General features: G+C 51.8%; 55 protein-coding genes and 5 tRNA genes (1 of these 60 only partly in view). 14 read left to right on the forward strand and 46 right to left on the reverse strand.

Going from position 1 to position 57,671, the window contains the following annotated elements; all coding sequences use genetic code 11:
• Positions 1–110: 110 nt before the first annotated feature.
• The 9 genes from flgJ to flgB all read right to left on the reverse strand — a co-directional run bounded on the left by flgJ (position 111) and on the right by flgB (position 7,545).
• Positions 111–1,028 carry a flagellar assembly peptidoglycan hydrolase FlgJ gene (gene flgJ / locus H8L32_RS02770; protein WP_186945623.1) on the reverse strand — a complete coding sequence of 306 codons (918 nt, stop codon included), beginning with the start codon at positions 1,026–1,028 and terminating at the stop codon, positions 111–113.
• 9 nt (positions 1,029–1,037) lie between these two features.
• Entirely contained in the window at positions 1,038–2,108 is a 1,071-nt protein-coding gene (locus H8L32_RS02775) for a flagellar basal body P-ring protein FlgI (RefSeq protein WP_230412042.1), read from the reverse strand.
• Positions 2,109–2,185: 77 nt separating this feature from the next.
• Positions 2,186–2,860 (reverse strand): flagellar basal body L-ring protein FlgH, encoded by a 675-nt coding sequence (locus H8L32_RS02780; RefSeq protein ID WP_186945625.1) that lies wholly within the window; start codon positions 2,858–2,860, stop codon positions 2,186–2,188.
• A gap of 64 nt (positions 2,861–2,924) precedes the next feature.
• On the reverse strand, positions 2,925–3,707 hold the full coding sequence (gene flgG, locus H8L32_RS02785) for a flagellar basal-body rod protein FlgG (protein ID WP_186945626.1): 783 nt from the start codon (positions 3,705–3,707) through the stop codon (positions 2,925–2,927).
• 63 nt (positions 3,708–3,770) lie between these two features.
• Positions 3,771–4,511 (reverse strand): flagellar basal-body rod protein FlgF, encoded by a 741-nt coding sequence (gene flgF / locus H8L32_RS02790; protein WP_186945627.1) that lies wholly within the window; start codon positions 4,509–4,511, stop codon positions 3,771–3,773.
• Positions 4,512–4,580: 69 nt separating this feature from the next.
• A complete protein-coding gene (gene flgE, locus H8L32_RS02795) occupies positions 4,581–5,921 on the reverse strand; it encodes a flagellar hook protein FlgE (RefSeq protein WP_186945628.1) in 1,341 nt (446 codons plus the stop codon).
• Positions 5,922–5,983: 62 nt separating this feature from the next.
• Entirely contained in the window at positions 5,984–6,652 is a 669-nt protein-coding gene (locus H8L32_RS02800; protein ID WP_186945629.1) for a flagellar hook assembly protein FlgD, read from the reverse strand.
• A gap of 22 nt (positions 6,653–6,674) precedes the next feature.
• Complete coding sequence (gene flgC / locus H8L32_RS02805; protein ID WP_186945630.1) at positions 6,675–7,079, reverse strand: flagellar basal body rod protein FlgC; 405 nt, start codon at positions 7,077–7,079, stop codon at positions 6,675–6,677.
• A gap of 61 nt (positions 7,080–7,140) precedes the next feature.
• A complete protein-coding gene (flgB, locus tag H8L32_RS02810; protein ID WP_186945631.1) occupies positions 7,141–7,545 on the reverse strand; it encodes a flagellar basal body rod protein FlgB in 405 nt (134 codons plus the stop codon).
• A 176-nt stretch (positions 7,546–7,721) separates the two neighbouring features.
• Between flgB and flgA the strand changes: the two genes are divergently transcribed.
• The 3 genes from flgA to H8L32_RS02825 all read left to right on the forward strand — a co-directional run bounded on the left by flgA (position 7,722) and on the right by H8L32_RS02825 (position 9,418).
• Complete coding sequence (gene flgA, locus H8L32_RS02815) at positions 7,722–8,471, forward strand: flagellar basal body P-ring formation chaperone FlgA (protein WP_230412029.1); 750 nt, start codon at positions 7,722–7,724, stop codon at positions 8,469–8,471.
• A gap of 132 nt (positions 8,472–8,603) precedes the next feature.
• Positions 8,604–8,912 (forward strand): flagellar biosynthesis anti-sigma factor FlgM, encoded by a 309-nt coding sequence (gene flgM / locus H8L32_RS02820; RefSeq protein WP_186945632.1) that lies wholly within the window; start codon positions 8,604–8,606, stop codon positions 8,910–8,912.
• A 2-nt stretch (positions 8,913–8,914) separates the two neighbouring features.
• A complete protein-coding gene (locus H8L32_RS02825) occupies positions 8,915–9,418 on the forward strand; it encodes a flagella synthesis protein FlgN (protein WP_186945633.1) in 504 nt (167 codons plus the stop codon).
• A 97-nt stretch (positions 9,419–9,515) separates the two neighbouring features.
• On the opposite strand, the gene motD is transcribed toward H8L32_RS02825, so the two are convergent.
• The 9 genes from motD to H8L32_RS02870 form a co-directional block, all read right to left on the reverse strand.
• Positions 9,516–10,352: a flagellar motor protein MotD gene (motD, locus tag H8L32_RS02830; RefSeq protein ID WP_186945634.1), complete on the reverse strand. Its 837-nt coding sequence runs from the start codon at positions 10,350–10,352 to the stop codon at positions 9,516–9,518.
• Between the two features lie 33 nt (positions 10,353–10,385).
• A complete protein-coding gene (locus H8L32_RS02835; protein WP_186945635.1) occupies positions 10,386–11,126 on the reverse strand; it encodes a flagellar motor protein in 741 nt (246 codons plus the stop codon).
• The gene (locus H8L32_RS02840) at positions 11,108–11,839 is read right to left on the reverse strand and encodes an RNA polymerase sigma factor FliA (RefSeq protein WP_186945636.1); all 732 of its coding nucleotides are present in this window, start codon (positions 11,837–11,839) and stop codon (positions 11,108–11,110) included. The genes H8L32_RS02835 and H8L32_RS02840 overlap by 19 nt, the downstream gene beginning before the upstream one ends.
• A 4-nt stretch (positions 11,840–11,843) precedes the next feature.
• Complete coding sequence (locus tag H8L32_RS02845; protein ID WP_186945637.1) at positions 11,844–12,686, reverse strand: MinD/ParA family ATP-binding protein; 843 nt, start codon at positions 12,684–12,686, stop codon at positions 11,844–11,846.
• The gene (gene flhF, locus H8L32_RS02850; protein ID WP_186945638.1) at positions 12,679–14,016 is read right to left on the reverse strand and encodes a flagellar biosynthesis protein FlhF; all 1,338 of its coding nucleotides are present in this window, start codon (positions 14,014–14,016) and stop codon (positions 12,679–12,681) included. Before flhF ends, H8L32_RS02845 begins: the two co-directional genes overlap by 8 nt.
• Complete coding sequence (gene flhA, locus H8L32_RS02855; RefSeq protein ID WP_186945639.1) at positions 14,013–16,100, reverse strand: flagellar biosynthesis protein FlhA; 2,088 nt, start codon at positions 16,098–16,100, stop codon at positions 14,013–14,015. The genes flhF and flhA overlap by 4 nt, the downstream gene beginning before the upstream one ends.
• Positions 16,097–17,248 carry a flagellar biosynthesis protein FlhB gene (gene flhB / locus H8L32_RS02860; RefSeq protein WP_186945640.1) on the reverse strand — a complete coding sequence of 384 codons (1,152 nt, stop codon included), beginning with the start codon at positions 17,246–17,248 and terminating at the stop codon, positions 16,097–16,099. Before flhB ends, flhA begins: the two co-directional genes overlap by 4 nt.
• 227 nt (positions 17,249–17,475) lie before the next feature.
• Complete coding sequence (locus H8L32_RS02865) at positions 17,476–18,726, reverse strand: MFS transporter (RefSeq protein ID WP_186945641.1); 1,251 nt, start codon at positions 18,724–18,726, stop codon at positions 17,476–17,478.
• A 125-nt stretch (positions 18,727–18,851) separates the two neighbouring features.
• A complete protein-coding gene (locus tag H8L32_RS02870; RefSeq protein WP_186945642.1) occupies positions 18,852–20,051 on the reverse strand; it encodes an FAD-dependent oxidoreductase in 1,200 nt (399 codons plus the stop codon).
• 271 nt (positions 20,052–20,322) lie between these two features.
• Between H8L32_RS02870 and H8L32_RS02875 the strand changes: the two genes are divergently transcribed.
• Positions 20,323–20,883 carry a TetR/AcrR family transcriptional regulator gene (locus H8L32_RS02875; RefSeq protein ID WP_186945643.1) on the forward strand — a complete coding sequence of 187 codons (561 nt, stop codon included), beginning with the start codon at positions 20,323–20,325 and terminating at the stop codon, positions 20,881–20,883.
• Positions 20,884–20,922: 39 nt separating this feature from the next.
• Here the strand turns inward: H8L32_RS02875 and H8L32_RS02880 are convergent, their stop codons facing one another.
• Positions 20,923–21,531, reverse strand: coding sequence for a TetR/AcrR family transcriptional regulator (locus H8L32_RS02880; RefSeq protein ID WP_186945644.1), 609 nt, complete (start codon positions 21,529–21,531; stop codon positions 20,923–20,925).
• Between the two features lie 96 nt (positions 21,532–21,627).
• Positions 21,628–21,849 (reverse strand): hypothetical protein, encoded by a 222-nt coding sequence (locus H8L32_RS02885; RefSeq protein WP_186945645.1) that lies wholly within the window; start codon positions 21,847–21,849, stop codon positions 21,628–21,630.
• Between H8L32_RS02885 and H8L32_RS02890 the strand changes: the two genes are divergently transcribed.
• The 4 genes from H8L32_RS02890 to arsC all read left to right on the forward strand — a co-directional run bounded on the left by H8L32_RS02890 (position 21,848) and on the right by arsC (position 24,975).
• Positions 21,848–23,323: a 2OG-Fe(II) oxygenase gene (locus H8L32_RS02890; RefSeq protein WP_186945646.1), complete on the forward strand. Its 1,476-nt coding sequence runs from the start codon at positions 21,848–21,850 to the stop codon at positions 23,321–23,323. The genes H8L32_RS02885 and H8L32_RS02890 overlap by 2 nt on opposite strands.
• A gap of 154 nt (positions 23,324–23,477) precedes the next feature.
• Entirely contained in the window at positions 23,478–23,822 is a 345-nt protein-coding gene (locus H8L32_RS02895) for an ArsR/SmtB family transcription factor (protein WP_186945647.1), read from the forward strand.
• 28 nt (positions 23,823–23,850) lie between these two features.
• Positions 23,851–24,531: an MIP/aquaporin family protein gene (locus H8L32_RS02900; protein ID WP_186945648.1), complete on the forward strand. Its 681-nt coding sequence runs from the start codon at positions 23,851–23,853 to the stop codon at positions 24,529–24,531.
• A gap of 24 nt (positions 24,532–24,555) precedes the next feature.
• Complete coding sequence (arsC, locus tag H8L32_RS02905) at positions 24,556–24,975, forward strand: arsenate reductase (glutaredoxin) (RefSeq protein ID WP_186945649.1); 420 nt, start codon at positions 24,556–24,558, stop codon at positions 24,973–24,975.
• 171 nt (positions 24,976–25,146) lie between these two features.
• Here arsC and H8L32_RS02910 read toward each other — a convergent pair whose 3' ends face one another.
• From H8L32_RS02910 to H8L32_RS02920, 3 genes are read right to left on the reverse strand one after another with little or no spacing between them, the layout of a single operon-like run.
• The gene (locus tag H8L32_RS02910) at positions 25,147–26,025 is read right to left on the reverse strand and encodes a M48 family metalloprotease (RefSeq protein ID WP_186945650.1); all 879 of its coding nucleotides are present in this window, start codon (positions 26,023–26,025) and stop codon (positions 25,147–25,149) included.
• A 1-nt stretch (position 26,026) separates the two neighbouring features.
• Positions 26,027–26,551, reverse strand: coding sequence for an SH3 domain-containing protein (locus tag H8L32_RS02915; RefSeq protein WP_186945651.1), 525 nt, complete (start codon positions 26,549–26,551; stop codon positions 26,027–26,029).
• Positions 26,548–28,443: an adenylate/guanylate cyclase domain-containing protein gene (locus H8L32_RS02920; RefSeq protein WP_186945652.1), complete on the reverse strand. Its 1,896-nt coding sequence runs from the start codon at positions 28,441–28,443 to the stop codon at positions 26,548–26,550. Before H8L32_RS02920 ends, H8L32_RS02915 begins: the two co-directional genes overlap by 4 nt.
• A gap of 313 nt (positions 28,444–28,756) precedes the next feature.
• Here H8L32_RS02920 and H8L32_RS02925 point away from each other — a divergent pair, with 313 nt between their 5' ends.
• Positions 28,757–32,059 (forward strand): AAA family ATPase, encoded by a 3,303-nt coding sequence (locus H8L32_RS02925; RefSeq protein ID WP_186945653.1) that lies wholly within the window; start codon positions 28,757–28,759, stop codon positions 32,057–32,059.
• 52 nt (positions 32,060–32,111) lie between these two features.
• On the opposite strand, the gene H8L32_RS02930 is transcribed toward H8L32_RS02925, so the two are convergent.
• Positions 32,112–33,320 (reverse strand): glycine zipper domain-containing protein, encoded by a 1,209-nt coding sequence (locus H8L32_RS02930; RefSeq protein WP_186945654.1) that lies wholly within the window; start codon positions 33,318–33,320, stop codon positions 32,112–32,114.
• Here H8L32_RS02930 and H8L32_RS02935 point away from each other — a divergent pair.
• Together H8L32_RS02935 and H8L32_RS02940 are read left to right on the forward strand one after the other, a co-directional pair.
• Entirely contained in the window at positions 33,319–33,501 is a 183-nt protein-coding gene (locus H8L32_RS02935; RefSeq protein WP_186945655.1) for a hypothetical protein, read from the forward strand. The two genes, H8L32_RS02930 and H8L32_RS02935, sit on opposite strands and share 2 nt — an antisense overlap.
• Before the next feature lie 260 nt (positions 33,502–33,761).
• On the forward strand, positions 33,762–34,844 hold the full coding sequence (locus tag H8L32_RS02940; protein ID WP_186945656.1) for a type I restriction endonuclease: 1,083 nt from the start codon (positions 33,762–33,764) through the stop codon (positions 34,842–34,844).
• Positions 34,845–35,097: 253 nt separating this feature from the next.
• Here the strand turns inward: H8L32_RS02940 and H8L32_RS02945 are convergent, their stop codons facing one another.
• Positions 35,098–35,847: a glucose 1-dehydrogenase gene (locus H8L32_RS02945; protein WP_186945657.1), complete on the reverse strand. Its 750-nt coding sequence runs from the start codon at positions 35,845–35,847 to the stop codon at positions 35,098–35,100.
• Between the two features lie 213 nt (positions 35,848–36,060).
• On the opposite strand from H8L32_RS02945, the gene H8L32_RS02950 reads away from it, so the two are divergent.
• Entirely contained in the window at positions 36,061–36,963 is a 903-nt protein-coding gene (locus H8L32_RS02950; protein WP_186945658.1) for a LysR family transcriptional regulator, read from the forward strand.
• A gap of 350 nt (positions 36,964–37,313) precedes the next feature.
• The gene (locus H8L32_RS02955) at positions 37,314–38,438 is read left to right on the forward strand and encodes an acyltransferase family protein (RefSeq protein WP_186945659.1); all 1,125 of its coding nucleotides are present in this window, start codon (positions 37,314–37,316) and stop codon (positions 38,436–38,438) included.
• A gap of 39 nt (positions 38,439–38,477) precedes the next feature.
• On the opposite strand, the gene H8L32_RS02960 is transcribed toward H8L32_RS02955, so the two are convergent.
• The gene (locus H8L32_RS02960; RefSeq protein WP_186945660.1) at positions 38,478–39,497 is read right to left on the reverse strand and encodes an amidohydrolase family protein; all 1,020 of its coding nucleotides are present in this window, start codon (positions 39,495–39,497) and stop codon (positions 38,478–38,480) included.
• 372 nt (positions 39,498–39,869) lie between these two features.
• On the opposite strand from H8L32_RS02960, the gene H8L32_RS02965 reads away from it, so the two are divergent.
• Positions 39,870–40,325 carry a RidA family protein gene (locus H8L32_RS02965; RefSeq protein ID WP_222619133.1) on the forward strand — a complete coding sequence of 152 codons (456 nt, stop codon included), beginning with the start codon at positions 39,870–39,872 and terminating at the stop codon, positions 40,323–40,325.
• Positions 40,326–40,406: 81 nt separating this feature from the next.
• Here H8L32_RS02965 and H8L32_RS02970 read toward each other — a convergent pair whose 3' ends face one another.
• The 20 genes from H8L32_RS02970 to H8L32_RS03065 all read right to left on the reverse strand — a co-directional run.
• Complete coding sequence (locus H8L32_RS02970; protein ID WP_186945661.1) at positions 40,407–40,859, reverse strand: DUF4760 domain-containing protein; 453 nt, start codon at positions 40,857–40,859, stop codon at positions 40,407–40,409.
• Positions 40,860–41,244: 385 nt separating this feature from the next.
• Positions 41,245–41,871: a hypothetical protein gene (locus tag H8L32_RS02975; protein WP_186945662.1), complete on the reverse strand. Its 627-nt coding sequence runs from the start codon at positions 41,869–41,871 to the stop codon at positions 41,245–41,247.
• 133 nt (positions 41,872–42,004) lie between these two features.
• Positions 42,005–42,805, reverse strand: a complete 801-nt coding sequence (locus tag H8L32_RS02980; RefSeq protein WP_186945663.1) for a hypothetical protein — start codon at positions 42,803–42,805, stop codon at positions 42,005–42,007.
• A 143-nt stretch (positions 42,806–42,948) separates the two neighbouring features.
• Positions 42,949–43,041 (reverse strand) — tRNA-Leu (locus H8L32_RS02985).
• Positions 43,042–43,119: 78 nt separating this feature from the next.
• Positions 43,120–43,193: transfer RNA gene (locus tag H8L32_RS02990), tRNA-Cys, on the reverse strand.
• 104 nt (positions 43,194–43,297) lie between these two features.
• A tRNA-Gly gene (locus H8L32_RS02995) sits at positions 43,298–43,373 on the reverse strand.
• 36 nt (positions 43,374–43,409) lie between these two features.
• Positions 43,410–43,485, reverse strand: a tRNA-Gly gene (locus tag H8L32_RS03000).
• A gap of 44 nt (positions 43,486–43,529) precedes the next feature.
• Positions 43,530–43,605: transfer RNA gene (locus tag H8L32_RS03005), tRNA-Gly, on the reverse strand.
• Positions 43,606–43,685: 80 nt separating this feature from the next.
• Positions 43,686–44,270, reverse strand: coding sequence for a CDP-diacylglycerol--glycerol-3-phosphate 3-phosphatidyltransferase (gene pgsA, locus H8L32_RS03010; RefSeq protein ID WP_186945664.1), 585 nt, complete (start codon positions 44,268–44,270; stop codon positions 43,686–43,688).
• 246 nt (positions 44,271–44,516) lie between these two features.
• On the reverse strand, positions 44,517–46,385 hold the full coding sequence (gene uvrC, locus H8L32_RS03015) for an excinuclease ABC subunit UvrC (RefSeq protein ID WP_186945665.1): 1,869 nt from the start codon (positions 46,383–46,385) through the stop codon (positions 44,517–44,519).
• 33 nt (positions 46,386–46,418) lie between these two features.
• Complete coding sequence (acpS, locus tag H8L32_RS03020) at positions 46,419–46,820, reverse strand: holo-ACP synthase (RefSeq protein ID WP_186945666.1); 402 nt, start codon at positions 46,818–46,820, stop codon at positions 46,419–46,421.
• Between the two features lies 1 nt (position 46,821).
• Positions 46,822–47,592 carry a pyridoxine 5'-phosphate synthase gene (gene pdxJ, locus H8L32_RS03025; RefSeq protein WP_186945667.1) on the reverse strand — a complete coding sequence of 257 codons (771 nt, stop codon included), beginning with the start codon at positions 47,590–47,592 and terminating at the stop codon, positions 46,822–46,824.
• Positions 47,589–48,452, reverse strand: coding sequence for a DNA repair protein RecO (gene recO / locus H8L32_RS03030; RefSeq protein WP_186945668.1), 864 nt, complete (start codon positions 48,450–48,452; stop codon positions 47,589–47,591). The genes pdxJ and recO overlap by 4 nt, the downstream gene beginning before the upstream one ends.
• Before the next feature lie 8 nt (positions 48,453–48,460).
• Complete coding sequence (gene era / locus H8L32_RS03035) at positions 48,461–49,363, reverse strand: GTPase Era (RefSeq protein ID WP_186945669.1); 903 nt, start codon at positions 49,361–49,363, stop codon at positions 48,461–48,463.
• 18 nt (positions 49,364–49,381) lie between these two features.
• The gene (gene rnc / locus H8L32_RS03040) at positions 49,382–50,359 is read right to left on the reverse strand and encodes a ribonuclease III (protein WP_186945670.1); all 978 of its coding nucleotides are present in this window, start codon (positions 50,357–50,359) and stop codon (positions 49,382–49,384) included.
• Positions 50,360–50,365: 6 nt separating this feature from the next.
• Entirely contained in the window at positions 50,366–50,776 is a 411-nt protein-coding gene (locus H8L32_RS03045; protein WP_186945671.1) for a DUF4845 domain-containing protein, read from the reverse strand.
• 306 nt (positions 50,777–51,082) lie between these two features.
• Entirely contained in the window at positions 51,083–51,994 is a 912-nt protein-coding gene (lepB, locus tag H8L32_RS03050) for a signal peptidase I (RefSeq protein ID WP_186945672.1), read from the reverse strand.
• Entirely contained in the window at positions 51,991–53,784 is a 1,794-nt protein-coding gene (gene lepA, locus H8L32_RS03055) for a translation elongation factor 4 (RefSeq protein WP_186945673.1), read from the reverse strand. The genes lepB and lepA overlap by 4 nt, the downstream gene beginning before the upstream one ends.
• A gap of 170 nt (positions 53,785–53,954) precedes the next feature.
• Positions 53,955–54,773 carry a tRNA pseudouridine(38-40) synthase TruA gene (truA, locus tag H8L32_RS03060; protein ID WP_186945674.1) on the reverse strand — a complete coding sequence of 273 codons (819 nt, stop codon included), beginning with the start codon at positions 54,771–54,773 and terminating at the stop codon, positions 53,955–53,957.
• A 70-nt stretch (positions 54,774–54,843) separates the two neighbouring features.
• Positions 54,844–57,671, reverse strand: partial view of a FimV/HubP family polar landmark protein gene (locus H8L32_RS03065; RefSeq protein ID WP_186945675.1) — the 3' portion only. 22 nt of this gene lie beyond the right edge of the window; 2,828 of the gene's 2,850 nt are visible here — the last part of the coding sequence; its start codon lies beyond the right edge, outside the window — the gene reads right to left on this strand; the stop codon is at positions 54,844–54,846.

Here is a 57,671-nt window from a genome sequence, read left to right on the forward strand (position 1 = left end):
TGAAAGCGCCAAACCTTATGTCAACAAATACCAGCACACCTCGTGCCATCAATCATGTTTTCGGTGCGTTTCGCCAAAACTTTAATCTGATGCACTTTCACAGGGGCAACTTAAGTTGAAAGAGACTGCCTGATGATTTTTGTCAGCTTGTTGGCATACTCAGGATCAGTGGCGTACCCTGCTTTTTGCAAGCCGTAAGCAAAACTTGTTGCGTCTTTCGCGTTAGCCATGACATTTTCATAACGCGGATTTTTGGTGATCAATTTAGCATAATCCTTGAATGCATCAGCGTAAGTATCATAAGCCTTGAATTTCTCTACCCTGCGCTGGGCAACACCATTCACATACTCTGTTGTTACAGCATCAACAGTCTTACCTTTCCAGCCCTTGGTGGCTTTCATGCCAAATATATTATGACTGGCCGATCCGTCAGCAGTCTTGATCTCGCGACGGCCCCAGCCACTCTCCAGGGCAGCCTGACCCAGCATGAATTTGGCGGGAATGCCGGTTTCCTGGCTGGCCTGCTCTGCATGGGCAGCCAGTTTTTCCTGGAATTCGCGTACATGGCTAGGGCCGGTAAACGCGGTCTTGGGTGCGTTGGCTGGCTGTTGCTCAAATTTCAGATTATCAAGGTAGGAATTCAGGCCCTTAATGCTGCTGGCACTATTGGCACCACTGATACTGCTGACACTACCCGGCGTATCCGGCTCGAGCGCCTGGTTCATGGCATTGTTTGATAACTGCCTGACCAGCACTTCTGCCAGACCCACGCCTTTTTTGGCCATGGTCTGCGACAATTGCTGATCCAGCATGGATGTGTACATGCGACTTTGCTCATTGTCCATGGGGCCATCCTGGCCACCGGCCTGGCGCATGGACTTCAGCATCATGTTCATGAACAGGGCTTCAAACTGCTTGGCCGCACCTTTGATGGCTTCAGGTGAATTATTTCTCGCCGATTGCTTGAGTTCGTCCAGCGATTTGCTGTCGAACGCAGTTTTATCAGAGAAATCGGTACGGCCTATCATAGCGATTCCTTAGATGATTTCCAGATCGGCACGCAATGCGCCCGAGGCTTTGATGGCTTGCAGGATAGACAGCAGATCTTGCGGCGTCGCGCCAATGGCATTCAGGGCTTTCACGACTTCTGACAGCGAAACACCCGCCTTCAACATCAGCAACTGCCCGGGGTCCTTGGTGATGGTAACGGTAGAATTGGCGGTCGCAGCCGTCTGACCAGCAGCCAGTGCATTCGGCTGGCTCACCGCATTATCGGTATTGATGACGACCGACAGATTGCCATGCGCGACCGCACAGGTTTCCAGCGTCACCGCCTGGTTCATGACGATGGAACCAGTCCTCGCATTCAGGATCACTTTGGCTGCCATTTGTGCGGGAGTAACATCGATATTTTCCAGATTGCCCAAAAAGGACACCCGCTGATCCGTACTGGTTGGTGCCTTGACCTGGATGACACGGCCATCCATGGCGGCGGCGGTATCCGGACCAAAGCGGCGATTGATGGCATCGACCACGCGGCTGGCAGTAGAAAAATCGGATGTATTCAATTCCAACTGTATGGTCGCACCCTGCGCCACCGAATTCGGCACGGCGCGTTCTACCGTGGCCCCGCCAGAAATTTTACCCACACCCAAATGATTGACCTGGGCCTTGCTGCCATTGGCAGCAGCACCCACGCCACCGACCAGCACATTGCCCTGCGCCATGGCATAAATCTGGTTATCTGCACCTTTCAGCGGTGTCATCAGCAAGGTACCACCACGCAGGCTTTTTGCATTACCCATGGACGACACCGTGATATCCAGCGTCTGGCCTGGTTGTGCAAATGCCGGCAAGGATGTGGTCACCATCACTGCTGCCACATTCTTCAATTGCAGACTGGTGCCGACCGGAATGGTGACCCCCAGTTGCTGCAACATGCTGATGATGCTTTGCACCGTAAAAGGTGTTTGCGTAGTCTGGTCACCGCTGCCATCCAGGCCCACGACCAGACCATATCCCAGCAACTGATTCTGACGCACGCCCTGTATGCCGGCCAGGTCCTTGATGCGTTCGGCATGGGCTTGTGGCACCCATGCACTACTCATGACTCCCAGCACGATGCAGAGCGCCCTGATCCATCTGGAAGTTGAGAGATAATTCATAAACCGGTCCCTGTCTTTCACTATAAAGGAAGGAAACTGAGGAAGAACCGGGTGAGCATGGAATTCAACTCTGCCCTGTCCACATTCGATGTCGAACGGTATTCAAAACGTGCATCTGCCACCTGGGTAGAAGTAACCACATTACCAGCCGCTATCGTGGTCGGACTGACGACGCCAGAAAAGCGAACAAATTCTGCCCCCTTGTCGAACGCCAGTTGCTTCTCGCCGCTGACCAGCAAATTACCATTGGGCAGCACATCAATCACGGTCACGGCAATGGTGCCGGTAAAGTTATTGCTGGCGGCTTCAGCGCCTTTTTCGTCAAATTTGGTGGACGATGACGTCGCCAGGCCAGCCTGTGCAGTGGTCGTCGCTTTTACGCCGAATATGGTCGGTGCAGCAAAAGATGCCGCACCGGATTTGCTGCCGGATGCAGCCGCCGATTTTCCGGCAGAAGTTTTTTCGCTGATGGCAATCGTCAACACATCACCCACCATGCGCGCCTTGGAATCTTCATACAAGGGACGATACGTGGCTTGCTGGAAAATCGCCCCGTTGGCTTCCCGCATGGGCCTGGCTGTCTGTGCTGGCAATGTGGTTGGCTGATGTACGATCGGTGGCGGCGTGACTGCGCAGGCGGTCAACAGCAGCAACAGCGGCAGCGGCAGCAAAGTTAAAAATGTGAGATTTTTCATGATGCACTCATTCATCTGTCGTAATCAATGACTTAGCAAAGGCCTATCAATGCCTACCAATGGCTTACAGTTGTGACAGGCGTTGCAACATCTGGTCTGATGTAGTAATCGCCTTGCTATTGATTTCATAGGCGCGCTGGGTCTGTATCATATTGACCAGCTCTTCCGCCACATTCACGTTGGAAGTTTCGACAAAAGCCTGCATCAGCAAACCCGCGCCATTGGTACCCGGCGTATTGGTGCCAGGGTTACCGGATGCGGCAGTTTCCACGTACAGGTTTTCACCCAGGGCCATCAGCCCGGCTGGATTAATAAAGGTAGCCAGTTGCAAGGAACCTACCTGCACCGGCGCTATCGAGCCCGGCTGGGTCACTGACACCGTACCATCCCGCCCTACGGTAATGGATTGCGCATTGGCTGGAATGGTAATGGCGGGCTGTATTACATAACCACTGGACGTCACCAGTTGCCCCTGATTATCGGTCTGGAAGGAACCATCCCTGGTATAGGCCGTGGTACCGTCAGGCATCAGCACCTGAAAAAATCCCTGCCCCTGAATCGCGACATCCTTGCTGTTGCCGGTCTGTTGCAGGTTACCTTGCGTAAAAATCTTTTCTGTCGCCACCGGACGTACACCGGTACCCAGTTGCAGGCCTGAAGGCAATTGTGTCTGCTGGGAACTCTGGGCGCCAGGCTGGCGTATGTTCTGATATAGCAAATCTTCAAACACTGCACGTGAGCGCTTGAAACCGTTGGTGCTGACGTTGGCCAGATTATTACTCACCACGTCCATCTGCGTTTGTTGCGCATCCAGGCCAGTTTTGGCTATCCATAATGAACGTATCATTGCTCTCCCCTTTTTTCGCCTCAACGGCAAATTCTCACACTTGCCATTTTGCGGCAAAAGGCATCAACTCAAAGTCAAGATCTGACTGGCTTTACTGGCGTTATTCTCGGCATTCTGCAATAACTTCATCTGCAGTTCGAAACTGCGGGCCAGATTGATCATGCTGACCATGGATTCCACCACGTTGACATTGCTGTTTTCCAGCATGCCGCCGGCAACAGTCACTACCGGATCGGCATCTACCGCCGTACCATCCTTGGTTTTGAACAAACCATCTTCGCCACGCACCAGATTCTCTTCCGGCGGGTTGACCAGTTTCAGCCTGCCTATGACCTGTACCGCACCAGGCTTGGTGCCCATGGGTATGGTCGAGACTGTGCCGTCCTTGGCAATTTCGATAGAGACTTCTGGCGGTATGGTGATGGGGCCACCATCACCCACCAGATTCAGGCCATCCTGCGTTTGCAGGATGCCGTTTTCGCTGACTTTCAAACTGCCATGACGGGTATAGACTTCAGAACCATCCGGCTTTTCCACCGCCAGCCAGCCCTTGCCCTGAACCGCCACATCCAGCTCACGCCCGGTAACCTGCATACTGCCGGTAGAAAAATCCGTACCGGCAGTCGAATCAACTACAAAGGCCCGCGTTGGCAAGCCATCACCCAGCACGGGTACGGCACGGAAAGAATCAAGTTGCGCCCGAAAGCCGGTAGTAGATACATTCGCCAGATTATGCGACGTCGTCGCCTGCTGTTCGAGGATGTGCTTGGCACCTGTCATCGCGGTGTAAACTAACCTGTCCACAACATCCTCCCTGTCTGCTCAATACGGACCATAAAAAATCGCTTAAGTCTATTCACGCTCTTCAGTCTATTAACGCAGGTTGACCAGCGTCTGCAATACCTGATCCTGGGTCTTGATGGTTTGCGCATTGGCCTGATACACGCGCTGCGCGGTAATCATGTTGACCAGCTCACCGGTCAGATCGGTATTCGAATCTTCTGTCGCTGATGAAGTCAGTGTACCCAGGCTGCCGGAATTTGGCGGGCCTATCAGTGCGTTACCAGAAGTTGCTGTTTCTATCCACTGGTTATCACCAGTCGATTGCAAGCCATTCGGATTGGTGAAATTGGCCAGTACCACTTGGGCCAGCACAGCCGTTTTACCATTGGTATAGCTACCAACAATGGTGCCATCCTTGGCAGTATTGAATTTCGACAGTTTGCCGGAGGCATAACCATCCTGGGTATTTTTGCTGACACTGAAATCAGAACCAAACTGCGTCGTACCGGTGAAATCGTATTTGATATCCACAGTGGTATTAATCGGTGTTACGGCGCCGGTACCAACAGGCACGGTCAATTTAAATGCCTTGGGATCAGTTGCTGCAAACGGTGGCGTTGCCACGGTCAGCTTACCCAGATTGTCGAAGCCGATACGGCCTATGGAGTTGGTGGTAGCACCAGTACCGGCAATCAACACACCGTCGACGGTCGCAAACACATCCCATTCTATGGTGGCCGGTGCTGTAGGTGGCGTGGCCGCATTCAGGTTATCCACCTTCACGAAGAACGACTGTACAACGTGCGAGTTACCCAGACTATCGAACACCGCAATCGAAGTGGAGCTATTGTAGGTCGTAGGATCAGTAGGGCTGAAGGCAGTTGGCGTGATCACCGGAGGAATGGCAACCGGCGTCTGCGTACCTGGAACCAGTTTGCGCGAATCAAGGTTCATGACCGAATTGATGATCGCCGTTTGTGCCGGTGGAATATCTGCCGTATTGATATTGATCGGTGCTGCCGCGCCAGTGGACAAAACACCAGCCGAATTGGCCACATAACCTGTCAGTTGCGCACCCTGAGCATTGACGATATTGCCCTGCTTATCCAGCTGGAACTGACCATTGCGCGAATACGTAATCGCGCCATTGGTCGACATACGGAAAAAACCGCCACCGTTAATCGCGATATCCAGCGGGTTATTCGTCGTCGAGATATTACCCTGGGTGAACTGCTGCACCACACCCGATACCTTGGTACCAATACCCACAGTGCCGCCGGAAGAACCATTGAGCGAGTTGGCATAGACGTCAGCAAACTGTGTCTGCCCCTGTTTGAAACCAACAGTACTGGCATTGGAAATATTGTTACCGATGACGTCCAGTGATTTGGAAGCCGCATTCAGTCCGCTTAAGCCTTGTTGAAAACCCATGATTTTTCTCCGTTACTTTGAATAGTTCATTGACACTGTTTGATTCGGGATCACTCCAGACATCAATAGATTTGCTTCACATCACTCATGCTGACATCGCCCACATTCGCCACACTCAGTTTCACCCCCGAGGAACCCGAAGTAATACTGGACACCACACCAAAAGCCAGATTGGTAGCCGCCAGCTTCTTGTCGCCCGAATCGGCAGTGACATCAAAGGTATAGACACCATTAGCGGCGGTTGTACCGGCATCGGTTTTACCATCCCAGGTCAGCGTGTTTACGCCCTGCGGCAAGGCGTCCACACTCATTTTTCTGACGACGGCACCGGCACTGTCACGTATTTCCACGGAAACCTTGGTTGCCGCCTGAGGCAGGTCAACCGCATAGATGCCCTTGCCGTCCGTGACTGCCATCGTATTACCCGGGGCGATCACGCCATGGCCTATCATATTGGCGGCCTGCAGGTTCTGGCTGGCCAGGAAACTGGCATTCATCGCCGTAACCGTTGTATTCAACTTCTCGATACCACTCACTGTTGACAATTGCGCCATCTGGCTGGTCACCTGGGCATTGTCCATGGGGTTCAGCGGATCCTGGTTTTTCAACTGTGTGACCAGCAGAGTCATGAAACGATTTTGCGCATCCTCGGTTGAGTTGGCCGATGTTTTGCTGCCATTCATCGTCGCCAGCAGGGTCGGGTCAACGGCATCAGTCTGTATGGTAGTCATCTTCTATTCCTTTACACTAAACTTATTGACCCAGAGTCAATGTTTTCAACAACATGGTTTTGGCCGCATTCATGACTTCCACATTGTTCTGGTAAGAACGCGATGCGGATATCATATTGACCATTTCTTCCACCACATTCACATTCGGTGTGGCGACATAGCCCTTTTCATCAGCCAGCGGATGCTTGGGGTCGTACATCAGTTTAGGCGGATTACTGTCTTCTACAACCTCATTCACCTTGACGGCGGTGGAAGCTGTACCCGCCACAGGCACGGCACTGAAAACCACCTGCTTGGCTTTATACGGCTGACCATCAGAACTGGTGACACTATCGGCATTCGCCAGGTTGCTTGACACCACGTTCAGCCGCTGCGATTGCGCACTCATGGCTGAACCGGCAACATTAAATACATTAAAGAGTGACATGATGATAATCCTTGTATTCGTGCTTCTATACGTGCGCTATACGTGCTCTGCAATCTCAGCTTCAGCCCTGTATTGCCGCCAGCATATTTTTAATCTGCATATTGATGATGGTCAGACTGGCCTCATAGCGCAATGCATTGTCGGTAAACTGATTGCGTTCCACATCCATATCCACCGTATTGCCATCCACACTGCCCTGTATCGTAGGGCGGTACTGGGCAGCCACACCTGCTACCGTACTTGCCGTATCCAGATGCTGGCTGGCCGTTTTATTCAATGCAGTGGGTGACTGCGTCAGGTTCTGGTGCAGGGCATTACTCAGCGCTGCCGAAAAATCAACATCTTTGGCTTTGTAATTCGGTGTATCCGCATTGGCAATATTTGATGCCAGCAATTGCTGACGCTGCCCCCTGACGGACAGAGCCGCTTCATGAAAGCGCAAGAAATCATCCAATCCACCAGCCATCATCTTCTCCTTTTCACCGATCAGGCATGCCCACGGTTTGCTATACCTTGCATATTATTCGTCGCCACACAAGTTTGATCAGACAAGCAGAACGAGAAAACCCCGCTTATTCCCGCTTTCAAAAATCGAAGGGAATCCTAAAATGGAATCCGGAACAGATAAACGCAGGAATCAGGATGAAACCTCCACTACACACAGGCAAACGGCTGTCAGCATCGCTTTTGATAGCAATGGCTGGCGTGGTTGGCATGACTGGCATAGCTGGGATAACAGGGGCGGCGCAGGCAGCCAACCCTGCCACGCAACAAGACCCGGCCCAGCTCAAGCAGGTGGCACTTGATTTTCTGACATTACAAACCAGCGGCTTGAACGGTGAAGTGCAAATTACAGTCGCCGACGTCGACAAGCGCCTGAATCTGCAAGCCTGCGACGCTCTCAATCCTTATTTGCCGCCAGGCAGCAAACCCTGGGGTAAGGTCACGCTGGCCATCAAATGCGGCGCACCAGCCACCTGGCTCATCTATTTGCAGGCCAATGTGCAGGTCACGGCAGATTATTATGTGACTGCCAACGCTATTTCTCATGGGCAAGTCATTACCATGGCCGACCTGAGCAAAATGCGTGGTGATATTTCGAAATTGCCAGCCGGTGTTGTCACCAGCCCTGAACAGGCCGTTGGCAAAAGCATGCAGATGTCCCTGACTTCCGGCAGCATATTGCGGGCCGACGTATTGAAAAGCCCGGCAGTAGTACAACAAGGGCAATCGGTAAGGGTAATCAGCACTGGCCCCGGCTTCCAGGTCGCTACCGACGCGGTAGCACTGAACAATGCCTCTGACGGACAAGTTGCCAAAGCCAAAACAAGTTCGGGACAGACCATTAGCGGTATCGCCAAAAATGGTGGCATCATAGAAATAGTTTACTAGCAAAAAAGAAATGCTTAAAAGAAATGCAATTAAGAGAGTGCAATATTTTTTTAAGGTAAGGTTAAAGTTTAAAATTACACAGCCGATAAACTGGATGTAGATGTTTGTAATTCCCATACTGAGGGTATCGCTGTGAAAATTGATGACGCACTTAACAAGACCTCTGGGCTGCCCGTAAGCCCCCAGCAGGCACGCACGGAAAAACCGGCAGATAACACACCGGCTCCCGTTGCGAATTCGTCGAAGGTGCAAATTTCGACCCTGTCCACGCAATTGCAGGCACTGCAAAGCACACAGGCAAGCAATGCCGTATTCGAGACGAAGAAGGTGGAAGAGATCAAGCTGGCCATTTCTGAGGGACGCTTTCAAGTGAACTCGGAAAAAGTCGCTGATGGTCTTCTGGAAACAGTCAAAGACTTACTTAACGCAAGAAAACGCTAGCCATGAACCCAACAAGTTCCGGACATACCGCAATTGAACAATGCCTGAAGGAAGAAGTCGTCACCATGTCTTCCCTGGCTGAATTGCTGAAAAAAGAGCAGTCCGCACTTGTTGATAGCGATGTCAATTTACTTAACGATTACACCCAAAGCAAAGGGCAACTGGTCGGCAAGATGTCCGAACTGGAAAAAAAGCGCAATGCATTTTTGACGCAACTTGGTTACCGGGCAGATCTGGATGGCATGAACGCCTATTTACAGCAGGCCGACAGTGTCGATAATGCGCCAAATGCGACCCTGTACTGGGATCAGCTTCTGCAATTGTCCATGCAGGCAAAAGAAGACAACAAGACCAATGGATTGTTGATCAACCGCCGTCTGGCACAAAGCCAGGCCATGTTGAGCGTATTACAACAAGGCAACCAGGCCGCATCATCTCCCATGTATGGTCCCAACGGCCAGTCCACGATCAAAGGTACCTCTGGCAAGGGCTATATAGCTACATAGCGCCTCAATATAGCCAGCGCCCATGAGAAAACAGACCCGCATCGGGTCTGTTTTTGTTTCTGCCTACATTTTTTAGCCAGCTAAAAAGCAAATCATTTTAAGGCAGCGGTGCCGGCGCCACAGCCGGTAGCGATGATGTTGCCGGCAGCGACACCGCTGCCGGGGCCGTCGGCGCGATAGGCACATCCACCGCAGCCTCTGGCAATACTGCCAGTATGGTCACAGACACCCGGCGATTTCTGGCCCGGCCTTCTGGCGTATCGTTGTCACTGACCGGCAATTTAGCGCCCTGCCCTACGGCTGTCACCCTGATTTCATCGACACCGTTTTCCGTCAGCAGCCTGGCAACCGTGCTGGCGCGCACGGCTGATAATTCCCAGTTGGAAGGGAAAATCGGGTTCTTGATAGGTACATTATCAGTATGCCCTTCCACCTGTATGGCATGGGTATCGACCTTGAGGACACCGGCGATCGCTTTCAACGCCTGTATCGAATCCACATTCAGGCGTGCCTCACCCGGCGCAAACAGCAGGCTGGCATTGATTTCTATGGTAATGCCGCGACTGGTCTGGCTAACCCTGACCTTACCTTCACGCACCAATGGTTCCAGCACGGTCAGGATATCCTTGGCCATGGTGGTCATTTGAGCTTTTTCCTTGCGCAAGGCTTCATTCGCACGGGTGCTTTTTACCAGTGGCAGCGGGTCTAGCTTGACGACCGGTTCGTTCGGCATATCCACGGTCTTGGGATTGACCATAACCTTGCCAAAAGCCCCCGTCAGCGAATTTGACAAGACCCTGTACTTACCCTCGTTCAGAGAAGAAATCGCATACATCACCACAAAGAAGGCAAACAACAGCGTAATAAAATCGGCGTAAGAAACCAGCCAGCGCTCGTGGTTTTCAGGTTCTTCGTGGTATTTTCTTCTGGCCATAGGGTTCTTTAAGGCATTACAACAGGCAAGCCATCAATTTCTATGATTGGTCAATCGTTCTTCCACCACACGCGGGCTGTCGCCCAGGGCAATACTGTAAAAAATGTCGGATAACATTTCCCGTCGCGTGACTTCCCGGTTGATGATTTCTTTCAACTTGTGGCTGACCGGCAAGAACAACAGATTGGCCATGCCCACGCCATAAATCGTTGCCACAAAGGCGACGGCAATGCCACCGCCCAGTTTGGATGGGTCTGTCAGGTTTTCCATCACATGTATCAAGCCCAGCACGGCCCCAAGAATACCAATGGTGGGCGAATAACCGCCTGCGGCTTCCCAGATTTTGGCGGATTGGCGCTGCTCCATCTCATACAGCGAAATATCAACGTCCAGAATGTCCTTGAGCCGGATCGGGTCAATACCATCAATGACGAGGCGCAAGCCCTTGCTGATGAAGGGATCAGTCGACGCGTTCATATAGCGTTCCAGGCTGAGAAAGCCTTCCCTTCGGGCGACCACACTCCAGATCAGCGCATCTTCCACATTCTTTTTGCTATTGTCCGGCGGCTCCGACACCACCCAGCGCAACATGCGCACGCCCTGGGTAAAGGCCTTGATACGGCTTTGCATCAGTACCGCACCTATGGTGCCCACCACCACGATAACAAACGCAGCCGGCTGCACCAGGGAGGAAAGACGGCCACCTTCCAGCAACTGCCCGGAAACGATGCCGACAATGATCAGTAAAAGTCCGACTATGCTAGCCCAGTCCACGCCTTCTCCCTTAAGTACGCCCTGAGCCTGGCGACCGCCTGACTATGCAATTGCGACACCCGTGATTCAGATACCCCCATCACGGCCCCGATTTCCTTCAAATTCAATTCTTGCTCATAATACAAGCCCATCAGCAATTTCTCTCGCTCGGGCAAGCTGTCAATCGCCCCGATCACGGCATCCCGGAAATCATCATTCAACAAATCCTGCAGGGGGTCGCCCGACAGGTCAGAACAATAATGATCAAGAAAATGCTCTTTGGTATCGGCATCATGAAAATCTTCGTAATACACCAGTTGATGGCCACCGCTGTCGGTCAGCATGTCCTGGTATTCTTCCAGCGACAGCTTGAGCGACTTGGCGACCTCGGTTTCCAGAGGTGGCCTGCCCAGCTTTTGCTGCAAGGTGTTCATGGCATTTTCTATCTTGCGCATGTTCTGGCGTACGCCGCGCGGCAACCAGTCGCTGCTGCGTAATTCATCCAGCATGGCACCACGTATGCGTTGCACGGCATAGGTTTCAAACTGGGCGCCATGTGTGTCTTCATAGCGGTTGACGGCATCCAGCAGACCTATCATGCCCGCCTGCACAAGATCATCCACCTCCACACTGGGAGGCAGACGCGCCTTCAACTGGTAAGCAAGGCGCTTGACCAGTGGGGCGTGCTCCCGAAGGAGGAAGTTTTTATCGGACTTTCCGCTAGCGGTGTACATGTATTTATATTCCGAGACCGACACCCAGCTCAGGGACTCCCTCTAAACATAATGTCGAACGCGCAGTCATTGCCAATTGCTCCGCCAGCCTGGAAAAAGCCAGTGAAGCACGCGCTTTTGGAAAAGCGTCAATCACGGAACGTCCCAAATGCGCTGCCTTTCTTACATGCTCATCTTCCGGCACATGGCCGACATAGTGCAAAGGCACAGCCAGGTAACGGCTGGCGGCCTGCGCCATATTTGTGTAAATCAATCTCGCCTCTTTTTCTGATGCGCCGGATACCAGAATACCGTAACCGCGCCTTCCTACCCTGTTGCTGACCCGCTTGATCAGTCCGTATGCGGCCTTGATCATATGCGGATCGGCAGAAACCTGTATCACCAATTCGCTGTCATCCAGTGACGCCAGCGCAAATGCGTCATTCGCATTGATATCGCCATCAACCATCACCAGGTCAGCCTGATTGGCCACGACATCAAACACTTCAGTCAGTTGCCGCGCACTTTCTGGCGGCAAAGCAGACGTGACCGATGCCTGCCTGGTCAGCATTGTGACCGACAAACCGGCAGCCACCATTTTGATCGCTTCCTTCATTGTACGCTGTTGTCTCGCTACATCCAACAAGGTACGATCATTGCTTGCATTCAGCCAGGCCCCAATGCTGTTGTCCGAAGCCCGCGCATCGATCATCAATACCTCACTACCCTGCCTGGCAAGCGTTACGCCGAGATTCACCAACATGCCACTTTTTTCATCTTCTTTCAAGGCTGACAGAAAAGTGAACACTCTGGGTTTGGGGTTGGCCAGCATGCGGCGCAGGCCTTCTGCCTGATCAAAACTAGCCAAGGGACACCTCCCTGGACACAACTGCAGCACGCGCCGCATTCCCGGCACCCATGGTACCAGCCATCAACAAAGGCAATTCCTCATCCAGCAAACGGAAGGCGGCTGTCTCGCGTTTCAGTTTAAAGGCCCGGTCTATCAGGTACAGTTTGTTGGCGATATGCAGGTCTTCCGGCACCCGCTGGCCGCTGGCGACGTAATACACCATCAGCTTCTGGCGTATCGCAATGTCCAGTGCCCCGCCTATGGTGGCCGCTTCATCGAGCTTGGTGAAAATGCAACCTGCCAGGCCATTGCCCTGATATGCCCGCACCACTTCGCTCAGGGTTTCACCGGTCGAGGTGGCATTCAGGCACAGCAGACGCTTTACCGGAGTGTCTGTTCCTGACAACATGGCAACCTGTTCGGTCACCATTTTATCGCGCTGACTGACACCGACAGTATCAATCAATACCGTATGCTTGTTCTTGAGTTCGGACAAGGCAATGCGCAAATCCGCCTCATCCTTGACGGCATGCACCATGACGCCGAGTATTTTGCCGTAAATACGCAATTGCTCAAAACCGCCGATACGGTAGCCGTCAGTAGTGATCAGCGCCAGCTTGGAAGGACCATGGCGCATCACACAACGCGCTGCCAGTTTGGCCGTAGTCGTGGTCTTGCCAACGCCGGTAGGGCCTACCAGGGCATAGACACCGCCTTTTTCCAGCATTTCGTTTTCATTGTCGATGGTGGACAGATTGCGCACCAGGGTATTTTTGATCCAGTCCAGGCCATTTTCGAGCTTGCCGGCTTCCGGCAATTTTTCTACCAGATAGCGTGACAAGCCCGCGCTAAAGCCAGTCGCCAGCATTTCACGCAGGATTTCGGCCTTCTGCGGATGCCGCTTCTGGGTCTGAGTCCAGGATATTTCGGCCAGTTGCGACTCCAGCATGCTGCGCATGGAGCGGATTTCTGACATCACATTATTCAATTCGCCGGCACTGACAGCGGCTTCAATATCAGTATCCACGGCGATCGCCGGCTTCAGCGGTCGACGGATGACCGCTGGTGCTTCTGTCCGTGCTTCGGTCCGTGCTTCGGCCTTTGCTTCAGACTGATAGCGCGGCGCAAAGCGTGGCGTATCGGGGACAGATGGCACTGGTGCCGATACTGGCGCTTCATCGGTGGAAGAAGGCGCAATCGCACTGATGGCTTCGTCTGCCATCGCCAAAATCTCGACCTTGCCACCGATATTGCGGTTGGACAAAATCACCGCATCAGCACCCAGGGCATCCCGCAACATGCGCAAAGCCTCGCGAGAAGTATTCGCGGTAAATTTTCTGACGTTCATGATTGACCTCCAACCAGGCTGGTGACTTTAATTGTTTTTGTTTCAGGTAATTCTGCGTGTGACAGAACTTTCAGTTGCGGCACCGTGCGACGCAGGAAGCGCGATAGCAAGGCGCGCAGCGGTGCAGGCACCAGCAAGACCGGTGTCAGGCCCAATTGCTCCTGATGCTGGGCCGCAGCCTCGGTCTGGGTTGCCAGTGTGTCGGCCAGGCCTGGCTCAATACCGGCACCATCAGCACCACTGGTCTGCAAGGCTTGCATCAGCAAACGTTCCAGACGGTTATCCAGCGTCATGACGGTCAGCTCATTCCCGGTCGGGAAAATCTGCTGCACGATGGCACGGCCAAGGGCAATCCGCACCTGGGCAGTCAGTTCAGCGGCATCCTGGGTATGCATGGCCTGTTCTGACAGACATTCGATGATGGTACGCATGTCGCGGATATGCACGCCTTCAATCAACAGGTTCTGCAAGACTTTTTGCAGCACAGACAAAGGCAGGATTTTCGGTACCAGCTCTTCCACCATCTTCGGCATATCCTTGGCCAGGTGATCCATCAGCAACTGCACTTCCTGACGGCCCAGTAACTCGGCAGCATGGGAAGTGATCAGATGATTCAAATGCGTGGCGATCACCGTACCCGAATCCACGACGGTGTAGCCCATGGCCTGTGCCTGATCGCGCATACCGCCATCTATCCATACGGCAGGCAGGCCAAAGGCCGGGTCATTCGTGACGGTGCCGGGCAAGTTGCCGGTGACCATACCTGGATTGATCGCCAGGTACTGACCGCTGAGTGCTTCACCCACACCGACTTCCACCCCTTTAAGCGTGATGCGGTAGGCCGACGGTTTAAGTTCAAGATTGTCACGGATGTGCACAGGTGGCGACAGAAAACCGACTTCCTGCGCAAATTTTTTGCGTATGCCCTTGATACGACGCAGCAACTCGCCACCCTGATTTTTGTCCACCAGCGGAATCAGGCGATAGCCCACTTCCAGGCCCAGGGTGTCGACCGGCAAAATATCCTGCCAGGTCGCTTCTTCCATCTCTTGCGGTGCGGCTGCGGGCGCATCCTGTTTTTCATCCATGGCAGGAGGCATTTCATTGCGTTTGTTCAGCAGATAACCGCCACCACACAGAATTGCAGCCAGCAAAATAAAGGCGATATGCGGCATGCCGGGTATCAAACCCATGCCGCCAATAATGCCGCCAGTAATGATCATGACCTGCGGCTTGGCAAACAACTGCCCGATCAACTGACCACTGATATCCTGGTCACTGGCAACGCGCGACACCACAACACCGGCAGCAGTAGAAATGATCAGGGAAGGAATCTGTGCCACCAGGCCATCACCAATGGCCAGCAGCGTATAGTTTTTCAGCGCGGAAGCAAAATCCAGATCATGCTGCACCATACCGACAATCAGGCCACCGACGATATTGATCACGGTAACCATGATGCCGGCGACCGCATCACCACGTACATATTTACTGGCACCGTCCATGGCACCATAAAATTCAGCTTCTTGCGCTACTTCGGTACGACGACGGCGAGCTTCCTGCTCGGCGATCAGACCGGCATTCAGATCAGCATCAATCGCCATTTGTTTGCCCGGCATCGCATCCAGGGCAAAACGTGCACCCACCTCAGCAATACGGCCAGCACCCTTGGTCACCACGGTAAAGTTGATGATGGTCAGAATGATAAACACCACGATACCAACGGTGTAATTGCCGCCGATCAGAAAGTGGCCGAAAGCTTCAATCACCTTACCGGCTGCATCCGGACCTGTATGGCCTTCCGTCAGCACCACGCGGGTAGATGCGACGTTGAGCGACAGGCGCAACATGGTACTGACCAGCAGCACCGTAGGAAACACCATGAAATCCAGCGGCTTGACGGTGTACAAACTGGTCAGCAAGACAATGATCGCAATCGCAATATTGAAGCTGAAAAATACGTCCAGTACAAAGGCCGGCAAGGGCAGGATCATCATTGCCAGCATCAGGATAATCAGGAAAGGCGCCGCCAGCGCCCGGGTATTCATACCGTTCATCCAGGCAGGTAATTTGAGGCTATTCATGCTGGTGCTCCTGCTTGATTATTCGGGTCCAGCTCAGGTGGTACATATAAGTCATTCGGTTCCATCGGTTTGTTTCCTGCACCTGTGCGATAACTGCGTAACTGATAAACATAAGCCAGCACTTCGGCCACTGCGGCATACAAGGCTTCAGGGATTTCATCGCCCAGCTCGGTGTGCTTGAACAGCGCACGTGCCAGCGGCGGTGCTTCCAGCAAAGGTACTTTGTGTTCTTGTGCCAGCTCACGAATCTTGGCGGCTACCGCATCCGCACCTTTGGCGACCACCTTAGGCGCACCACGACCACCCTCGGTATATTTCAATGCCACGGCAAAGTGGGTCGGGTTGGTGACCACCACGTCCGCGGTCGGGATTTCAGACATCATGCGACGGCGTGCCATTTCACGCTGCTGTGCGCGGATTTTTGCCTTGATTTGCGGATTACCGTTAGCTTCTTTCGATTCCTGAATCACTTCCTGATGGGTCATCTTCAGTTTTTCAGCGTATTGCCACATCTGGTAAGGCGCATCAATCGCCGCAATCACCACCAGCGAACCAACGATGGCCAAAAAACACACGCCCATCATGTGGCCAACGTGGGCAGGCCCGGTTTTCAGCGATTCCAGCGGCAGGGCAAAAATGGCATTCTTCTGGTTCATGATGACTATCCATGCCACCACCCCGACCAATACGGTTTTAATGATCGCCTTCACCAATTCCACACCGGCACGGGTAGAGATCATATTGCCCAGACCAGAAATCGGATTCATGCGCCCAAAGTTCGGTTGCAGGGCTTTGGCGCTAAACAGCCAGCCACCGATCAACAGCGGTGAACCCAGTGCCACGATCAGCAACAGCACCGCTATCGGCGCAAAAGCCACCAGCACATCCCACAGACTGGCGCCGATCTTGGCAAACAGCACCGCAGGGTCATAGATAATTTCGCGTTCCAGCGACAGGCCAGTAATCAATGCATGATTCAACTGCCTGACCAGACCATCACCCATGGCCCATAGCGATCCGCCCGCAGCCAGCAAAATGGTGCAGGTAGACAGTTCACGCGAACGCGGAACATCGCCCTCTTCCCGCGCCTGTTCAAGGCGCTTGGGCGAGGCCGGTTCGGTTCTTTCGAGATCGCTATCTTCGGCCATTGCCGACTCCTGTTATTTCCACAAAGCAACCAGCACGCTGATTACACAAAGATACAGGTGTGATTATTGGCTATGTCAGAAGCACAAGATGCGTGGAATAAGGGAAGAAATACCCCTTAGCTCTGGGGAAAGAATGGCCCTTTAAGCTTAAAGGGCCATGAAAGGCTAAAATCTGAACGGCCAGCCTGATGGCAAGGCGCTCAGATTTAGTTGATGAAATGCTTTGATCAGGCAGGCACAGCCGCAGGTGTCGCCACCATGCGGTGGATGAAATACATCATGACAGCAGTCAGCAGCACGGTGCACACCAGAATATCGCCCAGCAAATCAAAATGCAGTATCGCACCACCAGCAGCAGGCTGGCTGACGATCATACCGGCGACCACAGAACCTACACCACCGGCGATTTGCTGCAGCGATGAATTGATTGCCATGAATGCGCCTCGGCTGTCAGCCGCCGGCACAGCCGACATCATTGCCTGGGCCGGGATCATGCGTGAAAAAATACCGACAAACAGCAGGACATTGACCAAAATGACCATAGGCAAAGGCGTAACACCAAGACGGGTGTAGATCACAGCCATAACGATCGTCATCGCAGCACCGAACAGAAACACACGATATTTGCCAAACTTGTCGCTAAGCTTGCCAACCAGAGGGCCAGTGATGATTGCACCGAATCCTGTGACAAGATAAATCATCGGCAATTCCTTCATCGAAATACCCAGGTTATTGACCGCAAAGGCGCTGCTGAACGGCATCAGCATATAACCGCCTATGCTCAAAAATCCTGTTGCAGCAAATGCCAGCAAATACCTGGGTGTTGCTATCGTGTCTCTCAAATGATGGAAAGGGTTGCGGTCAGACTGCAATTTCAAATGTCCATCAATCGGCTTGAGATTAACAATGATGATGACGCCGACAATCGCAGCCATGCCCACGATCATCATGAAAGGCGCATGCCAGCCCCAGTGCGCAGACAGATACAGGCCAATAGGCAAGCCCAGGATCTGGCTACCGGCAAAAGCAGTTTGCAATACACCCATGACCCGGCCACGCATACTGAAAGGGAACAAGTCTGTCGTAATCGCCATCACGATGGCACCAATGACGCCGCCAAACAGACCCGTCACGATACGTGCAAATAACAGGAAGTAAAAATTAGGCGCAATCCCGCACAGGAAGGTACCCAGGATAAAGCCGCAATAAAAAAACATGAGCAGCTTTTTGCGGTCAAAACGGTCAGCAAAACCCGCTGCCGCAAAACCGGCGATACCGGCGCTGAATGCGTAGGCAGATACCACCACCCCAAACTGGGACGGTGTGATGTTCAATGCTGGCATCAGGATCGCACCCAGCGGTGACATGATCATGAAATCCAGAATGATCGTGAACTGTAAAAATGCCAGTATGGCGAGGACAAATTTTTGATAGCCAGTAAACTGCGTTGGCGGCGCGGTAGAAATAGTTTGAGTCATGTGTTCTTTCTTTTGCATTGAAATTCAGACTCATGGTCTGAATTCATATTTTTATAAAGCTTATTTATGTCGCTTATTTTTGTAACTTATTTATGTAACTTATTCATGTAACTTTTTTATCTGATTTAAGCAGCTTCCCTGAAGCCCTCTTTTTGCAATAACACATCCTGATTGCCAGAAAAAAATTCCCTGAAAAACGGCACTGCTTCATAGGAATGAAAGACCTTAGTAAATTTCAGCGTTTCCGCTGCGGTCTCGGCATTGCGTTCGCGCATTTCGGTTTCATAGGCGGCGATAGCTGCATGCATATCCAGCTCCGGGTTCAACAATTGACTGGCCAGCACCAGGGCATCCTGCATTGCCATATTCACGCCTTCACCTGCATACGGCGGCATGACATGGGCAGCATCACCCAGCATGGTCAGGTTGGACAATGATGGCCAGCTTTGATGAACAGGTGCACAGAATTGCGGGCGCGGTATGAAAGGCAGACTGGCATGTCTGAATAACTCTACCCAGATATCACTCCAGCCCTTGAATTCTCGCCTGAACCAGGTGAGCACCTGATCGCGGTCAGAAAAATCAATTCTGCATTCCGTAGACCAATGCTGATCCGCCTTGTGACCAGTATAAAAAGCCACGCTGCCATCCCCCTTCAAAACGATGAACAGAGTCTTTTCATCGTCAAGCACACATACTTTCCCACCATCCAGCAACTCATACAATTCCGGAATAGCAGTTTTTACGTCAACTACGGTGCCTTCCAGCACAGTCACCCCAGAATACTCCGGTGCAAGCGAAGTAATATACGGACGTATTTTTGAATTGGCACCGTCGGCAGCAACGACTAAATCAGCAGTAAATTTGTCGCCGTTTTCAAATGTTATCTCAACCGACTCGTCTGTCCTTTGCAAAGACGAGAAACGGGCATCCCACACCACCGTATCATCAGCCAACGAAGCCAGCAGCAAATTCCTTAAGGGGCCACGATCAATCTCTGGCCTGTCGTTACTCTCTGGACCAAGTTCATCAATGATGACTGCCGCCTGTGCGTCCACAAACAGCATTTTCTCGGCACCGGGACGATATGCCAGCTCAAACGCCCCCATCAAACCGGCTGCACGCAAGGCAGACAAGCCTGAGCCTTCATTCAGGTTCAGGGTTGCGCCCTGCACTCTGGCAAACTGATTGATGTCCCTTTCAAACACTTTCACTTTCGCACCCTGCATTTGCAGCAGACGTGCCAATGTCAGCCCGCCTGGCCCTGCACCTATGATGGCAATCTGCTTGTCTTGGATTGGACTTTGCTTATGGATTTGTGTCATTGAGATCATCCCGGGGGTTTTATCCATTTCATCGCCTGCTTTTAATGCAACTGCAATGGCGTGCCAATATTGCAGCTAAATGGATAGACGTTTTGAAAATGCAAATATTGCAGAAGAGCCGGAATGTTCTGAATATGTCAGAAATCAGCAACCTGAATACCGCCTTGACTGACACTATAATTTAACCAAATTAAAAAGTAAAGTTACTTAATTTATTTATTAAGGTAACAAATCTGCTACAATGACGCCTGAACACGATAAGGGGTCTTTGATGGGACTGAGGGAATTAAAGAAAGCGAAAACCAGGAAGATGATTTCTGATCTGGCGACCAGGCTTTTCATGGAAAAAGGCTACGACGAAGTCACGACAGCAGAAATTGCCAGACTGGCCGAAGTGTCGGTGCCTACGCTATTCAAATATTTCCCCACCAAAGAAGCGCTGGTATTTGATGAACAAGATGAACGGGAAGAAAGATTAATTGCGGCCGTAACCGATAGAAAAAAAGGAACATCCATCCTTGATGCCCTGTTTGAACATTTTTCAAACCACATGGCCTTCGACTCAGAAAAGCGAAAACATGTCACCGCCTTCAAAAAACTGATCCACTCCACACCAGATTTGTCTGTATATGCCAAACAAATCTGGATGCGCTACGAAAAATCACTGGCTACCGTGCTGCTGCAAGAAACCAAACATCAACTTGAACAAGCTGAAGCCGAGGCCATAGCCCACTTTATTCTGGATGCTTTCCACAGATCGAAAGATGCTGAAAATCCAAAAGCGTCCCTGAATGCCTTGTTCAATATTATCAAGAACGGCTGGACAGAGTAAGCCTCTTGAATATTGCCTTCACAAAAACTGTGAAGGGGTTCAGCCGAGCGCTTGTACCGCCAGACTATTTTCTATAAATACCATCGCAGTCGCCGCTGCATAGCCCTGCGGCATGACATCTCCCGCTGCGCTGGCGAGCTGAAATGCCCCCTCCATGAAAGCCAGCAAGCCCGCCGCCAGCCCTGCCACACCATCAATAGCCTTCTTTTGATCTTCCAGACACGCCGTCAATAAAGCCTGTATCAAGGCCAATTCAGCAGCAATGGCTTCCTGAAACACGGCGCGCACTTCAGACTGCCGGACGGCTTCAGCACCAATCACCACCCAGGCAGACACCGCCTCTGGCATGGCCCCCTCCCCTTTAGCCAGCCTGGCCTGCACATAGGCCGCCAGTTTTTCTTGCGGCGTATGGGCGCTGGCGGACAATGCCTCATAACGTTCACGCGACAGACCTGCCAGAACCTTCACCAGCGCAATCAGAATTTCACCCTTGCTTTTGAAGTGATAGTGAATCAGGCCAGGGGCCAGTTCCGCTTTTTTGGCGATGGCCAGTATCGTCGCCTTCTCATAGCCCTGTTCTGCCATTACGGACAAAAGGGCAAACACAATTTCCTTGCGACGCTGCTCCGTATTTGATTTTCTCGACATCCTGGTCTCTTTCCTTAAGCAACCACAGTTCATAGGGCATCTGGCCTGCTCGGCTGCTCTATTGCAATCTGATCAGTCTGGCAAATCAGAACAGGGCTACATATTAATTTTGGTTGAACAACCAAATTTTACTTGGTTTTTCAATAAATCTGGCGTATTCTTGATTTTAAGTTGGTTGACCAACCTATTTAAAAAAGAAATCATCATGACCACTTTATGCAAAAGACAACAGCCTGCCGCAAGCAAAGCGCAAAACAGCACCACCATCGCGTTGCCCATGCTTGAATTCCCCCTGCCCCGCACAGCAGGTTTTTGCATGTTGATTCATGATTTTTTATCCGCTGAAGAATGCCAGCACTACATATCCCTTGCTGAAAACGCAGGTTTTCAAAGTGCAGAAACCGATTACCCACCGTCTTATCGCAATAACGACAGACTGGTCATGGACAATCCCTTGCTGGCGGCGCGCCTTTTTCAACGACTGAACCTGCGACTGGACCAGCGACTGAACACACGCCTGCAAGAGCATGAGCAGGCTGCGGCCATCCGCACCATCGAAGGCTGGCAACTGCACGGCATCAATGAACGCCTGCGCTTTTGCCGTTATCGCCCCCATCAGCAATTCAACATCCACCAGGATGGCGTGCACTTTCGCCACGCCGGCTATCAGTCCAAACTGACGTTCATGATTTATCTCAGCGACGAAGCCGACTTTGATGGCGGCGATACGGTCTTCTTTGATGCCGGACCAGAATCTGCCTCTGCTGAAGCAGGCATACTGGGACGCATCACACCCAAAGCCGGCAGCCTGATCCTGTTTGATCATAGCCTGTGGCACGCAGGCGAAGTCGTCACCCGGGGCGTGAAACATATCCTGCGCAGCGACCTTATGTATCGCCAGCAGCCTGCACTGTACACAGAAGCAAAAACCGCATTCACACCCGCCCATCAGGGCTATGTCTGGGCCATGGCGAAGTTGCCACAAGGCCGCATTGCCAGTGCCGGCAGAGATACCAGCATACGTATCTGGCAAGACGACGGCAGTCCGGCGAATGTACTGCACGGGCATAGTCAATCCGTCCTCGGGCTGGCGGTCAGCCATCAGCAGCGACTGGCATCCGTATCACGCGACCGCAGCTTGCGTTTGTGGAATCTGGAAACCGGCCTTTGTGAAAAAACCGTGCGTGCACATGATGCTGCGGTGCTAGGCATTTGCAGCCTGCCTGCGTCCGGCCTGGCAACTTGCTCGGCTGATCACAGCATCAAACTATGGACCGATGACGCTGAATATATGGCCAGCCTGCATGGACACACAGGCTGGGTCTGGGCGATCAGCCCTTTGTCTGACAACTTGCTGGCCAGTGCATCAGAAGACGGCACGGTGCGCCTGTGGAACATCCGGCAACGGCAGTGTGTTGCTGTCCTGCCGGGTGACATTGCACTGCGCTGCCTTACGGCCTCAGAAGATGGTGACAGCCTGGTGACCGGTGACATCAATGGCACACTGACTGTATGGTCCGGGCTGATTGAATTGTCAAATCGGCCCACCATCACCCGCCAGTTACAGGCACATCATGCAGCCGTGCGCAGCATACGTTTCCTGTCTGCCGATCTTCTGGTCAGCAGCGGCGAAGACAAATGCGTGAAGCTGTGGAGTAAACTTGGCGACATGCCGGTCAGCTCCAGCAGTCACGCTAATTTTGTCACCGATATTCTGGTGCACGACCATGGCAATTACCTGAGTTGCTCGTATGATGGCAGCATACGCATGCATGCTGCGCCCGGCATCTGAACTGAATCTGCCCCCTGCGATAATCGCCATCCAGAAACTGCTGGCGACAGCCTGCTCCTGATCAAGGGATAGGCTATCATCTTTCGCCACGCAATTCTCTATTATTTCAATATTTCGAATATAATTGAAATATTGAATCAATACAGCGAAAGCCATGGAAACCAAAGCAGTCATCTCAGCACTGGCAGCGATTGCGCAAGAATCACGACTGGCGATTTTTCGTTTGCTGGTCCAGGCTGGGCCGGAAGGCATGATCGCCAGCAAAATCAGCGAAGCACTGAATATCGCCCCGTCCTCGCTATCTTTTCACCTCAAGGAATTAAATCACGCCGATATGATCAGCGTTAAGCAGAATGGGCGCTTCATGATTTATGCCGCCAATTTTACGACCATGAATCATCTGCTGGGATTTTTGACAGACAACTGCTGCGGCGGCAACCCTTGCACACCTGTTTCCACCTGCAAGCCGGCAAAAGCCAGCAAGAAAACACTCGCATAAGATTGATTACAGCCCCCGACGCAACGACATGACAAAAGCAAGACGCTATATCTCCGAAGGTCTGGGTACGGCCCTGTTACTGGCCGTTGTGGTCGGTTCCGGCATCATGGCCGAGAGACTGGCGGGTGGTAATCTCGCCATCGCCCTGCTTGCCAATGCGCTTGCTACCGGCACGGGCCTGATCGCGCTGATATTGATGTTTGGCGGTATTTCTGGCGCCCACTTCAACCCTGTGGTCAGCCTGTCTGAAGCCTGGCAAAAGAATATGCCTGCTTCCGAAGTATTGCCCTATATCGGCATGCAGGTCTGTGGCGCTTTTATCGGTGTCGCTGCGGCACACCTGATGTTTGACCTGCCGGTATTCTTTGCCTCGCAACACATGCGCACCGGCATGTCACAGTGGTGGAGTGAATTCATTGCCACGTTTGGCCTGATCGCCGTCATCATCAGTTGCAGCCGCAGCCGCCCTGGGGTTACGCCGTTTGCCGTAGCCGCTTATATTACGGCGGCTTACTGGTTCACGGCATCTACCTCGTTTGCCAATCCTGCTGTCACCCTGGCACGTGCTGCCAGCAATACCTTTGCTGGCATACGCCCGGTGGATGCGCCAGGGTTCATCATCGCTCAATTGCTGGGTGCCACTGCTGCAACACTGCTGTTTGAATGGCTATACCCAAAAACAGGCACACAAATACAGTCTGCCAACTAAGCCCCCATTCACATAGGTATCGCCATGAACATCACCATTTATCACAACCCGCAATGTGGCACCTCGCGCAATACGCTGGCCTTGATACGCAATACCGGCATAGAGCCGGACATCATTGAATACCTGAAGACCCCGCCTTCCAAAGAAAAACTGCAAGAACTGATCACGGCAATGGCAATACCAGTGCGTGACCTGATACGCCAAAAAGGCACCCCCTATCTGGAACTGGGCCTGGACAACGATGCCTTGTCAGATGATATGCTGATCGCCGCCATGCTGGCTCATCCCATACTCATCAACCGCCCCATCGTGGCAACTTCTCTTGGCGTCAAACTCTGCCGCCCGTCAGAGGTGGTACTGGATATTCTGCCGCTGCCACAACTAAAAGAATTCACCAAGGAAGATGGCGAAAAAGTGATTGATGCGGAGGGGCATCGTGTTTGATTTCCCTGCTGATTTATCCAGCCCGTAATCCTGCTTACGCTCTGTAGCGAGCGTGTGTCAGGCCAGCATCTGAATCGCTTGCCAATACCATCCACAATGCAAAACGCCCATCAATAATGGGCGTTTTGCTTGATACGTGCGACCAAACGGGTCGGTTTTAGCACTTCAGATTTAACGACTGAACTCTTTAGAACGTTCAGCAAAAGATTTGCCGACTGAACCATTACTGGAATCGAAACGGCCATTCATTGACTTGCTCAGGCTTTCCAGACGATCTGTCGGTGAGGGATGAGTTTCAAACAATAAACTGAAATTATTATCTTGCGCACTTTGCGCCTGCAGAGTCTGTAAAACAGCAGGCAGACCATAAGGATCAAAACCGGCGCGAGCAGCAATTACAACACCCGCACTGTCAGCTGCATATTCATCACCCTTATCCAAACCTTTGGTATACATTTCCTTACCTAAATTGACCAACTTACCTTTATATTCAGCCAAATTACCTTTGGCGATATAACTACTCGCCGCCTCTCCACCGAAATCAGTCCATGCTTTTGACTGCATTGCATTCACATGATGTTTCAGTACGACGTGTGCAATTTCATGCGACAGGACACCAACCAGTTCCGACTCGGTGCGCATACGCATCAGCAATCCCTTTGTGACAAATATCTTCCCGCCTGGTGTAGCAAAAGCATTGAACCCTACATCGTCAAGGACACCAAAAGTCCATGGCAAATCTGGTCTTTCGGTTTGCGATGCCAACCACCGCCCCAAAGTGTTCACATAGCGCTGCAGCGGCGGGTCATTCAGCAATGGCTTAGCCCCAAGCAAAACAGCAGCAAACTCATTACCTATTTCGACCTCTTTTGGTTCGTCTATCCCCATACTATCGACAACAGGTTTAGCCTTGTCGAGCAGGTTACCGGCGGGACCAATTTTGCTTTTAGCGGCATCGATTGCCTTATTCAAGAAATCAAACTGCGCCGTCGCCGAACCAGACAGTGCCAGGGCAAGACAGGCAACAGCAAATTTTTGTAGCGCACGCATGTTAATTGCCCTCCCGCTTACCAGCCGCACTCTGGCCAGAATAATCGACATTGCTTGCCATCAGTTTTGAACGCTGGGCAAATGCCTGAGCGCTGTTTTTGTCGACTGCAAATTTTTGCATTTTCTGTAGCTCGGCATAATTCGGCGATGCGCGTTTCAGATCTTCTTTATCCAGACCCTTGACACCTGTACCCACAGTGCTGGTATTCGAAGTACGCCCCGACGTTGCCAGTGAACCCAGCAAGCTGCCACCATTCGAAGGTGCGGCAGTGCTGGCGCCAGCAGTGGCTTCCATGCGCAGGTCCAGCAGTTTTACCCAGCCAGACTGGCCGTTGGCGGTTTTCACCTGCGCCCAGCCACCAGAACGTTGCAATACATCAACCTTGGTCTGGCTCGACAGCGTGGTCAGAGAGGCAGAATCAAACTGCGCCTTGTCGCGCAAATCTGTGTTGCGCTGGGTGTAGGCACTTTCAGCACCGGCACTGGCAGCGACCAGCATGCTGATGATTAAAATCGGGATTTTCATGCACTTTTCCTTATAGGCTCATACAATTCTACTTCTGCGACCCGGCCTTTGACAGCAAAAGCCCCGCGCAACTCAAAATCGAAATCAAAAGAGGACTTTGACTGCGCACAAGCCTGTACCGTTTCCCTGGTCACCAGCACCCGCGCAACACCCTTGGTCAAACCTTCTACCCGGCTGGCAAGATTGACGGTATCGCCAATCGCCGTGTAATCAAGCTTGCGTTTGGCACCAATAAAGCCTACCACAGCAGACCCCGTGTGTACACCGATGCCCACATCGAAGTCGACCAGGTCAGATCCGTCTGCCTGTAATTCCTGGCGGAAAGCCAGCAGATTGGCCTGCATTTCCATGGCAGCGGCAACTGCATGTCTGGCGTGTTCAGCATCATCCAACGGTGCTCCCCAGAAAGCCATGATGCAATCCCCGATGAACTTGTCCAATGTGCCACCATGCCGCCAGACTACCTCGACCTGATGTTCAAAATAACGGTTGAGCAGTTTCACCACTTCATCCGGAGACTTGCTTTCAGACAAGCTGGTAAAGCCGCGTATATCAGAAAACAGGACCGATATCTGCCGCGTCTGACCGGATAAGCTTTCAACCGTTTCACCGTGATCCACAATTTTCCGTACAACTTCCGGGTTCAGGAAGCGGCCAAACAGCGATACCGTCCTGTCACGCGTGCGGCGTTCACGCAAAAACCCTGCAATGGCAGCCGACAGAAACCAGGCCCAGGCAAACACCAGCGGTGTCGCCATGGGTAACATCAGGTGATGGTTGATCATGCTGTCCGCCAGCAGCAAGGCCAGCACCGTTACCACCAGCAACAGGCTACCTGTCAGGACCGGGTTGACGCGACGCCTGAAGGCGAATACCAGGCCAGCAATCATGCATAGTCCAATGGTAAATGGCCAGATAGCAGTCACATCGCGGATGGTGCGCCCGTTTTTTAAATTGTCGATCGCCACCGCCAAAATATCCACACCCGGGTAGCCGGCATCCAATGGCGTCAGGTGATGATCAAAGGCACCCGCTGCCGACGAACCGATGACGATGATTTTATTCTGGAAGCGCTGCTTCAATTCGGCCAGCGCGGCAGGCGACAGGTCCGGCATTTCTTCAGTCAGTTTCTTGAACAGGTCGGCATAGGCATAACGCTGATGGCCTTTTTCTGGCCATAACAACTGAAAATCTTTACCGGCAGGCAGGTGGCCATTCAGATCAGCTACTACCCTGGCAGGCATCGACGGTATTTTCCAGCCATTGACATCGATATGCAGGTGATAGCGGCGCACCACACCATCGGCATCAACCAGACTGTTCACCAGCCCCAGACGCCAGGCCTTGCGCTCAATGGCATAAGGTAATTGCAGGGTGGCCTGGGTTCCCTTGCTGCCAGGCTGCGTAATGGCAAATACATCTGCGACATCCTGCAAAGCGACATCGGCAACATACGGCGAAGGTTTGAGCTGCAAGACTTCAATATAGGTATGGGGTAATTGCTGGATTTGCTGCGACAGAAAAGCATCGCTCATGGGCTTTTCCTGGTCACGCTCATGAAAATTCAGATCAAACACCACAGCGCGCGGCTCCAGCGTCGCCAGGGATTCCAGCAAAAACCCGTGTATCTCGCGCTTCCAGGCCCACAGGCCGGCAATTTTTTGCATGCCCAGCATGCTGGCGTCATCAATATCCACCACCACGATATCCGGATCAGCCTTATACCCTGGTGCGTGGTGCCGCAGATACACATCCCCCAGCCGCGATTCAGTCGTCGCCAACCCATGCAGGCCAAACAATTCCACCGCCATCGCCAGCACCAATAGCAAAGTCAGCGCCGCATACCAGCGCGTCGTTGCATTATTGATGAAGGGGAAGAGTTTTTTTAGCATGCAGTATGAAAATCAACAGAATGAATTCTTGATCAGGTATTGTTTTTTGTTGCATTATATATTTACCAACTAAGCATAGTCTAATCTGGACTGCATTCTGGTACAAAACTGTGGCAGCCGTGTCATAAACAAGATAGCCCCTGCCGTTTTGCCTGATCAAGCTTGTCAGACTGCAACAACTAATCGCGTATGCCAGTACAGCCAGAGACGCTAGAGTAACGGCAGTTCCTTATTATTCCTACCTATGCCTGCCCATGCCTAATCCTGATTGAAGATATTTTATGCAAACAATACCCCCTACTGCCATGTTGCCATGTTGAGATTATTAGGTGTACCTGAATGGCAGCCAGAGCAAGCACCGGCCTTGCGTCTGCCCGGCACCCTGCCTGGCTGCCTGCTGATTTACCTGGCTTGCCAGGCGCGCTGGCTGGACAGAGAAACCGTGGCCGAACTGTTCTGGCCCAATCGCGCACGTGATGAAGCACGACACAATCTGCGTATTAACCTGCACCGGGTGCGACAAAACCTGGAACTGGCGGGCCACGGCCATGCCCTGATCAGCGAACGCACACGCCTTTACCTGAAACTGCCACTGGATCTGGATGCGCTGCAGACAGCCATACAGGCAGCCGATGGGGCGCAATTATTGAAGCTCTACCCCGGCACCTGGCTGCAGGGATTTCGCCTGCCCGGCTTTGATAATTTCTGGACCTGGACGCAACAGCACGGCGAACAACTCCAGCGACAATGGCGGGCAGCGGCTGAGCTGGCCCTGCGTAATCAGCATAATCAGTACAGTCAACACAATCAGCAGAAGAACCAGACTGCACCAGACTGGCCAGCCCTTCTGGCACAACTGCTGGGTGCAGAACAGGTACTGCCCACGATAAGCCACACCGCCAGCGCACTATCCGATGATGAGGATGGAACAGAGGCTGTGCACAGCAGTACAGGCTGCCAGCTATTCGGCAGAACATCCAGCCTGCACAGCCTGCGGCAATTGCACCAGCGTGCCATGGTGCTGACCGGCGAAGCAGGTATAGGTAAAAGCAGCCTGCTGCGCACCGCCTTTAGCCAGGCAGCGATACTGTATGGACGCGAAGGGCTGACACAAATCCCTTATCGCCCCGTGGTCGAATACCTGCAACTGCATATGCCGCAATTGCACAAGCTGCTCTTGCCGGACGCTGGTCCATTACATGCCTATCGCCTTGACCTGGCCCGCCTGCTACCTGAACTGGCAGCAGATACTCCCTTGCCCTCGCTGGATATGCTGACCGCCAAAGGACGCCTGCTAGAAGCGCTGGCACGCGTATTTGAAGCAAGTAATCCCTGGCTGCTGGTGGACGACCTGCAATGGTGCGATGACGCCACACTGGAACTGTTAAGCCTGCTGACCCACCGGGGTGCCTTGCGCTGGCGTGCGGCGGCACGCGGCAATGAACTCAGCAACAGCCAGCGCACCTGGCTGGAACGCCTGCGCCAAACCGGCCATCTGCGCATATTGCCGCTGGAAGGCTTGAGCCTGACGGCGACCGCACAATACTGCGAGCTACACTCTCCCCAGCACACCTGGCGCGATACCGACATTGCACGACTGCATGCCGCCAGCAATGGCAACCCTTTCATCCTGCATGAATTCATGTTGCATGAGCTGACACACGGCATTGAAGACCAGGACAACTGTCTGGTCGAAAATGACTCATCTCAACTCCAACCCCAGTCCAAACTACAACAACGCAACCGCCAGTTACCCGGCATTTTTCGCCGCCGTCGCGAAGAGCAGCAATTGCCGCAACGGGTGCTGCAATCGCTACAGCAACGACTGCATCGTCTGACACCAGAGGCCAAAGCACTGATAGAAGCCGCCGCCGTGCTGGTGCAACCGCTGCCTGTCAATGTCTTGATGCAGATTGCCGGGCTGGATGCCAGCGACCACCTGGTCGCAGCCCAGACGAGCACCACAGCCATCGATGCCGATTTCTTGCGGGAAGACCGGCAAGGCCTGCAATGCCGGCATGACCTGGTCAGATACGCCGTTGAAAGCGGCTTGGGCATGCCCTACCTGCAAGCCCTGCACCGTCGTGCTGCCCTGGCCCTGGGTGCCAGGCCCGAAGGCGATGCCGACCCGCTGGCGGTAGCCGCCCACTGGGCTGCTGCACAAGAACCGCAAACTGCGCTGGCCTGGATGCTGCGTGCAGCAGCACAGTTTCATCTGCGTGGCCGCTTTGATGAGGCACGCGCACTCTGGCAACAGGTAGCCGCCGAATCACTGGATGCCACCCAGGCACTGCATGCCCGCCTGGCACTGGCCAATGGTGAGTTGCTGACCGACCTCAAACGCGGCCGCCTGGCATTGCAGGAAGTGCTGGACCAGTTGGCTGCCGTGGCCGACCCGGTGCAACGGGCCCAGATTGAAGGCCAGGCGCTGTCCGGTCTGGTAGACAATGCCGTGTTCTCCGGCGATCTGGCCACCGCCCGCAAATCTGCGCAAGCATTGCGCCCCTTGTTACCGCAACTGCGCAGCGACGACCGCATCCATGCCTGTGAAGCCCTGATAGAACTGGCCATGCGCGAACCCGACATTGCCACGGCCTGGGCCTTGCTGGATCAGTTGCGTCGCCAGGCACCGCGCCGCCCATCCCTATCCAGCTTTGAAGCACAGATCCACTGGTTCAGCGGCGACATACGTGCTGCCCGCGATGCCTTTGAAGGCATGCTCATTAACTATCCCGATTATTGTCGCGGCCTGACCATAGAAAACGACCTGGCTGTCATGCTGCATGCACTGGGGGACTTGCCGCGTGCCGAAGACATGGCCAGACGCAGTCTGCATAGCTGGGCCGGTGTAGCCCATACTGAAACCCTGTCGCAACTGGTGCTGGGTTCCATACTCACCAGCGCAGGCCGCTATGACGCAGCCTTAAGCGCGCTGAATAGCGCACTGGACCTGGCACGCCAGCAAACATCGCTGATGTTTGAAGCAGAAGCCCTGGTGCGCCGCAGCCGCCTTTACCTGCTTTGCGGACGCTATAACCATGCACAGACCGACCTGTCTGCAATAGCCGGTTTTTTCAAGGACAACCACAGCCCCCTGCCCTTGTCCCAGTATGCATTGATGCATCTGCTATGCCAGATCAGTACCGGTGCCACACCCGACCCCGGCTTGCTGTCACGTCTGCGCAAGCTGGCATCACATAGCAGCCACCCCATCCTCCATGCACGCATTGCCCGTATGGACTACGCGCTGGCATTGCATGACGGGGATGTATCAGCAGCCAGCCTGGCCGCCGGGCAAATGACCGACATCAGCCGTCAGGCAGGCCTGCAGGAAATGTATGCCGAAGCTTTGCTGCTACAGGCACGCGCGTACATCGACACCGATGCGCTCAATAGTCACGACGCCAACGCCAGACAGTTGCTGGAAGAAGCCGCCAGGCTGGCAGATGCGCAAGGCTATAGCGAACTGGGCTGGCGTGCCCATGGTGCACTGGCAACCACCAGCAAGGAGCACCATGCGGCTCTATTACAAGCACTTGAACAACTGACCGACCATACCGGCCCGCCCCTGTTCCTGGAAGCTGAAGCCAAATTACGTGAACCGTTCTTCAAATAAAAATCACCACGCATCAGACCACGTCGTGATGCATGGTGACAGTAAAAAAAATTTACACCACCAGTTGCCAGTAATACGTCATCAGATAGCGTGCGCTGCCAACAGAAAATTCCTGGGTGTAATCGGGCGATACCAGGCGACCACCATTGAAGCGAAAATTCTGCGACGGCAGGATCATGCCCAGCGGATTATCGGGCGATTCAAAAATATCATCCTTGGCGGTATCCAGTAACCAGCCAACCACATAACCGATCACGGCACCAATCACCGCACCGACTATCGTTCCCAGCACCGGAATTTCAGACAGCGCCACCGCGCCGACAACGGCACCGATGGCAGACATCGCCAGCGAAGTAGCCAGCTTGATCACTTCAGCACCGATAGCGTCCCACAACTTTTGCAGAAACTCAACAAAGCCACCGTCCACATCTTTTTCAGCCAAAAATACATTCGCCATATAGGCGCGTGGCCAGGCACCGGCACCACCGAGGTTGAATTTCACAAAAGTGCGGTCCGGCCTGATATCAAAACTTTCGCCATCGCGCTTGAACGTATGAATAGCAAACTGCCCTGCCTTCACATGCTGCTGCAAAGAATCAAGGCCGTCACCGCCGCAGTAAATATTGTCATTCCCCCAGTCTGTGATTTCCCAGCCAAAGCGCCGTATGGCTTTCAGGCTTTTCAGCTTCAGATGCAATTCACGCGCATTGACTGAAGCAGGGGCTGATGCAGTTGTTGCAGCCGCACCGGCAACAACCGTGGCGGTACCCGGCGCATCGGCAAATACCCGCCTGAAAGCCAGCGCATTCAATATCTCGCTGGCCTGCACGCTTTTATCCGCAGTCACAACCGCCTTCTTGCTGGCAGCATCCCAGCGCAAGCCAGCCAGCGTGGCAGAGGACAACTTCAGCCCATCAAAATATTTGTTTGCCCTGGCTTGCTCAAACAAATTGTCTGGCGCTCCATGATTCAGTTTGATGGACGAACCCAGCAGCGTCGCATCACCAATATCCACGCGCCGGCCAGAGGTGCGTGAAATACCACTAAGCCGCGTCACCGCAGAACGATTGACGACCTGATAGGATTTCAAAAAATCGTAGGCATCTTTCTCCACCCCCTTCTGCGGCAAACTGGTCGCAGGCACATTATTCAGTACACAAGTCGCCCTTTGTATGGACAGGCGCACGACACCAAATACACGGTCAGCCATCGCCAGAATGTCAGGATTGGTGCTGACACCTTCAAAACACGTTGCAGTCATGATTCATCTCCCAGAAGCTACCGCCATCGATACGCAAGAGCCTGTGCGTGATGGCATCCACAAGGCTGAAGCCATGCTAAACAGCCAGCGTCTCTGTATCGTCTCCGGGATGGAAAGCGCTATGCACCCACCACTGCGCGCAACGTCCATGTCAACCGATTCAAGGAAAAAAGCAGATTGAGAAAGAATCCGAATCTGCTTTCATGATCAGCCTGCCTTGAAGAAGTAAGTCTGTTAAAAGTCAATTCACCTATGCATTCAAGCGCCGCATTCAAAAATATCCCAAAGAATTCGCAAGTTCAGATTGGCAACGCCACTACTCAAGCGTGCCTCAAATGTTAAATTTAATGTAATATTTACATATTATCAATTTGTTTGTATATTATTAAAAGCACCATATCAATTAATGGTTAATAACTTATACACTTACAAGGAAATAGTATGGACTTCATCGATCAAATACGATCACTTGCCGCTCGCATCATGAACACGAAAGACATCGTTCAAACTGAAGAAGCAACGAAAAATGCGATGGTTATGCCATTTATCCAGGCCCTGGGTTACAACGTATTTGATCCGCTTGAAGTAACGCCTGAATTAATTGCTGATGTCGGTACGAAGAAAGGTGAAAAAGTCGATTATGCAATTCTGAGGGATGGCAAGCCTATTATTCTCTTTGAATGCAAAAAATGCGGCGGTGATTTGAGCATCAATCATGCGTCACAATTATTTCGCTACTTCCACGTGACAGAAGCAAGGTTCGGCATCCTTACCAATGGCATTGTTTACCGCTTCTTCACCGACCTGGAACAACCAAACAAAATGGATGAAAAACCATTTTTGGAATTTAACATTCTGGATTTCAAAGAACAGGACATTGAAGAATTAAAGAAATTTGCCAAGTCTGCATTTGATCTGGAAAGAATTCTCAATACAGCAAACGAACTTAAATATACGCGCGCGATACAACATGTACTGTCAGAGTGGATGACAAATCCATCTGAAGAATTCGTACGACTTGTCTCTGCTGATTTACTCGCTGGCAAAAGATTTACACCAGCTGTCAAAGACCAGTTTTCTCAGATAACCAAACGCGCATTTCAGCAACTTATCGGTGATCGCATCAATGATCGCTTGAAGGTTGCCATGACGCCAGAAATATCTCTGGAACCAGAAGAACCGCTTACTCAAGCCGTGGACAAGAACGATCCAAACGCAATCATTACAACACCGGAAGAAATTGAGGGCTTGCACATAGTCCGCGCTATTTTGCGAGAAGTCGTTGGCCCGCGTCGAATTGTCATGCGAGACGCCCAAAGTTATTGCGCCATTCTGCTTGACGACAATAATCGCAAGCCAATATGCAGGTTGCGATTCAATAACACCGAAAGGCTCGTTCTTGGACTATTCAGTGGCAAGGAAGAAGAAAAATTTCCAATAAGTGAACTTGACGATATCTACAACCATACAGAAAAACTGAAACAAACCGCAACGGCATATCTGCAGCAGAATGAGGGCAATTGAATAGTGATGCGGGGCACTTCCAATTTTTTAAAATCTGCAAATAAGCACACATAAACTGCCGTACTCACGACCTGATCTGACAGTCTGTCATTTTAAGACGCTAACTGTCAGATCAAATCCCGTTATTTGATGTCTGTTTTTCCAAACCTCAAAACACAAGCGCTTGGCTGCAACCCACTTATAAGGCTGACTGCTGTCGAACAGTCAGCGCTGGTGTTACGTTTCTGAAGACGCGGTGCGTAAAGATCAATACTTAAATCTGAGCAACGCCGCCGTCCACGAACAATTCGATGCCGTTGATAAAGCTGCTGTCATCCGATGCCAGAAAAGTGACTGCCTTGGCGATTTCACTTGCTTCGCCCAGGCGGCCGATGGGTACCAGCGTCGATAAATGGGCAAACAGGCCCTCGGTATGTTCGGGTGGCACCAATCCACCCAGACCAGGGGTGCGTATTGGGCCCGGGCTGATCGCATTGACGCGGATATGACGTGGCTTCAGGTCCAGTAACCACGAACGGGCAAAGTTGCGCACCGCCGCCTTGCTGGCGCTATAGACACTGAAGTTTTCGGTACCCTTGGTGGACGTGGTAGACGCAGTCAGGATGACGGAGCTGCCATCCTTCAGCAGCGGCAAAGCCTTTTGCACGGTAAACAGCGTGCCCTTGACGTTACTATTGAAGATGCGGTCAAAATGCTCTTCCGTGATAGCGCCCAGCGGCATCATGTCACCACCACCGGCATTGGCGAACAGAATATCCAGGTGACCGGCCTTGTTGCTGATCTCTGCATAAACGCGATCAAGGTCATCCATGCTAGCTACGTCGCCGCGTATGCCCACTGCATTCTGCCCTATGCTGGCAACCGCCGCGTCAAGCTCGGCCTGCCGACGGCCAGTAATAAAGACCCTTGCTCCCTGTGCTGCAAATTCCTGCGCTGTTGCCAGACCTATGCCGCTAGTACCGCCGGTAACCAATGCAATTTTACCTTCCAGTTTCTTGCTCATGATGATGTCCTTGTTGATGTCAATAATGTGAGTTTTTGCAGCACTTGCCGCAAAGTCGCTGATATCTGATGCGATGTACTCACTTTACATCCATGACATTATTGAATAAAGTACGTAAATTCGAATACATTATTCATGTATGTAAATAATTGAAATTTCTACCCTCTGAAGGATGTCCCTGGCATTTTTCAGCAGCACAGCAAGGGAGCACAATTGGATCAGTTACTGGCAATCAAGGCATTTGCACGCGTGGTTGAGGCGGGCACGTTTTCAAGGGCGGCTGATTCACTGGACATGCCCAAGGCGACAATGACCAAACTGGTGCAATCGCTGGAAACCCATCTGGGCGTGAAGCTGCTGCAAAGGACTACGCGCAAAGTGTCTGTCACGCCAGACGGTGCCGCCTATTACGAAAAAACGATGCGGCTGATGAAGGACCTGGATGATATCGACGCCAGCTTTGGGGCCGCACAAACCAGGCCAAGCGGGCACCTGAGGATAGATGTGGGTTCGTCACTGGCAAGTCTGGTGATCATCCCTGCCCTGCCCGACTTTCTGGCACTGTACCCGGACATACAAATTGACCTGGGCGTCAGCGATCGCCATGTAGACCTGATCAGTGACAACGTCGATTGCGTCATACGCGGTGGCGAACTGACCGACCTGTCCCTGGTCGCCAGAAAAATTGGCAGTACCACCTGGATCACTTGCGCAAGCCCGGCCTACCTCAAAAAATATGGCAAACCCAGCCACCCCGAAGACTTGCGCAAAACCCACAAGCTGGTCAACTACCTGTCTGCCCGCACCGGCCGCGTGCTACCCATGCAGTTTGCCCAAGGCGTACAAAGGATAGAGATCAACGAAGCCCATGCCTTCGGCGTCAATGAAAGCAGCGCCCATCTTGCCGCCGGCCTGGCCGGACTGGGTATTATTCACACCTTCAGCTACATGGCACAAACACATATCGACAATGGCCGCCTGCTGCCCATACTGGAAGACTGGAAACCACAAGCCTATCCCTTCTACGTGGTGTATCCACCCAACCGGCATTTAAGTAACCGCCTCAGAGTGTTCATAGACTGGATTGCGGACAGGTTTGAACACTTGTCGAAATGATGCAGTGATGCAGTGAACATTGTGAAGCGAAGCTCTCGCCAGACATACAATTACATCAGCCACGGTATTGCGCTTTTTTGCGAACGCACTTTGCTGCGTTGGCAATTTCAAATACCAGCAAGCGACGCAAAAAAATCTTCTTAATGCGATCTGCATTGCTGACTTCAAGCACATCGTCTTATACAATGACCAGACAATCAGTTTACCTGAATACGTTTTTATATCCAGGCGAATACATACCCTGCTTCTGATATCAATTTTGGGTGTGGAGTACAAACAAAAAGCCAAAAAAATTCCAGCCCTGCTTTCACAGCGCTTATCTTTTATTTCTTAAACAGATCACCCACTTCATGACCCAGAAACGTATCAACGGGCTAGACACCCTGCGTGCCATTGCCATACTGCTGGTATTGATGTCGCACTACTGCGGCTTTGTCAGCAAGCACCAGACCTTTGGCTTTGCTGGCGACATAGGCTGGGCAGGTGTGGATTTATTTTTTGTGCTGAGCGGCTACCTGATAGGCAACCAGCTCATGTCTGGCATCGCTAATGGGGAGCCGCTGTCGCTGAAGAATTTTTTTGCCCGGCGCCTGCTACGCACCCTGCCCAATTACTATGTAGTGCTGGCAGCTTATTTTATTTTTCCGGTGGCACTGTCAGGACGCAGTACTTCGCCCCTGTGGCAATTTCTCACATTCACACAAAACATAGGGCTGGAATACGGACAGACATTTACCCATTCGTGGTCGCTGTGCATAGAAGAACAGTTTTACCTGATCCTGCCCATAGTCAGCCTCATGCTGCTGCGACTCAAAAGCCCGCTGTGGCTGGCCTGGGGCCTGCTCATTGCGGCAATTGGTGGTGGCATACTGTTTCGCGGCATGGCATTTATGGACGGTCATCCCGCGTTTGATGCGCAGGTTTATTATTCCAGCTTTGGCCGCTTTGATGAATTGCTGCCCGGCGTTGCCATCGCCATGCTCAAGAATTTTCATACGGGCGTATATGACAGACTCATGCGCCACGGCCAGGTGCTGCTGGTCACCGGCCTGCTTGTCACCTGCGGCGTCTTGTATTGCATCAACAGCGACGACTACAACAAGCTGCTGATCGTCAACTCTTTGGGCTTTTCAGCACTTGCCATCAGCTTCGCCATCCTCACCCTGGCCGCACTCAGCCCCAACAGCTACCTGCATCGCCTGCGCCTGCCAGGTGCCGCCCAACTGGCGCTATGGTCGTATGCCGTCTACCTGGTCCACAAACCCGTATTCATGCTGATCGGCACAGAACTGGCCAAACGGCATATCAATGCCAATGGGCCACTGACTATTGTTCTGGTGACTGCTGCGGGGGTGTTTGGTGGGTGGTTACTGTACAGATTGGTGGAGACACCATTCATGCAACTACGGGCGCGTTGGTTTCCGGTCAAAGCCAGGCAAGCACAGACCGGCCAACTGGTCCAACGCCCCGTTTAGTTTGGTTTAGTTTAGTTTGATCTGAGTATAAAAATCTGCTTATGGCTCACCCAGTTTTTGATGGCGAGCCATTTCTTCAGGACTCAATCTCAAAAACCGCGCCGCATTGTTGTACAAGATATCCCTCTTTTGGTCAGCGTTCAGGAAAGCTGCATTTTCAATCACCTTGACCGAACGCTCAATCACGCCAGGCCATACCATCTGGTCAGACCCGAACATGACGCGTTTGCCAAAACCTGCATTGACGATCGCCTGTAAGTAAGAATAAAAAGCTGCGGGCGGCTGGGTAAACACGATGACGCCAACATCAACATAAACTTGTGGATGTGCGTAAAGAACCGCCAGCATGTCATCAAGCTTTGGGTAACCGGCATGCATGATGTAGACGCGCAGTTTTGGATGTCGCACCAGCACTTCTTCTATCGTCAAGGCACTATGCAGTCGCGCGCGATAGTTGACACTGCCGAGGTAGATAACACCCGGCGGACCAGTGCCGATATGAATACCAACCGGAATATCCAGCTCCTCCGCCAGTGACCAATACGGTTCCATGCGTGGATCGTCAGGCGCTATGCCTGCATATTGATTGGTGATCTCACCCAGTACCGCGAGCCGCCCTTCCTTGTTCAGCGCGCGCATGTCGTCCGGTGTAGCTTTAGATACGCCAAGCTGAAACTCAAGCCCGGGAATGAATCTGCCAGGCGCAGCATTGCGCCATGTCGCCACACGCTTTGCAGAGCCGCTCAAGACACCAACGATGTTCAGTTTTTCCATGGCTGCGATGGTCTCGTCCATCAATGCCTTATCCGTCAAAGGTGACCAGACCGGATCTTTGCACGGCGGTTTTTTGAACATCTCCATAAACACGTCTACATAAGACGACTTGGCAGGATCCCATGCAGGAAAATTGGCGATGGGAGTACACATACCCAAAGGCGGCGGCCCCTGATCACCCGCACCCAGCGCATGCATATGCACGTCAATAATAGGCGGGCGTACCTGGGCAAACAGCGAAAGAGGCAAAAGCAACATCACAAGCAAAATGAGGCGAAATTTCATATCATCCCTTGCAATAGTGAAATAAATAACAACTATCAAACTGCGATTTAAATGAGTCCGAACTGATTGGTGCTGGCTAATTGTACTAAAAAGCTGATGTTAATTATTAAATAATATGCACCCCACTCTTTATTTCTCCCAAAATAGAAGAATCATCAAAGAATCGATGGTTTTTTGTGCATAGAAGCTATAGAAATTACAGCACGCATGTTCGATAGAGCATACGATAAATGATGCTACAATCACAATAATCACACAAAAAACAAAGATAAACCAAACCTGATTTCGAGGCCGATCATTTGCGCTGCAAATTACTGCCCGCATCAGCATTAAAGCAAGCCCGACACCGCCTCATCCGAAAGGAGCACGACTTTGGAAAGACGCAGCTTCTGCATCAGCACCGCAGCGTTTGTCGCTGCCATACAATCCCCTTCATCCTACGGAGCATCCAACATGAACAGACGCGCCATCAATCCTTCAAAGACTGGCTGGGCACACGGCCACGAGGTATCCAACCCTTCACGCATCGTCTTCATTAGCGGACAGGTACCAGAAGCAAGTGACGGCACCGTCCCAAAAGATTTCAAAGCCCAATGCCGCCTGGCCTGGGCCAATGTCGAAAAACAGCTAGTAGCAGCCGATATGACACTCAACAACATCGCCAAGATGACGATTTTCCTGTCAGACCGACGCTACATCCAGGAAGCCTACGAAGTGCGGGCTGAGGTGCTTGGCAAGAATGCTGTACCACCAGCGATGACCATACTCATTGCGGGTATCTATGATGAAGCTTGGTTGCTGGAGATTGAGGTGATTGCGGTTGCGTAGAATGCGTGCCTTTTGGCCCAACTGCGGCCGATGTCATAACGCTAGTAATTCCTAGATAGATCAGGATAGGATTTGTTGTTTTTAGAAACGTTTGACTATGCTCGTAAAATGATGCCACAGATCGGGAGTGCGCCTCATACGTACTTCCTTCAACAATGGCTCAGCGACATTGTGGCACTTCGTCATGCTATATCGTAAATCGCTAATCAGATTGAACGGCACTACACCGTAAGAAACAGTAAGCGCAACGAGATCATAGGCGGCGCAAACTCTTTCGGCTGCTCTCCTCTCTTCAATAGTCCAATCATTGAGAAGCTTGCCACTTTCACCCAAGGTCAATAGCGTGCTTCGATCTTGCCGAAACGATTCTTCAAAAACGAACGTATGTATTGCAAATAGGTTTTGCCCAAGGGTCGCCTTACGCATAGCTAGAAGTTGAAAGTAATAGACCATAAACGTCGCAATAACAGCCACGCCAATTATCACCTGCAAAAGAATATACCACGCGTTATACACCTCAGTAGTCATCGACATATGCAGCCCTTTCATTGTGTGACAAGCAATTTGAAGTTATATATTATGCATTATATTGCAAAAAAAATAATGCACTAAATGCAATTAAATTGATTTTTAATTTCTCGCAATATTCATTGCACTTTAAGAACGAACGAATATATGTCACGCTCATTACATTCTCACTTGCAACAACAAGCCTGAGCATTTCAAAGCTGCAGACCGAAACTCGAACTACTGAAGTCAGATTAGAATACTCCAGCAATGCAAGTCCAAATAGACCGTGCAACACAGATGATGGCAATCGAGCAACCAACTTTTCGTTTCTTTACACTTCATGTAAAGCCTTTCAATACCAGCAATTTTCCTGCTAAAGCATATGTTTGTTTTAATTTTCAAAATGAATTTAATGAAGTTCTTTCAACTCAAAATCTTTCAATATTGATGAAACTGCTAGTTTTGATGCCATAACAAATCCGTCCTTTAGCGCTTCTGGATCCTTTACCCATTCCTCTAAAGGGTGAATTGGCAATTCAGTCGTTGCACCGCCAACAAATGCCTCTTGTTTCCAGACTATGTTTCCATGCTGATCTGACATGGTTGCCAGTATTTTTACTGATGGCCGCATATCGTTAGAAAATCCCCAACCTTTACGTAATCCGTACTCGACGATACTTAACGTAATTTCGTGGTCACTCTTTTCCTTTATTTTGGACGATAGAATTGTGTTCTTTAATTCCCCAAGAAACTGGCCATACACTATTTCTCTAATATCTATTTTTTTGTTTTTGAGAAAATCGGTTAGTACGACATCGTTAGGACGATCAAATGCGGCAATGGCCGGGCCGAGCCAACCGAGATTTTGGAAATTCGAAGCGCCTCCTTGGAAAAGCGCTTTCTCTGGTACATCGATCTTTGCGTTGAGTTTTATTGCGTCAATTTTGGTCGCGTCTTCTTTACTTAGTTGCAAGGTGGAACAACCACTAGTAATAAATCCAATTATCAACAACGTAATCGATAGCAATATTTTCATAATTTTTTCCTTTGTTGTATGAGGTCTATAGCTCAAACTCAAGTTTAGAACCACTCAAAATAAAATGCCGCTCAGCTTAACTGAACGGCATTAGTGCGATACAACCTTTTATTGATCACTGCCAATTTAATAGTTATTTTTGTTGATAGTTTGGCCTAACCAATACATAAGTAATTTCTTCCCGGTTAGCCTTCAAAACCTTCAACTTCACATCACGAAATACGATTACGGAAGTGCCATCAGGATCAATTTCGTAAGTTAAATCTTGCGTGAACGCCGGGCGAGCAAGACCGCCTTTAAATTCACGGTAGGAGATACGGATCTCACCCTTCGATACGCCTTGGTATAGCATCTCTGTGACATAATCAAATTCTTCAATCGATCGTGTCTCTATTGTCTTTGTCTCTGTAACAAGTTCATAGGCAGCCGGGGCATCCATCTTATGTCGTATGTTGTATGTCGGGTATACCGACACATCAAATTTTCCGTCGTTGTCTGTGTCGACGAAACAGCCTGCCATTTTTCCAAGATCAGTTTCATATTGCCCAGCAGGATTAACACAAATCATTGGATATCCCTCATCCCTCCATTTGGTCAACATTCCAGTAAGTCCAGGACGTGCTGATACTTTACGAAACATCTCCAAAAACCCCCAAGTAGAACTCGCTGGCTCAAGCAGTTTAATAGTCCCCTTGGGTATGGTTGTTGTCGAGTCTCGAATTGCGCCAAAACGAACCAGATTGTCACCGACGCGCCGGGTTGTAGCGATATCAGGACTCGGATCAGTAAATAACTGAACCTTTAGTTTTTCTGGCGCAACTTCAGTGCTGCTACCGAGAGTCTGCCCCATTGCAAAAGCGCCAATCAAAAAGGTGCTTAGGAAAAGAAAGTTAGCGACAATCCGCAAGTAAGCAAGTCTTGAAAGTTTTTTCATTTATTTTTATCTGAATTTAAGATGCGAATAATTTGCTGACAACAGCAGATCATAAGGTCGTCAAAAGGAATTTTGCGCACAATAACTCCATTTTGTGGAAAAACAACCGCAAAATGTCAGCGACGACTACAGAGGAAAGTATGTGGTGCCCGAGGCCGGAATCGAACCGGCACGCCCGCTATTAACGAAGCGGCGGATTTTAAGTCCGATGTGTCTACCAGTTTCACCACTCGGGCCCACTACTACAACTATACATTAGCGAATGGCTAATGTCAGTTCTGAAAAAAAAGCGCTCTAAAGCGCTTTTTTGTATTTGGAGGCGGGGGTCGGGATCGAACCGGCGTCTACGGCTTTGCAGGCCGCTGCATAACCACTTTGCTACCCCGCCAGGGGTGCTATCTCAGCATCTGGGTGATTTTCATCACGCGTCATTATCGCTGAAATGCGGTGCAACTTGAATAAAAAAGGGAAGCCATGCTTCCCTTCAGAATCTGGAGCGGGAGAAGAGTCTCGAACTCTCGACCTCAACCTTGGCAAGGTTGCGCTCTACCAACTGAGCTACTCCCGCAGATGTACTGCTGATACTTCAGGTACTACGCCATTTTGGAGCGGGAGAAGAGTCTCGAACTCTCGACCTCAACCTTGGCAAGGTTGCGCTCTACCAACTGAGCTACTCCCGCATTTTTACTGCACACTGCTTTTTCGCTGCCTTCCAAAAAGTTTTTGGAGCGGGAGAAGAGTCTCGAACTCTCGACCTCAACCTTGGCAAGGTTGCGCTCTACCAACTGAGCTACTCCCGCATTGCGAAGACCAGAATTATATATCATCCAGCTATTCTGTCAACTACCCATTCCGGGATCATGACACGATTATTTCAGAATCACTGCATTTTATCGGTCGTTTCCTTGATTAAAGGCCATGCTTTGCGCAGGTAATAGAACATGGACCACACTGTGAGGATGGCGGCAACAATCAATAACCACGAGCCAAGGAAGCTGGTATCGATCACGCCAAACAGGACATCATTGAACAACAGCATGGGTATCGCCGTCATTTGTGCAGCTGTCTTGATTTTACCCAGAGAGCTGACAGCCACCGACTTGGAAGCGCCAATCAGGGCCATCCATTCACGCAAGGCAGAGATGGTGATTTCACGGCCAATGATGATGAAGGCAAATACGGTATTGACGCGATCCAGCTGCACCAGTGCCAGCAATGCACCTGCAACCATCAGTTTGTCAGCGACAGGATCAAGAAAAGCACCGAATGAGGATGTTTGATTCCAGCGGCGTGCCAGAAAGCCGTCAAACCAGTCAGTCACGGCGGCCACGATAAAAACGACGGTAGCAACCAGTCCCTGCTCAAATCGGGTTAACCAAATTTCCGGCAGATAAAAAACACCGACCACCAGCGGTATCAGCGCCACGCGCAGCCAGGTCAGCAGAATAGGAAAATTGAAAGGCATGTTTTTTGGTTCTTATCCAGAATGTGCTACAGGAACAGTGGCTACAATGTTAGTGGACTGTAACAGTGAAAAGCGAAGTGCCTGCCATGCGCGCGCCGACCATGGCAGCGTTGCAAATACTCGCGATAGCCCCGCTATCGCTGCGTGCTGTTGCAAACCCAGCCTTGCCCTGGTTCGCCTGGCACATGTCCTTCACTTCGCTTTTCACTGTTACAGTCCACTAGCGCCTGCCGCAATTATATTTCTCTATCGCAGCCGCTTGTAAATTTCTTCTGCCAATTGGCGAGAAATGCCTTCGACGCTGGCCAGATCGGCGACGCTGGCATCGCTGACACCTTTCAAGCCACCAAAACGCACCAGAAGCCGCTGGCGGCGCTTGGGACCTATACCCTCTATCTCTTCCAGTTGCGAGGTCTGCCTGGCCTTGTCGCGCTTGGCACGCATTCCTGTGATGGCAAAACGGTGGGCTTCGTCGCGGATCTGGGCGATCAGCATCAGGGCAGCAGATTCTTTGCCCAGTTCTTTTTCTTCACGGCCATCGACAAAGACCAGGGTTTCCAGGCCAACCTTGCGGCCCTCGCCTTTTGCCACGCCGACGATGAGGCTGATATCCAGCCCCAGTTCAACAAACACTTGTCTTGCCATTTCGACCTGGCCCTTGCCACCGTCAATCAGCACAATGTCGGGCATGCGACGTTCATTGGCTTCGTCACCGCTGGCGACTTTTTCGTAGCGACGGAACAGTACCTGACGCATGGCGGCATAATCATCGCCGGGGGTAATGTCCTTGATGTTGAAGCGGCGGTATTCACCATTTTGCATGGCATGGTGGTGAAACACGACGCAGGATGCCTGGGTGGCTTCGCCCTGAGTGTGGCTGATATCAAAACATTCGACACGCAGTTCTTCGAGGTTTTCAACTTCCAGTTCCAGCACGGTGCTCAGGGCGCGGGTACGCGCCTGTTGCGAGCCCTGCTCTGACAACATGCGGGCCAAGGCCAGTCGGGCACCTTTGATGGCCATGTCCAGCCAGGCGCGGCGCTGCTCTTGCGGCTGGAAGGACAAATGGATGCGGTGGCCACATTGCTCGGCCAGGGCCAGCATTAAATCGGGCGCGTCCAGCTCTACATTCATGACCAGCGTGGATGGAATGAATTGGTCAACATAGTGCTGCGCCAGAAAGGCGGAGATGACTTCGATCTCGATTTCATTTTCTGCGACGCTAACGGCGTCATCCACATGGGTGGGGAAATAAGCACGGTCACCCAGATGCCGCCCGCCCCTGACCATGGCCAGGTTGACACAGGCACGACCGCCCTCCACCACCACGGCCAGAATGTCGATATCGACATCGCCTGTGGTTTCCATACTTTGCTGATGCAGGACTTTGGACAGTGCCTGCATCTGGTTGCGCACCATGGCTGCCTGTTCGAATTTCAGTTCCATGGAAAAATCGAGCATTTTCTTTTCCAGGGTCTGCATGACTTCGAGCTGGCGGCCACGCAAAAAGTCGGCGGCATGATTGACATCTTGCTGATAGTCTTCTGGCGCAATGATGTTGACACAGGGTGCACTGCAACGGTTGATCTGGTGCAGCAGACATGGGCGGGTACGATTGGAAAACACGCTGTCTTCACAACTGCGCAGCAAGAACACTTTCTGCAAGATCTGCATCGATTCCTTGACTGCCCAGCCGGAAGGAAACGGCCCGAAGTACTGATGCTTTTTATCGATCGCGCCACGGTAATACATCATGCGTGGTGTTTTTTCTGTGGTGATTTTCAGGTAAGGGTATGACTTGTCATCCCGGAACAGGATGTTATAGCGGGGTTTTAAGGCCTTGATGAGGTTGTTTTCAAGGATTAATGCTTCGGCTTCGCTACGTGTGACGGTGGTTTCCAGTTTGGCGATTTTCTCTACCATCATCGCGATACGCGGGCTGGAGAGGTTTTTCAGAAAATAACTGGAGACGCGCTTTTTCAGATCGCGTGCCTTGCCCACGTACAGCACCTGGTCATTGCTATCAAAATAGCGGTAGACGCCCGGCAGATTGGGCAATTTGGCAACCAGATCGAGCACTTGCTGGCGTGCTTCTGAAATAGTGGGTTCGGTCATGATGCAATCAATCTGCAGCGCTTGTGGAAGTCGCTACTTTAGCAGGGATTGCTCAAGGACCACAAAGGCGATGGCGTAATCGGTTTCGTCACTGACCGAGACACGCGTATTCAGGCCACGTTCATGCATCCAGTGCAGCATGTCGCCATAGGCGTGCATGACAGGCCGGCCCTGCTCATTATTGAGCGTCTGCACGGCATGCCAGTTCATGGGGGCACGCATACCCATGCCCACGGCTTTGGAAAACGCTTCTTTTGCCGCAAATCGGGTGGCCAGATAACGCAGACCACGGGCTTCAACCAGGGCCTTGCGTTCACGATAAATAATTAATTCTTCCGGCCCCAGGATTTTTTCGGCAAAGCGTTCGCCGTTACGCACCAGCGCATCTTTCATGCGCGAGATTTGTACGATGTCGGTACCTATGCCGTAAATCATGTCACACCAGGTTGTACAGGGCAGCCAATCGCGCTTTTACCATCAGGGCCTTCATGTCGCTGACAGCTTTTTGCCAGCCGACAAACAGGGCTTGCGCAACAATGGCGTGGCCGATATTCAATTCTGAAATTTCTGGTATGGCAGCAATGGCTGCGGTGTTGGTCACATGCAGGCCGTGGCCGGCATTTACTTTCAGACCATGGCGTATGCCGGTAATGGCCGCCTGCTGTATGCGTGCGAGCTGTTGTGCCTGCACCGTGGCATCAGTCGCTTCGGCATAACGGCCGGTATGGATTTCGATGACGCTGGCACCGGTCTCAGCACTGGCTTGTATCTGCTGTTCGTCCGCATCGATGAATAGCGATACACGTATGCCCGCAGCCTGTAGCTGTCTGACGGCGGCTTGCACTTTGGCAAAATCACGGACAACATCGAGGCCACCTTCCGTCGTCACTTCTTCACGGCGCTCTGGCACCAGGCAAACGTCTTGCGGTTGTATGCGGCAGGCGAAATCCAGCATTTCGTTGTTGACTGCGGCTTCCAGGTTCATGCGTGTCAGCAGGCGTGGGCGTAGTTGCTCTACATCTGCATCGCGGATATGCCGGCGGTCTTCACGCAGATGCAGGGTGATGCAGTCTGCCCCCGCCTCTTCTGCCAGCAAGGCTGCCTGCAAGGGGTCGGGATAGGTCGTGCCGCGCGCATTGCGCAGGGTGGCAACATGGTCGATGTTGACGCCCAGTTCTATCAACTGGCTTTGTTGATGGATATTCATAGATTCTGCAAATCGATCAGTATTTGCCGGGTATTCAGCGCTGCGCCATGCAGGTGATGAGCAAGCAAAAAGCGCATCAGCAGTTTGCTTTGTAGTTGCGTGCTTTGCTCGGCATAGTCACCACGCTGCATGGCCAGCAAGGTCTTGCCGCTGACCCTGGGCACCGTGTCGGCTGGCATGGCGGGCCTGGGGCCGCGTTCCGGGTCGAGCACATAGAATTGCTCAGTCTGTACGCGTTCACGCTGTTGTGTGCAACGCGTCAGATCGCCCAGCAAGCCAGATTCACGCAGCAATGCCAGTTCGAAGCGACGCAGGACGATGGTGGCTGGTTCATCATGGGCCAGTTGATTGAGCGTAGAGACGTAGAGGTCAAACAAATCCGGATGCGCTTCATCGCGCATCAGAAATTTAACCAATAACTCATTCAGGTAAAAGCCGCACAGCAAGGCCGATTTTTCCAGCGGCAGCATGCCGCCTACCCAGTCTGCGGTGGTCAGGGTGCGGATTTCGCCTTTGCCTGTCCACCCCAGTTGCAGTGGCTGGAAGGTCTGCAAGACGCTGCGCAATTGCGAATGCGGGCGTTTGGCACCCTTGGCAACCAGGGCAATGCGGCCATGGTCACGCGTGAGTACGTCGATGATGAGACTGGTTTCTTTGTACGGCCAGGAATGCAGGACGAAGCCAGGCTGTTCCAGTATGCGCAAGTCTTTGGCGGGGGATTTGCTGGCAGCACGCGGTGCAGTTTTGGATACGCGTTGGCGTGCAGCAGTTTTTTTGGCAGCAGGTGGCGCTGGCGTTACAGCCGCCGCATTGTCTTCAGCGGCGCTGTCTTCCTGCACGGCGACTGCCTGCTCATCCATGGATGGTTTTACTCGTAACCGTAGGCACGCAAACCGGCTTCATTGTCTGCCCAGCCGGATTTGACCTTAACCCAGATTTCCAGGTATACGGGGCCACCAAACAGTTTTTCCATATCCTGGCGTGACTGGGTGGAGATATCTTTCAGGCGTGCACCCTTATTGCCGATGACCATGGATTTATGGCCGTCACGATCCACCAGAATGGCGACAAACACGCGACGCAGATTGCCCTCCTGTTCAAATTTTTCTATCAGCACAGTGCTGGTATACGGCAATTCATCGCCAACAAAGCGGAACAGTTTTTCGCGAACAATTTCTGCTGCCAGAAACTTTTCGCTACGGTCTGTGATGTCGTCTTCGCCAAACATGGGCGGGTTCAGCGGCAGGTATTTGCGGATTTCACTTTCCAGGTTTTCCAGCTGGAAGCGCAAGGTGGCCGATACCGGCACAATCGCAGAAAAATTGTGCAATGCTGCCACTTTCTGGGCAAACGGCATCATGACGGCTTTGTCTTTGACACGGTCTGATTTGTTGATGACTAGGATGCAAGGTACGTCTTTAGGCAGCAAATTAATCACTTGCTGATCTGCCGGGCCAAAAGTACCTGCTTCAATGATGTACAAAATAACGTCTGCGGCTGTCAGCGTCGTGGTGACGGTGCGGTTCAGCGTGCGGTTCAGTGCATTCGAATGCCGGGTTTGAAAACCCGGGGTATCGATATACACAAACTGGGTATTGTCTTTGGTCTGTATGCCAGTGATGCGATGGCGCGTGGTCTGTGCCTTGCGCGAGGTAATACTGACCTTGGCGCCGATCAGGGCGTTCATCAGGGTCGATTTACCGACGTTAGGTCGCCCGACGATGGCGATGTAACCACAGCGGAAATCAGGATTATCTATTAGTTCAGTCATTCGGTCGTCAGGCAGTCGTCATGCAGTTTTGGGATGTGGGTCAAGAGTCGTCAGAGCTTCATTCACAGCGACGCCAGTGGCCTTGTCTGTTACTTTGTCAGCGGCCTTATCGACAAGCTTATCGGCAGCCTTCTCAGCTTTTTCTATCTTGACGAGTTCTGCTTTCGATGTGTCGGCTTTGGTAGCTTCTGCGTCGAGCAGGCTTTTTTGTTTTGCGGTTTGCGGCTTGGTTTCTGCAACTGCTTCAGTCTGCACCGTTGCAATGCCGGCCAGTTTCAATTGTGATGCACGCGGCTTGGTTTTCTTGGCTGCAGGTGAACGTACCAGCATGGCCAGCGCCGTTTCCAGCGCCAGCTTGGCAGCGGCCTGCTCACCGGCACGGCGGCTGCCGCCAGTGCCAAATACCTGTATTTCCAGCTTGGGCACCAGGCATTCGATTTCAAATTCCTGGTTATGTGCAGCACCGTGCGTGGCCACCACATTGTATTGCGGCAAGGCGATTTTTTTGCTTTGCAAGAATTCCTGCAACAGGGTTTTGGCATCCTTGCCCAGAGTGGTCGGGTCTACTGTTGCCAGCACGGGTGCATACAGGGCGCGTATGACTTCACGCGCTGCATCAAAACCGGCATCCAGAAAGATGGCGCCGAACAGGGCTTCCAGGGTATCCGCCAGAATGGATGGCCGACGGAAACCACCGGACTTCAACTCGCCCTCGCCCAGACGCAAAAACTGTGACAGTTCTATTCTTTGTGCAATTTCATACAGCGATTGCTGCTTGACCAGGTTGGCACGCACCCTTGACAAGTCGCCTTCGTCGATATTTGCAAAGCTGTCAAACAACAAGGACGCTACGACACAATTCAGGACAGAATCACCCAGAAATTCCAGGCGTTCATTATGCAAAACACTGTGACTACGATGTGTCAGAGCCTGCTGCAATAAAGCGGGGTTGCTAAACTGGTGCCCCAGCCTTTTCTGCAATAGTTGTTGATTCATACGGGCTTACTTATTTTCTGCCTTTACTGGCTTTGTGGCAACAATCCCACTTTTAGCGGTCGTGCCCGAGTATTCCATCAATAAATTGGCTGGGCCAAACAAATGGATTTTTACGTCGTACGAAAAGCTGACTTCTATTTCTTCTCCGTTTTTGACGATGACCAGGTCTTTGCCTGCAATCGAATCAAAATAACCCACTTCGGCCTGTTTATCGAAAGAAACCTGCACTTCCCTGACGGTGTTGCCTGCATTTTTTGCAACGACGATGGCTTTCCTGATTGAGTTGTATTCAATCGCGGTCGGTGCCACTTTCATTGCCAGCATCGCAAGCATGATAATCACGCCCAGGGAAAGGATCAAACCGATCAGAGAAATACCTTTTTGCCTGTACAGAGTGGAATAGGGTGTGTATGACATAGATTTCAGTTCCTGATTAAGATTGAAGCTTGAGAACATGCTGAAGAAGTATCGCGAACGACCTTATTGTGTACCAGAAAGCCGGACCTGCGTAACAGGCCAGCTTTTGGGATCCACATTGGGTCGCCACAACGAACTACCCCAGCGATTCCTTAGAACCTGCTTACGATCGATCTTACTGCGCGAACGTGATCGAGGCTCATGTGCTGCTCAAAATGCTCATGTACATGAATACATTGCGCTTTTTGCGCTGCGTTTTTGTTACTCTGACCCCGCTGGCGCTCGCTACAGATCGTAAACAGATCCTTAGTGAAAACTACCAATACGCTTGATATTGCCTAAATTCATCCAGATGAAAAACGCTTTACCAACAATATTCTTATCCGGTACAAACCCCCAATAACGGCTGTCCTGACTGTTATCCCTGTTGTCGCCCATCATGAAGTACTGCCCTTCTGGTACGGTACAGGCAAATCCATCATTGCCATAGGTGCATAACTCATGCCCCGGAAAATCATGCGGCCCATTCACAAATGTTGGTGCCTGTTCATCATTGAGGATATTGTGCCCGACACCCGTCAGATTTTCATTGTACTGCTTGTAATAACTCAAGCGCTCTTCATCCAGAAAATCTGGGCGATTTTCATACGAAAGTTCATTACCATTGATCGATAAGCGTTTGTTTTTATACACAATTTTATCACCAGGCACGCCTACCACACGTTTAATATAGTCCACAGTAGGGTCTACCGGGTATTTAAATACCATGACATCCCCTCTTTTTGGATCATTGATCTCAATGACTTTTTTGTTGATGATGGGCAAACGTACGCCAAAGGTGAATTTATTTACCAGTATCAAATCACCCACAAACAATGTAGGCAACATGGAACTGGACGGGATCTTGAACGGTTCAAACAGAAAAGAGCGCAAGAAAAACACCAGTGCAATAACCGGGAAGAAACTACCCGAATACTCGATCCAGACTGGCTGACGCAGCAATTTGGCTCGCAACTCATGGCGATCATTTTCATCAACGCGGATACCGTCGGCTGTCAGACGGGCATTACGTGCATCCAGCTCGGCCAGGGCTTTATCTGCGACCTGCTGGCGTTGCTTGGAGAAAACAAACATATCCAGAAACCAGATGATGCCGGTCACTATTGTCAAAACAAACAGAATCAAGGCAAAATTGCCTAAAATTGATTGCAAACTCATTTTTCATCCACTTGTAAAATCGCCAAAAATGCTTCTTGCGGAATTTCTACCGAGCCAACTTGTTTCATGCGTTTTTTACCTGCTTTTTGTTTTTCCAGCAGTTTACGCTTACGGCTGATATCGCCGCCATAACATTTCGCCAATACGTTCTTGCGCAAGGCCTTGACGTTTTCGCGGGAAATGATGTTGGAACCGATGGCCGCCTGAATGGCCACATCAAACATCTGGCGCGGAATCAGTTCACGCATTTTTGCGGCAACGGCACGGCCACGGAAATGGCTGTTTGCCCTGTGGACGACAATCGCCAGCGCATCGACCTTTTCGCTATTGATCAGCATGTCGACCTTGACGACGTCGGCGGCACGGTTTTCCTTGAACTCATAATCCATGGACGCATAGCCGCGTGATGTGGATTTCAGACGATCAAAGAAATCCAGCACGATTTCAGCCATTGGCATTTCATAGGTCAGCTTGACCTGGCGACCGTGATAATTCATATCCAGTTGCACGCCGCGCTTTTGCGTACAAAGTGTAATTACCGAACCCACATATTCTTGCGGCATGTAGAGATTGACGGTGACGATAGGTTCGCGGATTTCTTCTATCTTCGACGGCTCAGGCATCTTGGATGGATTATCCACCATCAGGATGCTGCCATCGGCCATCAGCACTTCATACACCACCGTAGGTGCAGTCGTGATGAGGTCCATGTCAAATTCACGTTCCAGGCGTTCCTGCACGATTTCCATATGCAGCAAACCCAGGAAGCCGCAGCGGAAGCCAAAGCCCAGCGCCTGCGACACTTCAGGCTCATACATCAGGGCAGCGTCATTGAGCTTGAGTTTTTCCAGGGAATCACGCAAGGCATCGTACTGATTGGCCTCAACCGGAAACAGACCGGCAAACACCTGTGGCTGCACCTCTTTAAAACCAGGCAAAGGCTCGGCAGCAGGTTTATTGGCGACAGTAATGGTATCGCCTACTTTGGCTGACTTCAATTCTTTGATACCGGCAATCACAAAACCTACCTGACCGGCAGACAATTCTGTACGGCTCAGTGATTTGGGTGTAAATACGCCTACACTTTCAACCAGATGCTGCGCTTCTGTTGCCATGAACAATATCTTGTCCTTGGGGCGCAAGGTACCATTCTTGATACGCACCAGCATGACAACACCGACGTAATTATCAAACCAGGAATCAACAATCAGTGCCTGCAAAGGCGCAGTCGGATCACCTTGTGGTGGCGGTACTTTAACGATCAGGGATTCCAGCACATCTTCAACACCCAGGCCAGTTTTTGCAGAGCAATGTACGGCATCTGAAGCATCTATGCCTATCACTTCTTCGATTTCCTGGCAGGCATTGTCGGGGTCGGCAGAGGGCAAATCAATCTTGTTCAAGACTGGCACAACCTCAACACCCAGCTCAATGGCGGTATAGCAGTTTGCTACGGTTTGTGCTTCGACACCTTGCGATGCATCAACAACCAGCAATGCGCCTTCGCAGGCAGACAGGGAACGGCTAACTTCGTAACTGAAATCAACGTGACCTGGAGTATCAATCAGGTTCAGGTTATAAATCTGACCATCACGTGCTTTGTAATGCAATGCCGCTGTCTGGGCCTTGATCGTGATACCACGCTCACGTTCAATATCCATGGAATCCAGTACCTGCGCTTCCATTTCCCGGTCGGAAAGGCCGCCACAAAGCTGGATAATACGATCTGCCAGAGTGGATTTGCCGTGATCAATATGGGCAATAATCGAAAAATTGCGGATGTTATTCATTGAAATTACAAAAGAAACAAAGGTGAAGCGAATACCGGCTACAAAAAAAGCGCTCTATGCTGGGCAAGCTTCCCCAGGCGAGCGCCTTCAGTTTGGGTTTTGCAAAATGCCATTTTACCGGATTTCATCCCGGAAAGCCGAGAAATCATCAGAATGATGCAACTAAGACACTATAAAAAGGACAGGAAAGCCAGGGTTTCCGCCAACTCTCTTTGTGGCAACTGCCACTTGTCCTCGTAATCTATTTTTGCGAGATACAAACCATCCGGCATAAACGTGGGCGCCGCAATTTCGCGGTTCAGGCTGGTCAGCACTTCGCCCATCCATTCCGGATCACGTTTGCCGGTTCCGACAAAGATGAGCGAACCGACTATATTCCTGACCATATGGTGCAGGAAAGCACTGGCACGCAGCGTAAAGATGATCATTTCACCCTGCCGCTGTATCTGTATGCTGTACATGTTCTTGACCGGCGTTTTGGCCTGGCAGCCAGACGCACGGAAAGAAGTGAAATCATGCTCGCCGATCAGGTGTGCCGCCGCCGCACGCATGCGCTCAACATCCAGTGGCCGGAATACCCAGCCGGCACGATTCATCCACATGGGTGAGCGCACAGCGCAATTATGCAAAATGTAATGGTAGGTACGGGCACGGGCACTGAAACGGGCATGAAAGTTATCGTCGGACTCCGGGTCCAAAGGCAATTCCTTCGCCCACTGCACCGCTACCGAAGCCGGTAAAAAGGCGTTCACCCCATTCACCCAGGAATACACTGCACGATCAAGATCGGTGTCGAAGTGCACCACCTGCTCTATTCCGTGCACGCCAGCATCCGTGCGGCCAGCACAGGTAACACGGATATCAGCCGTGCCGGTAAATAGCTGCAGGGCCTTCTCCAACGCGTCCTGCACGGTATTCCCGGACGGCTGTGTTTGCCAGCCCTGCCAGGAACTACCGTCGTACTGCACGCCTAAAACTAATCGTTTCACACCAATTCCATATCAAAAAACAAAACGGGCGCCAGCATTTGCCGCGCCCGCTGCGTTCAAGTCAAACCAGTTACGCCATTTCGGCGATCATTCCCCTGGCTTTTTCAACTTGCTCTGCTGTACCACCCTTGACGACTTCATCCAGCAATTCACGGGCACCTTCCTTGTCACCAATTTCATGGTAAGCCACAGCCAGATCCAGCTTGGTTGCCATTTCAGCATTATGCGCAGGGCTTTCTGCTTCAACCGCTGCTGCTGGGGCATCTGCCGGTGCCAGGTCAAGATCGATACCAGACAAATCGAATTCGAATGACGTGCCTGCATCAGCCGGAGCTGGCGACAGATTCAATGCCGGTGGAGCTTCCGCTTCAGGCTCAACCGACAGCGCAGCCATCAATTCTCTTTCCAGTTCCGCAGTTGCTTCATCGGCACTGGTGCTGGATGACAAGGACAACGGTGCAGCATCTGCCTTGTCGCTGGCAAAATCCATACCCAGATCCAGATCAAACTTGTCGGCTTCAGCTTCAGTTGGAACCGCTGGTGCTGCATGTATTTCTAACGGTGCAGCAACGACTGGCTCAGGTTCTTTGACACCAAAATCAAAATCGATGGTACCAAAGTCCACTTCAGGTGCCGCATGCTCTTCAACCGGCTTGGCTTTTTCAACCGCCACAGGAATTTTTGGCACTTCCGGCTCAGCCGCATCAGAGATATCCAGATCGAAGTCGAGCGCACCTTCGTCCAGCACTGGTGCAGCAGCTTCTGCCTTGGCAGCAGCACCAGAATCACGTTGTGCCGTATCAATGATGCTGATGGCTTCCAACATGTCCTGGGACAGGGAATTACCCAGCAAGGCTTCCGGATCAAGATCTTCCAGCGGCTGTGTACCTGAACCCAGACCTGTGCCAGCCGCTGCATCCGGCTTGGCTTTACCACCTGCGTACAGTGGATTGCCTGGTTCCAGCACGATACCCATGGATGCCGCCTGCGACCAGTCATCACCCTCACCGCTGGTCATGCCATACAACTCACTGGCCAGACGCTCGAATGTTTTCGCATCCTTGCGGGCAAAATAGATTTCCAGCAACTTGACTCTGACCGCATGGCGATCTGGTTGAGTACGTAATGCTTCTTTCAGAATTTCTTCTGCCTGCGAATCACGGCCATAGGCGATGTAGACATCGGCTTCGGCAACCGGATCAACTTCATTCGCATCCAGCTGGCTGGCAGATGGCGCAAAATTGGAGTTGAACACACTGTTATTCGTATCAACGCTCTGACCGCCAGTCGAACCAAACATGGAGTTGGCCTTCATGCTGGAACCAGTCAGGATGCTGTCTTCAAACTGTTGCAATTTTTTCTTGCGACGGCTGGTATAAATACCATAACCACCCAGCAAGGCAAGTATGGCTGCGCCACCCGGCAACAGGAAGTCCGACAGATTGTCGAAGAAACCTGGTTCTGGCGGAGGTGGTGGTGGCGGTGCGACTACCTTGCGTTTGACTGGCGGCTTCGGTGTAGCTACCGATGCTGCTGTCGATGCGGCAGCAGGTACCGGCGCTGGTGCACTGGCAGCAACAGATGCCGCACTGGCAACGACTGGTGCAGGAGCAGGAGCAGGCGCGGGCGTCGATACCGGCGCAGCTACAGGAGCAGGAACAGGTGCCGGCACGCTGGCAGCTGCAGATGCGCTAGCCTTGGATTTTTGTTCCTTGGCGTTCAGCTCAGCCTGTTTTGCTGCCAAATCCTTGTTTTTAACTTCCAGCAACTTCTGCAAATCGCCAACGTTCTTTTCCAGTTCCTTCATACGGGCACTGGCTTCGGCGGCTGCTTTTTCTTTGGCCAAACGGTCTTCTTCAGAGCCGCCTTTACCCTTCGCGTTTTTGGCGTCCGCCGGGCTGGTTTTCGACAGCTTCAGTTTATCCGGTGAATCGCTGGTGGCAGTTGGCACTTCCTTGACCTTGGCCGTGATGGCACCGCCAGCACTTTGCTTACCAGTCGCAGGAGCTTTTTCTGCAGGCGCGCTGGCAACCTGATCGGCCAAACGATTGCGATATGCATTGAAGTCGGCAGCATGTGCTGTGACGACAGAGCGGGCTTCACCACCTGTAGTAGTGGTGCGAACGGACTCGGCGTCTGGAATAGTCAGAATCTGGCCAGACTTCAGGCGATTCATGTTACTGCCGTTGAAAGCCTGCGGATTGGCGCGATACAGGCTGACCAGCATCTGATCCAGCGATACGCCTTCAGGCTTGTAGCTACCTGCGATCTTTCCCAGCGTGTCACCGTTTCTGACCTGGTAATCACCAGCGGCCTTGACTTCTTTTTTGCTTTCCGGTGCTGCGGCAGGTGCTTTTGTAGCAGCCCTGCCAGCAGCGGCATTGGCCACTGCATTCAATTCACGGCCATTTTGTGCAGTATTTCGGCCTGCAGCATTTTGTGGCTGGTTAGCAACGGTTGTTGGGTTGGTGACTTGTGCAGACTGGCTATTGCGCAGTTCTGCGGGGTCCAGCAGGAAGGTATATTCCCGCATTAATTTGCCGTTGGCGGAATTCAATTCCAGCAACATGTCGACAAATGGCTCGTTCATCGCCTGCGCAGAACTGATACGGATGACATATGCCTGACCACGTTGTTCAACCGCAAAACGCAGTGACAACAAGGCCGAATTAAAATCTATATTTGCCTGCCTGAAGGCGTCTGGAGAAGCAAGCCGGGGAACGAGGGAATCAATCTCTTCCTTACTGGGAGAAGTCAATTCTATCTCTGCACGCAGAGGTTGACCGAGCGCTGACAACACGGTCAACTTGCCCAGGCCGGTAGCATGCGCACTGGACAACATAAACAGGGATGACGCTACAGCAACACTTAACGCCTTGCGCCCCAGGGTGATCACAG

Source organism: Undibacterium hunanense (assembly GCF_014284335.1).
Taxonomy (GTDB): Bacteria; Pseudomonadota; Gammaproteobacteria; order Burkholderiales; family Burkholderiaceae_D; genus Undibacterium; species Undibacterium hunanense.

Excerpts from the sequence above, each read along its gene's own strand:
- flgJ (WP_186945623.1), bottom strand. The coding sequence starts at position 1,028 with ATGATAGGCCGTACCGATTTCTCTGATAAAACTGCGTTCGACAGCAAA.
- H8L32_RS02775 (WP_230412042.1), bottom strand. The coding sequence starts at position 2,108 with ATGAGTAGTGCATGGGTGCCACAAGCCCATGCCGAACGCATCAAGGAC.
- H8L32_RS02780 (WP_186945625.1), bottom strand. The coding sequence starts at position 2,860 with ATGAAAAATCTCACATTTTTAACTTTGCTGCCGCTGCCGCTGTTGCTG.
- flgG (WP_186945626.1), bottom strand. The coding sequence starts at position 3,707 with ATGATACGTTCATTATGGATAGCCAAAACTGGCCTGGATGCGCAACAA.
- flgE (WP_186945628.1), bottom strand. The coding sequence starts at position 5,921 with ATGGGTTTTCAACAAGGCTTAAGCGGACTGAATGCGGCTTCCAAATCA.
- H8L32_RS02800 (WP_186945629.1), bottom strand. The coding sequence starts at position 6,652 with ATGACTACCATACAGACTGATGCCGTTGACCCGACCCTGCTGGCGACG.
- flgC (WP_186945630.1), bottom strand. The coding sequence starts at position 7,079 with ATGTCACTCTTTAATGTATTTAATGTTGCCGGTTCAGCCATGAGTGCG.
- flgB (WP_186945631.1), bottom strand. The coding sequence starts at position 7,545 with ATGGCTGGTGGATTGGATGATTTCTTGCGCTTTCATGAAGCGGCTCTG.
- flgA (WP_230412029.1), top strand. The coding sequence starts at position 7,722 with ATGAAACCTCCACTACACACAGGCAAACGGCTGTCAGCATCGCTTTTG.
- H8L32_RS02825 (WP_186945633.1), top strand. The coding sequence starts at position 8,915 with ATGAACCCAACAAGTTCCGGACATACCGCAATTGAACAATGCCTGAAG.
- motD (WP_186945634.1), bottom strand. The coding sequence starts at position 10,352 with ATGGCCAGAAGAAAATACCACGAAGAACCTGAAAACCACGAGCGCTGG.
- H8L32_RS02840 (WP_186945636.1), bottom strand. The coding sequence starts at position 11,839 with ATGTACACCGCTAGCGGAAAGTCCGATAAAAACTTCCTCCTTCGGGAG.
- flhF (WP_186945638.1), bottom strand. The coding sequence starts at position 14,016 with ATGAACGTCAGAAAATTTACCGCGAATACTTCTCGCGAGGCTTTGCGC.
- flhA (WP_186945639.1), bottom strand. The coding sequence starts at position 16,100 with ATGAATAGCCTCAAATTACCTGCCTGGATGAACGGTATGAATACCCGG.
- flhB (WP_186945640.1), bottom strand. The coding sequence starts at position 17,248 with ATGGCCGAAGATAGCGATCTCGAAAGAACCGAACCGGCCTCGCCCAAG.
- H8L32_RS02865 (WP_186945641.1), bottom strand. The coding sequence starts at position 18,726 with ATGACTCAAACTATTTCTACCGCGCCGCCAACGCAGTTTACTGGCTAT.
- H8L32_RS02870 (WP_186945642.1), bottom strand. The coding sequence starts at position 20,051 with ATGACACAAATCCATAAGCAAAGTCCAATCCAAGACAAGCAGATTGCC.
- H8L32_RS02875 (WP_186945643.1), top strand. The coding sequence starts at position 20,323 with ATGGGACTGAGGGAATTAAAGAAAGCGAAAACCAGGAAGATGATTTCT.
- H8L32_RS02880 (WP_186945644.1), bottom strand. The coding sequence starts at position 21,531 with ATGTCGAGAAAATCAAATACGGAGCAGCGTCGCAAGGAAATTGTGTTT.
- H8L32_RS02890 (WP_186945646.1), top strand. The coding sequence starts at position 21,848 with ATGTTGATTCATGATTTTTTATCCGCTGAAGAATGCCAGCACTACATA.
- H8L32_RS02885 (WP_186945645.1), bottom strand. The coding sequence starts at position 21,849 with ATGCAAAAACCTGCTGTGCGGGGCAGGGGGAATTCAAGCATGGGCAAC.
- H8L32_RS02895 (WP_186945647.1), top strand. The coding sequence starts at position 23,478 with ATGGAAACCAAAGCAGTCATCTCAGCACTGGCAGCGATTGCGCAAGAA.
- H8L32_RS02900 (WP_186945648.1), top strand. The coding sequence starts at position 23,851 with ATGACAAAAGCAAGACGCTATATCTCCGAAGGTCTGGGTACGGCCCTG.
- arsC (WP_186945649.1), top strand. The coding sequence starts at position 24,556 with ATGAACATCACCATTTATCACAACCCGCAATGTGGCACCTCGCGCAAT.
- H8L32_RS02910 (WP_186945650.1), bottom strand. The coding sequence starts at position 26,025 with ATGCGTGCGCTACAAAAATTTGCTGTTGCCTGTCTTGCCCTGGCACTG.
- H8L32_RS02915 (WP_186945651.1), bottom strand. The coding sequence starts at position 26,551 with ATGAAAATCCCGATTTTAATCATCAGCATGCTGGTCGCTGCCAGTGCC.
- H8L32_RS02920 (WP_186945652.1), bottom strand. The coding sequence starts at position 28,443 with ATGCTAAAAAAACTCTTCCCCTTCATCAATAATGCAACGACGCGCTGG.
- H8L32_RS02925 (WP_186945653.1), top strand. The coding sequence starts at position 28,757 with ATGTTGAGATTATTAGGTGTACCTGAATGGCAGCCAGAGCAAGCACCG.
- H8L32_RS02935 (WP_186945655.1), top strand. The coding sequence starts at position 33,319 with ATGATTCATCTCCCAGAAGCTACCGCCATCGATACGCAAGAGCCTGTG.
- H8L32_RS02930 (WP_186945654.1), bottom strand. The coding sequence starts at position 33,320 with ATGACTGCAACGTGTTTTGAAGGTGTCAGCACCAATCCTGACATTCTG.
- H8L32_RS02940 (WP_186945656.1), top strand. The coding sequence starts at position 33,762 with ATGGACTTCATCGATCAAATACGATCACTTGCCGCTCGCATCATGAAC.
- H8L32_RS02945 (WP_186945657.1), bottom strand. The coding sequence starts at position 35,847 with ATGAGCAAGAAACTGGAAGGTAAAATTGCATTGGTTACCGGCGGTACT.
- H8L32_RS02955 (WP_186945659.1), top strand. The coding sequence starts at position 37,314 with ATGACCCAGAAACGTATCAACGGGCTAGACACCCTGCGTGCCATTGCC.
- H8L32_RS02960 (WP_186945660.1), bottom strand. The coding sequence starts at position 39,497 with ATGAAATTTCGCCTCATTTTGCTTGTGATGTTGCTTTTGCCTCTTTCG.
- H8L32_RS02970 (WP_186945661.1), bottom strand. The coding sequence starts at position 40,859 with ATGTCGATGACTACTGAGGTGTATAACGCGTGGTATATTCTTTTGCAG.
- H8L32_RS02975 (WP_186945662.1), bottom strand. The coding sequence starts at position 41,871 with ATGAAAATATTGCTATCGATTACGTTGTTGATAATTGGATTTATTACT.
- H8L32_RS02980 (WP_186945663.1), bottom strand. The coding sequence starts at position 42,805 with ATGAAAAAACTTTCAAGACTTGCTTACTTGCGGATTGTCGCTAACTTT.
- pgsA (WP_186945664.1), bottom strand. The coding sequence starts at position 44,270 with ATGCCTTTCAATTTTCCTATTCTGCTGACCTGGCTGCGCGTGGCGCTG.
- uvrC (WP_186945665.1), bottom strand. The coding sequence starts at position 46,385 with ATGACCGAACCCACTATTTCAGAAGCACGCCAGCAAGTGCTCGATCTG.
- acpS (WP_186945666.1), bottom strand. The coding sequence starts at position 46,820 with ATGATTTACGGCATAGGTACCGACATCGTACAAATCTCGCGCATGAAA.
- pdxJ (WP_186945667.1), bottom strand. The coding sequence starts at position 47,592 with ATGAATATCCATCAACAAAGCCAGTTGATAGAACTGGGCGTCAACATC.
- recO (WP_186945668.1), bottom strand. The coding sequence starts at position 48,452 with ATGGATGAGCAGGCAGTCGCCGTGCAGGAAGACAGCGCCGCTGAAGAC.
- era (WP_186945669.1), bottom strand. The coding sequence starts at position 49,363 with ATGACTGAACTAATAGATAATCCTGATTTCCGCTGTGGTTACATCGCC.
- rnc (WP_186945670.1), bottom strand. The coding sequence starts at position 50,359 with ATGAATCAACAACTATTGCAGAAAAGGCTGGGGCACCAGTTTAGCAAC.
- H8L32_RS03045 (WP_186945671.1), bottom strand. The coding sequence starts at position 50,776 with ATGTCATACACACCCTATTCCACTCTGTACAGGCAAAAAGGTATTTCT.
- lepB (WP_186945672.1), bottom strand. The coding sequence starts at position 51,994 with ATGAGTTTGCAATCAATTTTAGGCAATTTTGCCTTGATTCTGTTTGTT.
- lepA (WP_186945673.1), bottom strand. The coding sequence starts at position 53,784 with ATGAATAACATCCGCAATTTTTCGATTATTGCCCATATTGATCACGGC.